Origin of the sequence: Enterococcus moraviensis ATCC BAA-383 (assembly GCF_000407445.1) — a bacterium.
In the GTDB taxonomy this organism is placed as follows: domain Bacteria; phylum Bacillota; class Bacilli; order Lactobacillales; family Enterococcaceae; genus Enterococcus_L; species Enterococcus_L moraviensis.
Window position 1 is genome coordinate 230,685 of the sequence record NZ_ASWB01000001.1, and the last position, 57,671, is coordinate 288,355.

Here is a 57,671-nt window from a genome sequence, read left to right on the forward strand (position 1 = left end):
TCAAATCGTTGCACAAACACCAGGAGCAATCAGCTATTTAGCTTTTTCTTATATGGATGATTCAACATTAGCATTAAGTATTGATGATGTAAAACCAACTGAAGAAAATGTTGCAGATAATTCTTGGAAAATTTGGTCTTATGAGCATATGTATACAAAAGGACAACCAGATGATGATGTAAAAACTTTCTTAGACTATATGTTGACAGATGATGTTCAAAATGGTGTAGTGAAAGAATTAGGTTACTTACCTATGACTACAATGAAAGTCGAAAGAGACGTATCAGGTACCATTACTAAAAAATAATCTCGTCCCCAAAAAGAGTAGAAAAAGGCTAAACATACAAAATGTTTAGCCTTTTTCTATTTATTCATTTTTGGGTAATTTTACTATAAAGGTAGAGCCTAAACCTAAATGACTATCAATTGAAACGGTTCCGCCTAATAGTTCAGTGTAATTGTGTACGATAGACAAACCTAAACCAGTTCCACCGGAATGACGACTTCTAGCCTTATCCACTCGATAGAAGCGCTCAAAGATCCGTTCTTGATCTTTTGGACTGATACCAATACCCAAATCCTTCACGCTAAAGAAGAACATATCAGAATAACCAAAATCAATAGTGATTGTTCCCTCAGTCTGAGAATATTGAATAGCATTTTCAATCAAGTTTTTAACAATTGGATAAAAAACTTCATACTTGGTTATATAACGTATGCTGTCATCACCAAGTATTTCAATCGTTAAACTCTTTTCTGCAATCGTTCTACGATAAGAGCGCAAAATCTCTTGAACAAATGGCAATAAGATGACCTCTTGATCGTCATACGATATATTTTTCCCATCACGAGACAACTGCAAAATCTCTTGAATGAGTTGCTGCAAGCGTAAAGCGTCGTTTTGCATGATTTCTAAAAATTGCGTCAACGTTTCAGGATCATCTTTGGCTCCATCTAATAACGTTTCAGTAAATCCTAATAGAGAAGTAACAGGCGTTTTTAATTCATGTGAAACATTACTAACAAAATCTTTTTGCATTTTTTCCAGCTGTCTGACTCGAGTTAAATCATAAGCGATTCCAAGAACTTGATAATCATTGCCATCTTCTTCTATGAAACGTAAGGACATGTCTAAAATCGTTTCGTTTAATGTATCTGTGAGTTTGATTTCTTGATGAATAGAGCTTTTCTCAGTAATAACTTGATGGATCAAATGAATCAAGGCAGGTTCTTTGATTACTTCAAAATAATCATTTCCAGCATCACGTTCCTTGAGCATTAAAATAGTGGCCATTTTAGGATTGATCAGTTGTAACTTCCCATCAACATCAATAATAAAGACACCAATCATCAATTCATCTAATAATGCGTGAAATTGTTCATCAGTAGAAGTATACGCTAAATAAGTCTGGCTCATTTGTTGACTCAAAAGATTGACCGTTTGGTATAGCTCGTTCCATTCAGGAGAGTCCTGGATAATTGAGCGTGCTTCGTCAGGATACTGCACGATTTTTTTTAGTACGGGCAAGACCGTTACCAAAGGTTCATTTTTCTGATGAAGTAATAAAAATACAAATGCTGTAATAATTAAAAATAAAAGCCCGAACGTAAACAAAATATATCGTCTAAACGATTGAATACTGTTAGAAAATTGTGTTGTTTCTTCTGACATTCGAAGGATTCCAATCAGTTCACCCTCTTTTTCGACAGGTAAGGCCAAATAAAGCAGCTCTTCCTTCAAAGTGGCACTTTTTCTTAAAGCAGAACCAAAGTCTGCCCCAGAAAGAATCGCTTTAATTTCAGGTCGATTACTTCTAGATTCGTGAAGAGTAGAATCAATACTATCGTAAAAAATAGTGCCTTGAGCAGTCATCAACGTTAGACGCTCATTTTTATCAGTTGCATAATGAGCAATGAGTTTTTTTTCTTGATCTGAAAAATGTTCAGTTGTGAATAAGTCATAGGAAAGCTGATCAAGTATCAGATTTCCTTTTTTTTGTAAATATTCTTCTTGTTGTGCTAATAATTCCTTTTTAAAAAAATAATTTGTTAAAAAAATACTCCCCACAAATAAGGCAATCATCATCATTCCGACTAACCAATATTCAATGCGTTGGCGTTTTTTCATTTTTGTGGCTCCTGAAAACGATAACCGAAGCCTCTAACCGTTACCAAATAAGCAGGTCGTTTAGGATCAATTTCGATTTTGTCTCTTAAATGACTAACATGAACATCGACGATGCGGCTTTGACCAGCAAAATCATAGTTCCAAATTCGATCAAGTAATGTATCGCGATCAATGACTCGACCTTTACGTTTAATGAAGTAGACTAACAACTCAAACTCTTTTGGTGTCAGCTCGATTTTCTTGCCACGCACGCGCACTTCATAATTTTGTTCATCTACGATGATTTCTCCCAAGACTAAAGGAGCTTTTGGTGTTTCATTAAATTCTTCTGTTTTGTTTGATGCAGGTTTTAGACGACGAAAGATAGCTTTCATCCTAGCTAAAACTTCTCTAGGACTAAATGGTTTTGTTAAATAATCGTCTGCACCGATTTCTAATCCAATGATTTTGTCAACCTGATCATCTTTAGCAGTCAATATCAAAATAGGGGTATCGATTTTTTCTCTACGTAACGATTTTGTGATTTCTAAGCCATCCATATTTGGCAACATAACATCCAAGATAATAAAATCAAAGTGATTAGACAATGCTAATTCATAGCCAGTTAATCCATCAAAGGCTGTTGTTACGTCATAGCCGTCTTTTTCTAAATTAAATGTCAACAATGTTACGATAGAAGGTTCATCGTCGACAACGAGTACTTTTTTCATTCAGTTGGCTCCCTTTTAATACGAAATAAACACACCATTATTTTATCATAGTTTTACAACGATCAAAAACTTTATGGAATGTTTCTAAAACTACTTTCAAAGCAAAAGAAATGGTATAATAATAAAGATTGAAATGAGGGAAGCAAATGATTGGGATAAGCGCATGTCTTGGCGGTGTTTGTTGTCGATATGACGGCCAAGCAAAAGAAATTACGGCTTTAAAGAAGTTAGTAGAAAATGGCCAAGCAATGCTTGTTTGTCCAGAAGTCATGGGGGGCTTACCAATTCCTCGTGAACCTGCTGAAATTAGTGGGGGAGATGGCTTTGATGTTTGGGAGAATAAAGCGAAGGTTATCACGAATACAGGAGACGATGTGACTAATCTATTCAAACAAGGAGCAATTACGGCCTATCAAAAGCTCATAGAAAATGATATTAAAACCATTATTTTAAAAGAAAAGAGTCCATCTTGTGGAAGTCTTGGGATTTATGATGGCACCTTTTCAGGCAATCATCGCAAAGGACCAGGTGTTGCGACAGCTTACTTTTTATCTAAAGGTCTCAAGGTGATTTCAGAAAATGAATGGAGAACAGTGGTCGAACACGAGGAATAATGCTATCAGAAAATAAAGCATTAAACGTTTTTGATGGGAATAGTCAGCAAGATAGGATCCAATAGTTTTTTTCTAAATATGATTTTTATACAAATGAACAAATATTAAAAAAATCATCGAAAATCAGATAAGAACTATTGACTAATCACTCTGAAATCGGTAACCTAAAAGGGATTGAAGATAGGAGTAACAACTATGGAAATTGAGAAAACCAATCGAATGAATGCGCTGTTTGAATTCTACTCCACTTTATTGACAGAAAAACAAATGAATTACATGGAGATGTATTACGCAGATGATTTTTCATTAGGCGAAATCGCAGAAGAATACGACATTAGCCGCCAAGCGGTTTATGACAATATCAAACGGACAGAAAAAATTTTAGAAGAGTATGAAAAAAAACTTCATCTTTTTTCTGATTATATCGTGCGTGGAGAATTACTAGAATCATTAAAAAAATACGCGAGTGAAACCTATCCAAAAGATACAACAATCATAAAGTATATAGAACAAATACAAGAAGTAGAGGAATGAGATTATGGCTTTTGAAAGTTTAACAGACCGCCTACAACAGGCGATGAGCAAATTACGTCGTAAAGGAAAAGTATCTGAAGCTGACGTAAAAGAAATGATGAGAGAGATCCGTTTGGCTTTATTGGAAGCCGATGTAAATTTACAAGTCGTTAAAGATTTTACAAAACGTGTTCGTGAACGTGCGGTGGGTGTTGAAGTTCTTGAAAGCTTATCACCAGCGCAACAAATCGTTAAAATTGTTGATGAAGAATTAACAGCGACATTAGGAACAGAGACTGTCGGGTTGAACAAATCAGAACGTATTCCAACTGTGATTATGATGGTTGGGTTACAAGGTGCTGGTAAAACAACTTTCGGTGGTAAGTTAGCGAATCACTTGATCAAAACTGAAAATGCTCGTCCATTGATGATTGCAGCCGATGTTTATCGTCCTGCTGCGATCGATCAACTGAAAGTATTAGGACAACAATTAGATGTTCCTGTTTTTGATATGGGAACAGATACTAATCCTGTTGAAATTGTTCGCCAAGGGATGGAATTAGCAAAAGAAAAGAAAAATGATTATGTCTTGATTGATACAGCAGGTCGTCTGCATATTGACGAAACATTGATGGATGAGCTAAAGCAAATCAAAGAAATAGCTCAACCGGATGATATTTTACTTGTAGTTGATGCCATGACAGGGCAAGATGCAGTCAATGTTGCTGATAGTTTTAATCAACAACTAGGAATCACTGGTGTTGTCATCACGAAACTTGATGGGGATACCCGTGGCGGTGCAGCGCTTTCTATCCGTTCTGTCACTGGAGCACCGATCAAATTCATCGGTTCAGGTGAAAAACTGACTGATTTAGAAATTTTCCATCCAGACCGTATGTCCAGCCGTATTTTAGGCATGGGGGATATGCTAACACTGATCGAAAAAGCTCAACAAGATTATGACGAGAAAAAAGCTGAAGAACTTGCTGTAAAAATGAAAGAAAACAGCTTTGATTTCAATGATTTTATTGAACAGTTAGATCAGGTAATGGGTATGGGGCCAATCGAAGATTTACTTAAAATGATTCCTGGAATGAACAATATGCCTGGATTAGAGAATGTTAAAGTCGATCCTAAAGATGTTGCCCGCAAAAAGGCTATGGTTCTTTCAATGACACCAGCAGAAAGAGAAAATCCAGACTTATTGAACCCTAGTCGCCGTCGTCGGATTGCTGCCGGATCAGGAAATAATGTCGTTGAAGTTAACCGAATGATCAAGCAGTTTAAAGAATCTAAAAAAATGATGCAGCAAATGTCTAAAGGAAATATGGACATTCCAGGCATGGATCAAATGCTTGGTGGAGGCATTAAAGGAAAACTTGGAAAAATGGCCATGAACCGTATGGTTAAGAAAAACAAGAAAAAGAAAAAGAAGAAAAAATAAGTCAAAAAAAGTTGAGCAAAGCCATTAGGCTATGCTCAACTTTTTTTGACTAGTAATTTGAAACTATGTTCGAACGTTATTATTTTTTAGTGTCTGTTTTATATGACTGATTGATCCATGAAACTCTTTTCTAAAAATAAGATAAATTCCAATTATAGCAGTGATTATGGCATAAATTAACAAACCTGGAATAGGAGAAGTGCCATCCTCATAGAGGTAATATCCTCGACTAAAAACAAGAACTATGGGTACATATAGTGTCATAGCAATGATCACAGGTAGTTTAAGTCCATCAAACAGCAGGTATTTTCCTTTTTTCTCCAAAGTGAGTGTTTGGAATAGATAGGAACCAAAAATCAATAAAAGGAGCGATAACATTACAGTGAAAACGATAGGAAGAGTAGAAATAGGATCTTTTGTAATTGAATAATTAAAAAATCTATTCGTCACATAGATATCAGTTGACGTTTTCGTAAAATAATACCACGCATTTATGACAGCGGCAATAAAATATTCGAATGATGCACAAAATCCCAAAGCAGTCAGAGGGCCTAAAATAATATTTCCTGTCACTAATCCGATAAATGTTGCAGTAAAGTAATAGATGATGCATGTTGTCCAGCTAGCTAAAACATTCATTGCCAATTGTGCTAAGCTAATATTGACATACTCAGATGGGATGCTCAGTGTAATAATTCCGATAAAAAGAATTTTGGCTAAGAGTACGCTAAGTAAAATGGGGATCGAGATCAATGCAAACTTCGAAAAATAAATCCTACGTTTAGAAACGCCTAATGAAAAAAGAAATTCATTGAATGATGTCTTTAAATCAACAAAAAACATTAAGAACCCAGCCGATACAATAACCACCAACAAAAGAAGTGAATTTTCGTTAAAATACATTGTATAATAAGTGGTATTATGTTTTGAATCAGTCGTTATGTTTCCTTGTTCATCATAAGAATTTGTTTGATTAAATAGACTTAATCCTTCTTTTTTATCTAAATTTTCCCGTTCTTTAAACGATAACCCTTTGAATTTTGGATTCTCTTCTTCTGAAACTTCGCTCAAATCCTTTTGGTATTGCTCAGAATTGTAATAGTTTTGCATGTATTTCCACTGATTGACATCTTGGATTCCTTTATATCCATAAAACAATACAATAGAAAGGCTAGTAATGATCAATACAAGTCCATAACGCTTTTTTAAAATAGTCATTAATTGTTTATTCATAAAGATTCTCCTTGTAAAGAATAGTTCGTTACATCGTGTGCAAGATTCACTTCGAAAAGATCTTCTAACGTTAAAGGCAGCTCTTCAAATAAGATAGGGTACTCATTTTGAATGGCTAGTTCCAATGTTTCTGTATAGTTTTCAAAGATTGCTGTAACAACACGTCCTTGAATATGGAGCAGTCGGCTGTTCTCTTTAATAAATGCTGGAACTTTTTTTGTTTTGAAAACCATTTGGATTTTACGCGCATTTTCTCTTAGTGCTTCTAAATGATAATCAAGTTTGATTTGGTTTCTCTTTAGAATCAATGCTCGATCGATAATACTTTCTAGCTCATTTAAATTGTGCGAAGAGATGGTGATCGAGCGATTATTTTCACTGACATCATCCAAAAGAATGCCTAAGATGTTTTTTTTGACAATCAGATCTAATCCATCTAATGGTTCATCTAGTAAAAGATAATCTGCATTAGAACAAATGGCTAAAATTATTTTATAAAGCCCTTGCATCCCTTTTGACATCGAACCGTATTTGAAGGTAGGCTTCAACTCATTAGCCTTTGTTAAATGTAAATATTTTTCTTTATCAAAGCCTGCATATGCATTTTGATAGAATTCGAGTAATTTATTCAGTGTATATCCAGAAAGAAAATTATATTGCTCATCTATATAAAAAATCTTCTGTTTGAGTAGTTTGTTTGTCTGGATATCCTCGTGATTGATAAAAATCATTCCTTTATCAAATTCATAATGACCTGCAAGTAATCTAAAGAAAGTGGTTTTCCCAGAACCATTTCGACCAATCAAACCAGTGATTTCCCCTTGATTCAGCGTCAAGTTTATATCGTTTAAAATGATCTTATGATCAATTGTTTTTACTAAATTTTCTATTTTCATCATTACTCTCCCTTCAAGTGCTGATAACTTTCATCCAACCATTGGCACATCTCTTCTTTTTGAACATTTAAGTAGTTTGCATCAATTATTAACTCATCAAATTTCTTTTTTATTTTTTGAATTTGATATTCATCTCTTAGAGTGGTATCGATTTTGTTTACATACGTTCCTTTGCCTTTTACTGTCACAATAACTTCTTGTGTTTCTAACAGTTTATAGGCTTTACTAACAGTGTTCGGGTTCATCATGAGTTGACGCGCCATTTCTCTAACAGAAGGAAGGCGATCTCCAGATTGCAATAATCCACTTAAAATGTCTTCTTTTATTCCCAACATTAGTTGTTCATAGTAAGGTTTACTACTTGTTTTATTAATAGAAACCATGATTCTCTCCTTTCTAAACGATGTGCTTGTTGTGTACTAGTATACATAGTACAGTTGGTTGTGTAAACATTTTTTTTGAAATTTGCTAAAATAAGAAGAGTGCTAAAGGAATAAAATATTCGGTAAAGGAGGAGAGCTAGATGAAGTCGCGTTGTACATGGGCGGAAGAAAATGAGAACATGAAACACTATCATGATACAATTTGGGGTGTCCCTGTATATGATGATCAACGCTTGTTTAGAAAATTGATTTTAGATATCAACCAAGCAGGGCTAAGCTGGCAAACGATTTTAAACAAGGCCCACCATTTTGATGAAGCTTTCGATGCGTTTGATATTGAAAAAGTAGCGAATTATGATGAGAAAAAAATTCAGACATTATTAGATAATCCGGGAATTATTCGTAATCGGAGAAAAATCGAGGCCGCAATTCATAATGCAAAAATAGTCATTGAGATCCAAACTCAGTTTGGTTCGTTTTCAAACTATTTATGGTCATTTAATGCAAATAAAGTGCTAAAAAATTCTTATCAAAATCAATCGGAGATTCCAACTACAAATGAGTTGTCGGATCAGATAACAAAAGATTTGAAAAAGCGAGGTTTCAAATTTGTGGGAAGTACTATCGTATATGCTTTTTTAGAAGCTGTTGGATTGATCAATGATCATGTAGTAACTTGTTTTCGCTATGAAGAAGTATAATTAAAAGGTCTAATCAAGACCTACATCGTAGGAATGGATTAGACTTTTTGAGATAAATCAACTATTTTTTTCTAAAAAAGCAATATAAGAATCAATGATTACTTTGAAGAAATTCATTGTGTTTTCTGCAATTGTATCCTCTTCATTGATTAAATTGGCGATATTTCCAATGTAAGCTTCTGGCTGTTGTAAGGTAGGGACATTAAGAAATACAAGTGATTGACGCAAATGATGATTGGCTCCAAATGCACTTAATGCGCCAGGAGAAACACTGACAACTAAGCCGGGTTTGCCATCCCAAACATTTTGACCATAAGGACGAGAACCAACATCTAATGCATTTTTTAAAACTGCAGGAACAGAGCGATTGTATTCTGGTGTGACAAAGACTAAACCTGATAGTACTTTGACATCTTCTCTAAATTTTGTCCAAGCAACAGGTGGTGTTCCTTCATCATCCAAATCTTGGTTATACATAGCTAGGTCATTTAAATCAATAAACACAGGTTCATATTCTTCTGGAAATAAACTAGAAAGAGCCATTGCTACTTTTTTACTATAGGAGCCTTTTCTTAAACTTCCCACAAAAATACCAATTTTCTTTTTCATCAATGATTCCTCCATTCGATAAATAACATTGTTTATTTAATTTTAAGTCCAAAAAGTTATTTTTACAAGAATATTGAGTCGTTACTCACATAAAAAAGGTGTGAGCAAATCAATGTTCAACAAGAAATATCCCATATATAATAAATGCCAACAAAACTTTAAAAAAGTGGAGGTGTCGTTATGTGGAAAAGTAAACGCTTTGGTGAAGTCAGCATAGTCTTATTTCTTTTTATGCTGATGTTTCTGGGTATCTCAATAAAGACGTATGCACAAGAAACAAATTCTAATCCCATTGAATCACAGACGACTTTGACTACAGAAACTAGTGAAAGTCAATCTGTTACTAGTTCAGATGATACTGAGCAATCAGTCGAATCTGTAGAAGAAAGCAGTTCTGAAAAGCAATTAAATCCTCCAAATACTGCAAAAGCAACTGCAGAATACGGGTCTGAATTATTAACGAATGTGAGTATTACAGATAGTGGAAACAATCCAATTCATCGAATAAAAAGTAGTGATAAAGTGAAAGTAAATTATTCTTTTTATTTACCAGATGAAGCACAGGCAGGAGATATGTTGGTGTTTGAGTTACCTCCTATTTTACAAATGGTCAATTACAATGATTTTCCATTATTGAGTCAAAATGGAAGTGAAATTGGCCGTGCGAACATCGATCGTCAAACCAATAAAGTGACTGTGACATTTAATCAATATGTAACAGAGCATAATTCCATTAGTGGTCAATTTTTTTTCTGGGTGAAGCTTGCTAGCGATCAAACGGTAGAGGGCGTAAATCCAATGCCATTACCAGTGAAAGGCACAACGAGTGATCTCAATCTTACTGTGAATAAAATGAACGGTGCAACTACTGGAATTACGAATCCAACTACTATCTTCAAAAGTGGTAAATTTGATTCAATCGATCCAAAGAAAATCAATTGGACGATCACACTTAATAATTCAGGTCAAAACCTATTGACACCGATTATTTACGATCAATTGGGACAGGGGCAAGCGCTACTTCCCGAAACATTCAATGTAAATTATCGTGATGCAGATAAAAAAAATATAAAGAAATATTCACTTCCGAGTCAGATTGAAGGTGATTTAACGAGAGTAGAAGTGACACCAAATGGTTTCGCATTATTCTTAGAGAATTTAGGCAGTTATAGCTTACAGAATGGTTATGTCTCAGTAGTGATTAATTATAGTACTAGAGTGACAGATTCATCCATAAAATATGTTAACAGCGCGAGCACTTTTGATGAAGATGGCGCACTACAATCAAGAAATGCCAGTTTAACAAATTATGAAAATGGAGGGATCGGCAATGGAGATGTAAATCAGGCCATTGATAGTATTACAGATAAAATTGACGAAGTGGAAAGTATCGATTTAAATGAATTAACTGATTTTTCTGCCCAAAATTTAATTGTGGCTAAAGAGAAGGCCCAAACGCTTGTTGATAGTGAAACGGCAACAGCGAGTGATTTAGAAGCAGCAACAGACACGTTGATCAATCAGCTAGTAACAACTGAGGAAATCGTTCAACCAACTGATATACAGGAATTACAAGCCATCATCGATCAAAATGATGAACTGAAAGAAGAGGACTATACACCCGAAACTTGGACCCCTTGGATTAATAAAAAGACAGAGGGAGTCAGCCTTATTCAATTGGCTAAGGAAACACCTAAAGCAGTGAGTCGAAATGAAATTGTAACGCTAACACAAGAATTGAAAACAGCTAGAGCGAATCTACTAGAAGTAACAATGCCTTCTGAAACAAGTGAATCCGCTTCCTCCAGTGAAACAACAAGTACAGAAACTACAAATTCAACACAAAATAGCAGTTCAAGTAGTGAATTCAAAAGTAAAGGTGAGCATAATTCTCAATATCTACTAAAAGCTGGTGAAACACGTTCAACTAGTTTGATTATCTTTGGGGTGCTTTTATTGTCATTTGTATTTTGGTTTGCAGTAAAAAGAAATAAATTGAAAGATGATTAGTAAAAAACCAATTGTCGTTCTATCAACTCTCTTATATAATGGTTAAAAAGAGGAGACCAAATGACACTAAAACAAACGATTAAAGGCAAATTACGCATGAAAGAAATCGAGGCTATTAAAAACCTAAAAGAAAAGAATCAGCTGTTGTATGGTATTGACTACAAATTAGATTTAAGCTTTTTTAAAGATATCACGGGAAAAATAAATCACTTATTGTGCTGGGAGAAAGATGAGTTAGTCGGCTATGTTGCACTGAGCCGTTTTGATCCAAAAGAACTAGAAGTAACAGTTATAACAAATCATGATGACACGATTCTTGATCATATAAGTAGGGCACTTACGGACTTTACCGAACTTAAAAAGTGTCAAACTATTTTATGGATCATTGATCATAAGGACACTTTTTCTCTATCCTATGTTAAAAAAATGACTAAATATGACTATCGTTTTTCAGAATACGCCTTGACGTTGACCATTGATAAATTCGTTCCACACCACTCTATGATTGTGTTACAACCAGCAAAACCAGAAGATGCTAATGCAATAGCTAGTCTGGAAAATGGCGAATTTACAGAAAATCCAGCACTTTTAGATGCGGAAGATTTAAAACAAACAGTTGTTCTAAAAGAAAATGACGATGTAATTGCGAGTATTAGAGTTCAAAGAGAAGGAAATTCTTATGGCATCTATGGTTTTGTGGTAAAATCAGATTTTCGAGGTCAAGGTATAGGGAGAAAAATACTTAGTCAAATTATTCAACAATTATTGGAAAACCAGGCACAAAAAATTTATTTAGAAGTTGAAGCCACAAACGACAATGCACGCCATCTCTATCGATCAATAGGTTTTGATGAGCAAACCTTATTCGACTATTATTCTTGTGAAATGAACAAGTAAAATAAAAATCAGCTGTGAATAATGAATGATTCTTCACTATTCACAGCTGATTTTGTTAAGCAATGATAGATTGCCCCTGCCAAGGTATTTAAATTATAACATATATTTAACGAAAAGTGCTTAGAATCCGTGTTATGAAGCTTTTTTTAAGGTGTCAAGAAAAAACTCTTTACAGCTTAAAGAAAATCTGTTAAACTAACATTTGTGATTAAGTTAATGGAGGTGTAATATATAAAATGTCAGTAAAAATTCGTTTAAAACGCATGGGTTCTAAAAAGAGTCCTTTTTACCGTATTGTAGTCGCAGATTCTCGTTCTCCTCGTGATGGACGTTTCATCGAAACTGTTGGAACATACAATCCTTTAAAAGATCCTGCAGAAGTAGTTTTAAAAGAAGATTTAGTTTTAGACTGGTTGTCTAAAGGTGCTCAACCTTCAGATACTGTTCGTAACATCCTTTCAAAAGAAGGCGTTATGAAAAAACACCACGAAGCTAAACTTGAAAAGAAATAAGGTGACCGATGATGACAGATGTGAAAGAGTTAGTCTTAACTATCGTTCGCCCATTAGTCAGTCAACCTGAGCTAGTTAAATTAGAAATAGAAGAATCTGATGTTTTTCTAGAATATAATTTAACTGTATCACCTGAAGATATTGGTCGTATTATTGGCAAACAAGGACGTGTTGCGAAAGCGATTCGGACAATTGTTTACAGCGTACGTGTGGATGGACCAAAAAAAGTTCGTTTAAATATCGTGGATGGTAAATAGCACAAAGTAAAGCACCCAATATTTTTGGGTGTTTTTTTGTTTTGATTCGTCAAAACAATGAGTAAAATCCTGTAGTGTTTGAAAAGATTAGGAGCAAGGTGGAATTGAGATAGGTGCTATTCGTGCCGTTTATAACAAAAATGAGGAGACCCACTTATGGTTGCCTCCTCCTTTTAGTAAATTTTATCTTTTTCTAAATACTTTAATTTCAAAAATGGGGGCGTCAAAACTAATTTCTGCCTCGTCGATCATCAAGCCAAGGAGATGATAATCTTCTTCTTCATGATGAGTGATACCAAGTAATTCATCATAATAACTTTCAATACTCAGATCTCTAGGTGTATTTAATAGCTCTAATAAATGCAGAACGTTTTCAGGCTCTTCTTCGGTTTTTCCTTGCATGTCGATCGTAAACCCTTCAGAAGTGAAGTCTACGCCGATTCGAATTTCCTTAATATCATTTGAAAAAAAGTAAGTCAATAACTCGTCTACAATTCGTTTAGCTTTGTCTCTTTCTTGCATGTTGTTTCACCTTTCTGATCTGTAAGATATTATCAAGTAATGGTACCATGACAGCCGCCACAAAACCAGTAGAAAATCCATTATTATAAAGATTTAATCCACCATGAAGATAACTTACATTTGTAACCAGTGACATATGTAAGAATCCTGCAACCAAACCAAAGGTAAGACCATAATATCCTGCAATTGGCGCTAAACCAGTACCGAAAATCCCAGCAAGTACCACGGTTGTTTGATTTACTTCAAATACTGAAGACAAATAAGCGGTTAAAAAGACACTAAGCAATAAAGGGAAACTATTAAGAATATGATTACCAAACGCACTAAAACCAACAGCTGATAAAATAGCGCCAACAATCGGTCCATTAAGTGTTGCTTGGCTCACCTGGGTATAGCCAAGAAGTAATAAACCCATTAAAGCCATATTCATTATAGTAGCGCCAACACCTGAGATAGAAATAAAATCTGTGATCAATTTACCAGAAGTTTTGCTGATTTCTTTTAGCCCCTTTATTGAAAAATGATTTACTACAAATCCTACAATAAACATAACGGCAAACAGAAACAATAAGAAAACAAGCAACTTTGAATGATACGCGGTTGAAACGACATTTTTTCCTTCGATTTTCCAACCAAACATTCTTAAAATCCCTGTGAATAGCATAGCAATCAATCCCGAGGTAAAGCCAACATTATACAAGGAAAAGCCTTGATGAAAAGTAAGGACATGAGAAGCCAATGCAGGTAAAATCAAGCCAATAAAAATTCCTACAAAGCAACCTAAAGGGATTGAAAATAATAAAGGCAAAGAAATACCAAACGTAAGATAGCTGATGATCGGAGATAAGGCACTGCCAAACAAACTAACAACAATAAACTGCGAAAAAGGTTTTTTTACAATTCTTGCATAAAGAAGACCACCAATGATGATTGGAATCGAATTATATAGATTTTTTCCAAAAAAAGAACAGCCTGATACAGTGAATAAAGCGGCAATCATTGGTCCATTGATGGGAATCTTTTCTTTTTTAGCAAGCAACACACTAATCAATGTAAGCAAGCCGCTGTTTACAAAAGCACTACCGAACGTTCCTAATTCGATATAGTCAGTTAATAAATTACTAGGTGAGGTCAAAATACGAAACATGCCCGAATATAAAGAGCTCAAAGGTTCACTGAACACCCCGATGATAATCAATAGAAGGCAATAACTAATTAAAAAATAATAGTTTTTGCTTTTATCATTTACTTCGAACTGTTTCTTATTTGTATGTAATAAAAGTTTTTGGCTGTTATTTTTAGCCATGTAAAATACCTCCGTTATTCGTCACTAACTTTACTATATCCTGTAAAACAGCTATCGGTCAATAACATTTCAATAATATCGAGTAAATTATCACATTTTTCAGATATAAGCATAATTATTGAGAAAATGAATCGAAAAAAGAGTGTAAAATGAAAGAATAAATAATAAAAAAATAAATATTGATAATTTGAAAAATTATTATCTAGCTTTACGAGTTTTTTCATAAGGAATAATAGACGTTTAGAGCAGTTATTGCATTTATTTTTAAGAAATAATAAGATAAAGCTCGTTTGGTTTCTAAATAAAGAGGAGGGGTTAACTTTGGTTAGAAAAAAAGTATATAAAAAACAACATATTTTAACGGCAGCACAAGATTTACTAACAGAAAAAGGATTCTCATTTATAACAGCACGAAATGTAGCAGAGCATATGGGGATTTCAACACAGCCTATTTATCTTGAATTTAAGAATATGGAAGAATTGAAATTGACTTTGTTGAAAACGACACATGAATTTTTAAATACTGAATTTTTTTCTAAAAAACAAAATTCGAATATTCTCGCAAATTTTGGTTTAAATTATATTGATTTCGCGCAGTCAAATAGCAAACTGTATCTATCGTTATATATCGACCAGCATTCTTATGGAAAAGAACTGCAGCAGCTCTCATTTGAGTCATTTCAAAAGACCGCGCAAGAGAATGATGTGTATGCTGAGGTTTCAAAAGAAGAACTGGAGAAACTTCATATGAATGTCTGGGTTATTGCTACTGGGATGGCTTCTCTAAGCCTTTCAGGAATATTAAATCTTTCGAAAGAGCAGATTATTTCAGCTTTTAAAACAATCAAATAAAATTTCAGTATTTTTTCTTGAAGTAGTTACAGCGAAAAAGTTGTAAAGACTAAATTCTATTTACTGCGACCGATAAAATCCTATGTCAAAAGGACTACACCAATTTCGTATATTTGACTGATTTTATTTTAGCTGTGTTGTTGCTAAAATAAAGCTATCAAATGAAATTTGGAGGAATAAACTTGAAAATTATTAAAACAATTATTGTCTTATCTTTACTTGGAGGAGCTGCCCTTTTTGGTGCTAAAGTATATACTCAAAATAAATCAGATGAGCTTTCAGGTACGATCGATCAATTAAATCCCTTAGTTACGAAAGGTGAAGTCTATGTTAAAACAAAAAAAGCAGACAGCATCAATGGTTATGGTATTGCATCTTATACACAGCCAGCAATCGACAAAGAGGGAAACACAAGAGAAATGACTTATACAGCAGATCATGAATTAATAACGGGTCGATATTTAAAACTCTACAATAAAGGTGCACATGTGGAGACATATGAGGAAGTAACGGCAGAGATGATTCCAGAAAAAGCACTACAACAATTAAATAGATAAAGAACAAGACTGCCATAGCAAGAAAAGCTGGCAGTCTTGTTTGATCAATTCATTCAAATAGCCTGAGGTATAAAGTCGATTGTACATAAATTATTATGATGAAAATGGATCGTCGCTTGAATTTTACCGTCATCAATTAATTGTTGTGCAGTGTCTTTTACGTCATCTTGGTTAAATTGCTGAAAATTGATTACATTCGCTACAAAATGAGGGGACTTTCGATGTGAAGCCTCAATTATGAGCGTTTCGATTTTTGGATTAAACGTCACGTGTTTTCACCTCTTATTGCAACAGTAACACTTTATCTTTAAAAAGGATAGTAATTCATTGATACATGAGGATATGAAAAGGAAAATTCTCACAATTCCTTTTTTTCGATTTCCTTTAAACAATGAATAGGCTTGCGTTTTTTTAATAAGATTATCCTGTTCTTAGAGGAGTCGATCAACGCTTGAAGTTCAAAAATATTCTTTTTTTCATAATGATGATTCCAAATAAACATCATTTTTAGTAAATGAATTGTAGGTTTATAATGTGCAACTTCTTGATTAGTGATTTGTTTGAAAAAACGAGTTAAAATACGGTAGACTCGAATAGGGTAGGGAGGTAATAGTAAAAAAATAGTATCTGCTGAGTCTAAGGCAGGTTTAATCCAGTCTCTTGTTGTTGTTCCTTCGATGATCCAACTTTTATTTGTCAAAATCGTTTGTAATTGTTTGACGGATTCTTCTTCGGAATAGGGTTTGTCGCCAGTTGGATGACGTTCCCAAATGAGGTTATCTAATTCATAATAAGGAATACCAGTGTGAGCGGCTAGTTGTTTAGCACATGTTGTTTTTCCACTACCGACAGGACCCGCGATCACTATTTTTTTCATAATTATCCTCCAATCCCTAAGAAAAAAGAATGGTAATGAATCACCATTCTTTTAATTCTTTATTTCTTTGCTTCTTGTAAGATGTTTATTTTTTCGATTCTGATATCTTTTTTAGGTTTATCTTGCTCAGCTGTTTCTGCTGCAGCAATTTTATCTACGACATCCATCCCTTTAGTAACTTGACCAAAAACGGTGTGTTTACCATCTAAATGAGGAGTTCCGCCATTTTTATACATGTCAATGATTTTTTCAGGATAATCGTCTTTTAAAAGTCCGTCAGACATATCGTCACTGTTTTGAACAATAAAGAATTGACTACCATTAGTGCCATTTCCTTTTTCATCTTTACCGGCATTAGCCATTGATAAGGCGCCTCGGATATTATATAACTGATTAGAAATCTCATCGTCAAATGAGCCATTCCAAATGCTCTCTCCGCCAGAGCCATCCCCTTTAGGGTCTCCACCTTGGATCATGAAATTATCAATGACACGATGGAAAGTAACATTGTCATAATAACCATTTTTTGCATGTGTCATAAAGTTTTCAACTGTTTTTGGTGCTTGCTTAGGAAACAATTTGATTTCAATCGTGCCTTCAGTAGTGACCATCTCAACTAAATCTTCATCTTCGCTGACTTTGTCTGATAGTTGTGGTAATTCTAATGCGTTCAAGTCAACTGAATCAGATGTTTTTGTCTCTGTTTTAGAAGAATCTGCTGTATTTTTCTCATTTTTAGTTCCACATGCTGCAAATAGTACGAGTGTTGTTAAAAGAGCTGTAGCAGCAATGAATTTTTTTGTTTTCATAAAGTTAGGTCTTCCTTTCAAAAATCGTTATATCTCATAATAACAAATCCGTTGTATTACTGCTAGTCAAAATAGAAGTTTTTTAAGATTTATAAAAGGTGTAGACCACTTTTTCTTATTCTGCTATAATGAAAATGGATACATTATAATCAATACAAATCTTAGGAGGCAGTAATAATGGGAAAATTAGGTATTTCTATTTATCCAGAACGATCAACTTTTGAAAAGGACAAAGCATATCTAGACCTAGCACATAAATACGGATTCAAACGTGTTTTCACGAGCTTACTTCAAATTACAGAAGATAAGGAAAAGGTATTAGCTGAATTTAAAAAAGTTGTTGATTATGCAAATAGTCTTAACATGGAAGTTATGGTTGACATTAATCCTGCCTTATTCGAACAATTAGAAATTTCATATGATGACTTATCATTCTTCGATGAAATGGGCGCTTATGGTGTGCGTTTAGATGTTGGGTTTACAGGTGCTGAAGAAGCAAGAATGACAAGAAACCCATATGGTATCAAAATCGAAATCAATATGAGTTCAGGAACAAATTACGTAGATAATATCATGAGCTATTCACCAAATACAGACAATTTACTAGGATCTCACAATTTCTATCCTCATCGTTATTCTGGTTTAGGCTATGATCATTTTGTTTTTTGTTCAGAAAAATTTAGAAAATATAATTTAAATACAATGGCCTTTGTAAATTCACATGATGCGACGTTTGGTCCTTGGCCTACTCAAGATGGTCTATGTTCATTAGAAGACCATCGTGACCTAGAAATTGCTACTCAAGTGAAACATCTTGTATTGACAGGGTTGATCGATGATATCTTAGTAGGAAATGCATATGCTTCAGAGGCAGAACTAAAAGCTATGGCAGATGCGTTTAACGCAGAATATCCTTCTATTAAAGTCGATGTAACAAAAGATATTACAGAAGATGAAAGAGAAGTTCTCTTCACAAGTCTTCACAGTTATCGCGGTGATCGTTCTGAATATATCTTACGTTCAACAATGACACGTATTCACTTTAAAGATCGCGCGTTCCCTGTGCATAACACAAAAGATATGACCAAAGGTGATGTTTTGATCGATAATGTTGATTACGGTCAATATAAAGGTGAGACACAGATTGCATTAAAAGAAATGAAAAATGATGGACGAGTAAATGTAGTTGGTCGTATTTCAGAAGATGAATTATTCTTATTAGACTTTTTGAAACCTTGGTCTAGTTTTAAATTGATCGAAAATAATTAATAAAGAAAAGATCAACCCAAAGTCACATTGCTTTGGGTTGATTTTTTCTTTATTAAGATTCACTATAAACAATGTAATAAAGATGTTTTTTTCTTTAAAATAGAGATAAATGAGGTGGAAATATGGAAAAAGAATTGAGTCTTCTATTAGCAAAGCTTCAAGGTATCGCACAAACGGGAAAAAAATATGGAAAAGATGTTTTTGATTTAGAACGATACGAAGAGCTTCAACAAGTAACAAAACAATTGATGAGTCTATTGTATCCGAAATTATCAGAACAACAATTGAATGTTCTTGTTGAGAAAGACGAAGGATATGCAACGCCTAAAGTTGACGTTCGAGCCGTTGTCTTTAACCAAGAAGGGAAATTATTGCTGGTAAAGGAAAAAAGCGATAATTGTTGGGCATTACCAGGCGGATGGGCAGATATCGGGTATTCTCCAAAAGAAATTGCGGAAAAAGAAACAATGGAAGAAGCTGGGATTCCAGTAAAAGCAACACGCTTGATTGCAGTATTAGATAAAGCAAAACATGATTTCCCCCCTGCACTGACCTATGTGTACAAATTTTTTATTAGATGTGACGCTCAAAGTGAAGAATTGACAGTAGGACTTGAGACAAATGACGCTGACTATTTTTCTCTCCAAGAAATCTATTTACTCTCGTTATCGAAAGAACGTACTATCATTGATAACATTGACATGATTTTTGCTGACTATCATAATGAAAAATCAATCATAATCTGTGATTAATATTGCGAAAATTCGGATAAGACTTTATACTATTTAAGGATTTAAAAAAAGTAGTATAAAATAGGGAGTACACAAATGAATCGTATCGTAAAAATTTTGATAGCTATAGTTGTTTTAGTGGTGGTTGTATTAACAGGGGCAGGTATGTATTTTTATAACTATGCAGTTGTACCTACAGAAAAAGATTTCTTAGCAGGTGACACACCAGGAACGAATGTTGAGAAAACCCCACAAGAAAAATGGTTCAAGGATGAAAAGAATCGTTCTTATTGGAATTTAACATCTAAGGATGATTTAAAATTAAAAGCAATTTACTTACCAGCAACAGAAAAAACAGATAAAAATGTGATCATGGCACATGGATACATGGGCAATGCCGAAACCATGGCAAGTTTTGCTAAAATGTATCACGATTGGGGATATAATGTTTTAGTACCAGATGCTCGTGGACACGGAGAAAGTGAAGGAGATTATATTGGTTTTGGCTGGCCAGAGCGCAAAGATTATCTTCAATGGATCGAAAAAATGATAGCTGAAAATGGCCAAGATGCCCAAATCACTTTATACGGGATTAGTATGGGTGGAGCGACAGTCATGATGACTAGTGGTGAAAAGTTGCCTAAAAATGTCAAAGCGATTGTTGAAGACTGCGGTTATTCTACTGTAAATGAAGAGTTAAGCTATCAATTGAAAGATATGTTTAATTTACCCTCATTTCCACTCGTTCCAGTTACAAGTTTGATTACTAAGGTTCGGGCTGGTTACTTCTTCGGTGAGGCAAGTTCAATTGCACAATTGAAGAAAAATAAAGTTCCAATGTTATTCATACATGGCGATGCTGATAAATTTGTCCCATTTGAAATGTTAGATGAAGTGTATAATGCAACGAATGCACCAAAAGAAAAGTTTGTTGTAAAAGGTGCTGCACATGCCAAATCCTACTCTATTGATCCAAAAGCATATAAAGCAAAAGTTGAAAGCTTTTTAACAAAATATGTTGAGTAAAAATGATCGTCACCAAGTCTAATCTGCTGGTGACGATTTTTTAAAGCAATGATTTCTTATTTCAATCTAAAAAAAGGACAATCAAAATGTATTTGTACTAATTTTACTATACATCCGCTAGAATTTTTTGATATGATATTAAAAAGAAATGAGGTAAAATAGATGGAAGAACAATTGACTGACTATCTGCATTACTTACAAATAGAGCGAGGGCTTTCTCATAATACGAGAAAAAGTTATGAGCGGGATTTACATAAATATTTAGCTTTTTTAAAAGAACAAAAAATAGACACATGGCAATTGGTCGACCGTTATCTTGTTATGGAGTATTTACAAACATTGTATAACGACAACAATTCCTCTGCTACTATCATTAGAATGATTTCAAGTTTAAGAGGATTTCATCAATTTTTAAGGCAAGAGCGTTTTACAGATCACGATCCGATGCAACATATTGACTCACCGAAAAAAGCCCAAAAACTTCCTAATACATTGTCCATTGAGGAAGTCACGGCGCTCATTGAAACCCCCGATACTACGAAGCCTTTAGGTATAAGAAATCGAACGATTTTAGAAGTGATGTATGCAACAGGATTACGAGTAAGTGAGCTAGTTGATTTGAAAATAGGCGATTTACATTTATCAATCGGACTATTGCAAACAATCGGTAAAGGTGACAAGGAACGAATCATTCCACTAGGTGATTACGCTATCCAATGGATTGAAAAATACTTAGAGGAAGCCCGTCCAGCCTTGATTAAGAAAAACCAAAACGAAACACATTTATTTGTAAATCATCATGGAAAACCATTGTCTCGTCAAGGTGTATGGAAAAACTTAAAACAAATTGTTCAAGAAGCAGGGATTAACAAAACGATCACTCCCCATACTTTGCGCCATAGTTTTGCAACACATTTATTAGAAAATGGAGCAGATTTAAGAATTGTCCAGGAACTTTTGGGTCATGCCGATATTTCGACAACTCAAATCTATACCCATATTACTAAGCAAAGAATGGCAGATGTGTACAAGCAACATTTTCCAAGAGCGTAATCAACAACAAAGAAGGAAAGAAGGTGAGATCATGTTAACGTATTATCGAAAAGAACAACGGAAAATTGCAATGGGTCTATTAAGTTTCCATCAGAAATTGGCCGAAAACCATTCGCTCTTAAAAGAAATAGATGCTTATGAAACAGATCCCAATTTGCATTTACTTTTTTGGACACCCGCAGGAGAACAAAATATTCAAGGAATCGTTGGCATTGAAGTGGAAACAAACGACGCGATGATTTTACATGATATATCGATCAATCCTTCTTTTAGAGGTGAAAAGCTAGGGTTTGACTTACTAAATGAAGTCGTACAATTATATCCACAGACAAAGATTTATGGCACCTTAGCGACTTCTTCTTATTTATCTAAATGGAAAGAACACAGCGACTGATTTTTATGGTAAACTAAAGAGTTGAAAAAGAAAGTTGGATGATCGTGCAGGAAATTAATGTGAAGCTAGATGTATTTGAAGGACCGTTGGATCTTTTGTTACATTTAATTCAAAAATTGGAAATCGATATTTATGATATTCCTATCTCTGCCGTAACGGAACAGTATATGAATTATATCCATACAATGAAAACGTTGGAACTAGAAATTGCTGGAGAATATTTAGTGATGGCAGCAACTTTGATGGCAATCAAAAGTAAGATGCTTTTGCCAAAACAAGAGTTGGAAATGACAGAGGATGATGAGATTCTTGATGGTGAAGATCCACGAGATGCTTTGGTTGCTCAATTATTGGAGTATCGTAAATTTAAATATGCAGCAGGTCTTTTGCATGAAAAGGAATCAGAAAGAAGCCTTTATTATACGAAAGAACCGATGGATATTGATGAATATAAAGAAGACAATCCTTTATTAGAGCCCAATCAACTCAACACGATTGATCTATTCTTGGCGTTTCATGCAATGCTAGAAAAGAAAAAAAGTCGACAACCTGTTGAAACAACCGTAACTGGAGACGACGTTTCGATCGAAGAAAAAATCACAACAATTTCAAGTAAGATGTGTCAACTAGATCGAAATACACCAGTGAATTTTGAATCCTTTTTCACTTCATACTCTAAACAAGAAGTTGTTACGACATTTATGGCATTGTTAGAGTTGATGAAAAAAGGCGTTATACATGTAGAACAAGAGGATAATTATAGCACGATTTTGTTATATAATATTTCTGAAGAGATTGAATCAAGTACGGAGGAAACAGTGTGACCACAGTTAGTCAAATCGAAGCGATTTTATTTGTTGTTGGCGAAGAAGGAATAGGACTGGAAGAACTATCATATTTACTAGGATTATCCACAGCCAAAACATATGAATCTCTGATTGCTTTAAAAGAACGGTATGAATCAGATAAACAAACAGCCTTAAATATTTTAGAAGTTGGGAACCACTTTATTTTATCTACTAAAAAAACGTTTGCGCCACTGTTAAAGAAGTATGCACAATCGCCTATTTCAAATGCGCTATCACAAGCAGCATTGGAAACATTGTCGATCGTTGCATATAAACAACCAATTTCAAGAGTAGAGGTTGATGAGATTAGAGGCGTACAATCAGCCGGTTCCATGCAAAAACTGGTTGCTCGTCAATTGATTGAAGAAAAAGGTCGCGTAGATGGACCGGGGCGTGCCATTTTATATGGAACAACAGCTTATTTTATGGATTATTTTGGCCTAAAATCTTTAGAAGAATTGCCAGATATTCATCAAATGGAAGAAGAAATCGCTGAAGAGTTACCTTTAGACCTCTTTTTCGATCGTTACAAAGAATTAAATGAAGAGGAAACAACTATAGACAGCAACGAATCGGAGGAAGAAAACTAAATGGAAAGACTTCAAAAAGTAATTGCGCATGCAGGAATTGCATCACGCAGAAAAGCAGAAGAATATATTGTTAATGGACGCGTTAAAGTAAATGGAAAAATTATTCGAGAATTAGGGACACAAGTTGGAAAAAACGATAAAGTTGAAGTAGATGATGTGCCAATTTATAAAGAAGAATATGGCTATTATCTTTTTTATAAACCTAAAGGTGTAATTTCCGCTGTTTCTGATGATAAAGGCAGAAAAGTAGTGACTGACTTTTTTTCTCATATTAAAGAAAGAATTTACCCTGTCGGTAGACTGGATTATGATACATCAGGGTTATTACTTTTGACTAATGATGGCGAATTTTCTCAGAAATTGACCCATCCGAGTCATGAAATTGATAAAGTCTATGTAGCAAAAGTTAAAGGGTTGGCCAAAAAACATGATCTACTTCCATTAACAAAAGGGATGAGAATCGAAGGATATAAAACGGCGCCAGCTGCTTTTGAAATTATTTCAGTTGACCTTAAAACCAATACAAGTATTGTAGAATTAACAATTCATGAAGGACGCAATCACCAAGTGAAAAAGATGCTTCAAGCAGTCGGTTATCCAGTCCAAAAATTAAAAAGAGAAAAATATGGAGATTTAACGCTAAAAGGCTTGCGCCCAGGTGAGTACCGTAATTTAAATAAAAAAGAAATTAGTGTTTTAATGAATCAATCAAAATAAGGGAAGGGTTTAGATCCTAGATCCCTTGAGGTTGAGATATGACGTGTATAGTCGTGTCTCAGCCTTTTTATAATATGAAACGATTGCTTTTTTTTAATTACGTTGTATAATAAGGGTGTACAAAAATTTAATAAAGGTTCGTCTTCAGGGGCAGGGTGAAATTCCCGACCGGTGGTTATAGTCCACGACCTACTTCATTTGAAGTGGCTGAATTGGTGAAATTCCAATACCGACAGTAAAGTCTGGATAAAGAAGATAGGGCTTATTTGAATTGGCATTTTTCAGATAAGATAACTCTACTCTATTTTCCCTGCTGGAAAATAGAGTTTTTTGCTGTAAAACACTGCGATTGGCTTTTCCAAAGCAGATGTTGAACACTACTTGTCGAGCAATGCGAGAGAGGTTATCTTTCAGCTATAACACCATACTTAATCAAAAACTAAATATGAGTGAATCTCTTTCACGTCAAAATACGGTCACATACTCTATAGCTGCCAAGTAATGAACACTAACCCTTAGTAACGCTAGCAGTATTGAGTCATTGTATTTTGATTATTGTTCGAACAGTCAATAACTCACAGTAAGGTCAAGAGTAGTCACTGAAAGAGTCAATTTAAAAAAGTTCGTTTGAAGATGGGTCCTTAAACAGGAGGATTTCATATGCGAAACAACAAGGTACAAAAAATGGTAAGTGTAGCAATGTTAGCGGCAATCGGTGTGGTTTTACAATTTGTGGCGTTTCCAATCATACCATCATTAAGTTTTTTGAAAATCGATTTTAGTGACATACCCGTTATGATCAGCATGTTTTTATTCGGTCCATTAGCCGGAATAAGTACTGCTTTTATCAGATCGGTGTTACATCTGTTTACGACAGGTGCGTCACCACAAAATTTAGTGGGAGATGCGGCTAGTTTCTTTGCCACAACAGTCTTCACTTTACCGATGTATTACTTTTTTAAACGAGGAAGCGACAAGCTTTCAAATAAAGTGCTAGGTATTTTTGCCGGAATAATTGCTTTGACCGTTTTCATGGGTGTAGCTAATTACTTTGTGATCACGCCCATTTACTTAAAACTATTCGGTGTATCAGCAGGAGAATTCTTAGGAATGTCACTAGCAAAATATGTTACGATTGGAATAGTTCCATTTAATTTGATCAAAGGTGCAATTGTAAGTGTGGTTTTCTTGATTCTTCATGCAAAACTATTGCCATGGCTTTCCAGAAAACAATATCAATTGGGCAATAAAAAAACAATAACGAAATAAACCATTCATATAAAGTAAAAATAGAGAGGTTGCGTGTAACTTACAAAGTTATGTTCAACCTCTTTTTTTATGGCGAGGACAAAATAGTCTGGTTACAACCAATTTTCTGATAAAATAGAACAGATAAGAATGAGAGGAGAAACAAAGATGAAAAAATGGCAAAAACGACTACTTTGGGTTATTGGAGTAGTTACAGCTTTGATTTTAGTTGGTTTGTTTTATTTGAAAACGATCACCTATACACCTACAACAACCGCTATAGAAGCAGCGGAAAAAGCGACAAATGAGGATGGTGTACTGTTTTTCAAAGGCGAAGAAAAGAAACCTGCTTTAATTTTTTATCAAGGAGCCTTAGTTGAAAATACTAGTTATAGTCTTTGGGCGGAAAAAGTGGCAGAAGCTGGATATTCGGTATATCTGGTAAAAGAACCATTAAATTTAGCCGTTTTAGGACAAAACAAAGCGGAATCTGTCATCAGCGCAAATCATTTAACGAGCTATGTGATTGGAGGTCATTCTCTAGGTGGTGTCATGGCTAGCCGTTTTGCTGCTGAGCAAAAGGATTCGCATGCGCCAAAAGGTGTCTTCTTCTTAGCAAGCTATCCAGATGAAAAAGGAAGTCTTTCTAATTTTACAGGACAAGTGTTGTCATTGACAGGCTCTGTTGATGGTGTGCTGAATTGGGAGGCGTACAACGAAGCGAAGCAATTTTTACCAAAGCAAACAGTATTCCAAGAAATAGAAGGTGGAAATCATGCTGGATTTGGTAGCTACGGTGAGCAAAAAGGGGATAAACCAGCACAAATAAATAATGAAGAACAGCAAGAAGCAGTTGCTCAACATTTAATTGAGTGGTTAAATACAATTAAATAAAACAGAAAAGGAGAAAATTAAGGCATTCGACCACAATTTTCTCCTTTTCTGATAGCGTGAAAGATTTCTTTATTTCTCTATAATCTCTATTGCACGAACCGGGCATTTGCGGTACGCTATTAACGCATTGTTCCGTTCGTTTTCAGGAACAAATTCTTGAGAGGCGTCATTATCATGTTTTAATATGACGATACCATCATCATTATAATCAAAAATTTCCGGTGCATATACTTGGCATAAACCGCAAGCAATACATTTTTCTGGAATTATTTTACAAAGCATATGTGCACATCCTATTCTATCATTCAAAGAGGTGAAACTATGGAACCTTCATTCATTTTAGCTTTATTTCGTCATGGATACAAGGTTCGAACATCAACTTTGTATCATCTTTTAAAAGGGAAGCGAACAAGTTCTGTTTTACTGTATGGTTTTTTGTATGAAAGTTTACAGTTTTTCCAGCTATTTCCAGCTTTATCTGAAAAACAATTCACCACGATAATAGATGACTTGATCTATGACCATTTATTGCAAAGAACCGCAGATGGAGAAGTTCAAATAACAGACAAAGGATTGTACTATACTGTCCATAAAACAACGTCCTATAAATGGATCGACAACTATCGATTCGGAAAAACCGATGAGACGATTTGGCATCTATTGCAATTTACGGTACAAATAGTCTCTAATCTGTCTTATAGTAATAAAAACTATATTCCTCTTGAACAATCACCATTTTATCAAAATCAAGTAAAAAAATATATAAAATCGATGCCCAAAGCGTACTTAGTTGAACAAGTCAAAAAAGAATGGATGATGATTTTTTCCAATCTATCCAACGCTGATGCGAATTTTTTTGTTCAACAATTCTCAGGGTACAACCAAATTGGGAAAGCTGCATTTCAATTAATGGAAGAGCAAACAACGACATTTGAACGATTTTTACTGCAAAAAGACAAACTTCATCATTTGCTAGATTTCATTGATCAAATGCCTGGAAATAGTTTTTTAAAAGGATTTATCTCCCCATTTCTAATACAAAATGCCAATAAAAGTATGCAAGAAACAAGTGCCTATTTGAGAACGCCACTTTCAGTTGAAGAAATTGCCCTGCAAAGAGGCGTTCAAATAAGTACGATCAAAGATCACCTTATGGAATTGTCCTTAACAAACGATTTTCCTTTTGAACGTTTTATAACAGTAGAAACCTATCAGTATTTACGAAATTACATATCTCCTTATCAAAATTGGGTATACCGAGCAATGAAACAAACTCTCCCAGAACTTGATTATTTTGAGTTTCGTTTATATCAAATTCAAAAACTTAAAGAAGAAAGAGAATCAACCACATGACAATCAACTTGGAGCAAATATTACAAGAGAAATTTGGGTTTACTTCATTTAAACCTGGCCAAAAAGAAGTGATCGAACAATTATTAAATAATCAAGATACATTAGCTGTTTTACCTACTGGAACAGGAAAGTCTCTATGTTATCAATTTGTTGGACAATTGATTGAAGGAACCGTAATCATCGTCTCACCCTTATTATCATTAATGGAAGATCAAGTGATCCAACTCCAAAAAAAAGGGGTGACTGGAGTGATCGCTTTGAATAGCAGTTTAAATTTTTTCGAAAAACACTATGTTCTCAATCATTTTGAAAAGTATAACTATATATTGATTAGTCCTGAAACATTGATGCAAAAGGAAGTCCGAACAAAAATTGCTAAGTTAAAAATAGCGTTATTTGTTGTAGATGAAGCACACTGTGTCTCTCAATGGGGTGTAGATTTTAGACCAGAGTATTCCAAGTTAGCACAGATTCAAGCTGAATGTGGCTACCCCTTAACACTGGCTTTGACAGCAACGGCAACGCCGACTGTAAAAAAAGAAATTGTTAAGCAAGTATTTTCCCATCAAAAAAAGATTTCCGAGGTAATATATTCAGTAAACAGGCCAAATATAGGGATGATCGTAGACCAGACTACAGAAAAAGAAACGTCATTGATTGCTTATCTTACACAATTGAAAAGCAAAGGCATCATCTATTGTGCAACTAGGAAAACAGCTGAAAGAGTCAATCGGATCATTAAAGAAGAGACCGATTTACAAACGGCCTTTTATCACGGTGGATTGAGTGCAAGCGAGCGCAGTTTATTACAACAGCAATTTGTAGCCAACGAGTTGGACATTTTATGTGCAACAAATGCATTTGGTATGGGTATTGATAAGCCAGATGTTCGTTTTGTTATCCATTATGATTGCCCAGATAGTTTAGAAAACTATGTTCAAGAGATCGGCAGAGCAGGGCGTGATGGATTACCAAGTGTGGCAATTTTACTCTATCGAAACGGGGATGAATCGATTCATTATTATTTTCAAACAGAAAGTCGTTTAGATCGAGTGCTTCTAAATGAGTTGGCAAACCTTCCACCGAAAAAACAAGAGAGTATCTTTCCCTCATTAAATGAACTTCAACAAAAGTGGGTACAAGGTTATTGGGCGAAAGAATACACGATTGAAGAACTTGAAGAGACTTTATTAAGAAAAGAGAAAGAACGTCAACAACAACTAAATGTTATGTTAAGCTATATCAAAGAAGCAAACTGCCGTCGCACGTTCATTCAACAGTATTTTTCAGAAAAAAATGTTGAAAAAAATCAAGAAAACTGTTGCGACAAGTGTGGCTTATCCTTTGACAATTACAAAGCCCAAATAGTACAATCACCAAAAGAAATCGAAATCTCAGAACAGTGGGAGGACATTTTAATAAGATTATTTAAAGAATGAAAATAATCTTTTTTTAGACTGCAGTTGAGTAAAAGCTGTGGTATAATAGCAAACGAGAGAATTTTAGGAGGAACGATACGTGAGTAAAAAAGATAAGAAGAAACCATCAGGTGCACGTGAACCTTGGGAGCAGTCAATTTATGAAACAGACAAGAATGCTGGGGGCTCTCGCTCAGAGAAACGTCAACAAAAAAAGGGGAATACAGTCTTTCTAACAATTTTAGTTATTCTTTTATTATTGATCATTACTTTACCTGTAGGAACATACCTATACGTGATGAGAGATAAACCAAATGATAACAAGCAGGCGAGCCAACCTTCGTCCTCAGTAGTTGTACAATCATCAACAAAAAATAGTTCGACAAAACCAGCAGCTTCAAGCGAAAATGCGTCACAAGAACAACCAACATCATCTTCAGAAGCCGTGAGCAGTACACCACAAGAAACAACACCAACTAGTTCAGCCGAAGAAGAGGGTGTTTATACAGAAGTTCTTGCTGGAGAAGGGCCAAATCAAGTTGCAACGAGAAATGGTATAAGCACGGACGAGTTGTTACAATTGAATGGGTTAAGTTTAGATTCTGTTTTACAAATCGGAGACAGATTAAGAGTTAAATAATAAAAATGAGTAAACAAAAGCATTTTTAAGGCTTGTACTGTTTACTTTTGAGGGTCTGAAACAAAACAGTATATGTTTTGTACCAGACTCTTTTACTATGTGATAAACGAAGGAGTTCATTATGAAAAAGATAAGTATTGCGATCGATGGACCAGCATCTTCTGGAAAAAGTACAGTTGCTAAAATTTTAGCCAAAAAATTGAAGTACGTCTATTGTGATACGGGTGCAATGTATCGTGCTCTAACATATTTGGCACTTGAAAAGAACATTGATTTCGAAAACGAAAAAGCGTTAGTAGAACTATGTTTAGCACATACAATCTCATTCGAGCAGACAGAAAAAGAACAATTAGTTTTTGTTGATGGTGTTGAAGTGACAGAAGCGATTAGACAACCTAATGTGACCAACGCTGTTTCGATTGTCGCAAAACATGCTGCCGTTCGAGAAAAAATGGTAGAAATGCAACAAGAGATTGGTCAAGCAGGCGGAGTAGTTATGGATGGACGAGATATCGGAACTGCTGTTTTGCCAGATGCAGAAGTGAAAATATTCTTAGTAGCCAGTGTCAAAGAACGGGCCGAAAGACGTTATAAAGAAAATCAGGAAAAAGGAATCGCAACTGATTTTGAAACATTGAAAAAAGAAATCGAACATCGGGATTATTTAGACTCAACGAGAGAAGTCTCTCCTTTAAAACAAGCTGTAGATGCGGTGAAAATCGATACAACAGGTATGAGTATAGACGAAGTTGTTAGAGCAATTGAAGAAATTATTGCAACAAACAAATAAAGTCTGAACATTGGTTTCTAAAATAGTAAAATGGAAAGTGTAACTTTTAAAAAAGTTACACTTTCTTTGTCTTAAAGAAAGAAAATTGCTTCTTAACTGAAAGAAAAAAAAGAAAATGAGAGAAATCGCTTTATTTTTTCAGTAAAATCCCGTACTATTAAAAGAGTAGGTCAGTTTTTACGAATTTTTTGGTGGCATAGGAGGATAAGTATTCATGACAGAAGACAAAAAAGTGGAAAACAGCAATGAAACAATGGAAGATGCAATGAACAGTTTCCAAGAAGTAAACGTTGGAGATATCGTTAAAGGGGAAGTTCTTGCAGTCGAAGACAAACAAGTAATTGTTGGCATCGAAGGTGCTGGTGTTGAAGGTGTCGTTCCAGCTAAAGAATTATCTACAACGCAAGTAGAAGATATCAACGAATTAGTAAAAGTTGGTGACATTTTAGATTTAGTTGTCATCACAACAATTGGCAAAGATAAAGAAAATGGCAGCTATTTGCTTTCTAAGCGTCGTTTAGATGCTAAAAAAGTCTGGGAAGAGATCGAACAAGATTTCCAAGCAGGTAAAATCATCGAAGCACCCGTTACAAACGTTGTAAAAGGCGGTTTAGTGGTTGATGTAGGTGTTCGTGGATTTGTACCAGCCTCAATGGTAGAAGACCATTTTGTTGCTGACTTTTCAGAATACAAAGGCCAAACATTGACTTTCAAAATCATTGAAATCGAACCTTCAGAAAATCGTTTGATTTTATCTCACAAAGCAGTAGTTGCTGCTGAGAAAAATTCTAAGAAAAAAGATATTCTTGCAACGCTTCATGATGGAGACATCGTTGAAGGGAAAGTTGCTCGTTTAACTGATTTTGGTGCGTTTATTGACTTAGGCGGTATCGATGGATTAGTTCACGTTTCTGAAATTGCTCATCAACATGTTGGCAAACCAAGTGATGTTTTGACAGTAGGAGATGATGTAAAAGTTAAGATCCTTTCTATCAATCCTGATGAAGAACGTGTTTCTCTTTCAATAAAAGAAACATTAGCTGGACCGTGGGAAGATATCGAAAACAAAGCCGCTGTTGGATTTGTTTTGGATGGAACAGTTAAACGCTTAACAAGCTTTGGAGCTTTTGTTGAAGTGTTCCCAGGCGTTGAAGGCTTGGTTCATATTTCTCAAATCTCGCATAAACATATTGCAACGCCTCACGAAGTATTACAAGAAGGCGATACAGTACAAGTAAAAGTGTTAGAAGTTAATCCAGATGAACATCGGATTGCGTTAAGCGTCAAAGCATTAGAAGCAAAACCTGAATCTCAAGAAGAACCAAAAGATGTGCAAGAATATGAATTGCCAGAAGAAAATACTGGTTTTACAATGGGTGATATATTAGGTGATGCTTTAAAAGCACAAGATACTGATTCAGAATAATTGTACTACTAAGCGAAGGTTGCCCTTCGCTTTTTTGTTAAAAAAGAACACTGGCCACCTAATATAAGGTAGCTAGTGTTCTTTTTAATGGGCGTATTAATTATAAATTATTCGTAAATCTGCTGGTATAAATTCACCACGATATTGTTTTCTAAATTGATGTGGGGATTGCCCAACTTTCTTCTTAAATAACTTACTAAAATATGTAGAATCAATATACCCCACAGTTCCAGAAATCTCAGTAATAGATTCTTCTGTCTTCATGAGTAATTGTTTTGCTTTTTCGATGCGGTAAGTCGTCAGGTAATCAATAAAGTTCATTCCAACAGCGTCTTTAAAGAAACGACTGACATAATGTCGATTCAAATGCATAATCTCAGCTAAAGTAGTTAAATTGATTTCTTCATTATAATGCTCATGGATATAATCTAAAATTGTGTTGATTTGTTCTTTTGCTAAAGCACTGGGCTTTTTATTTAAAATATCCATGAGTGAGACTTGGTTTAGCGACTTAACACAACGATCAATTGCAAATTTGACTTCATCTAAATCAATCGGCATAAGAATGTAATCGATTACACCACATCGTAAAGCTTGATGAATACTCTGAAAGTTATCACGCTCAGTCAAAATAATGACTTTAATATTGGGTAGTTGTTGGACTATTTTGCGTTTGACAATAAAGCCATCGACGTCTAAGTGGTCAATTGCTATCAAAAGAATTTCCGGAAGTAGGGTTTCCGCAATTGTTAAAGCTTCCAATTCCGTTTTAGCAGGAGGTAAGACTTTTATATTCAGAAATGAATCATTGATAGATTGTTGCAGTAATAAATGTTCTTTGGTATCGTTGCTGACAATCAATAATCGGCACATAGTAATCCCTCTTTTCTTTGATACGATAATAGTCAATCAGTTTGTGAAATTTTCTTTACTACTCTATAATACCTTGAATATATTTAGCTTTCAAGTGTGATTCTTTGTGAAATAAATACACAAAAAGGTAAATTTTCTCCATAATATCCTTAAAATATTCCCTAACAAATTGATTCAAATAGTTTAAACTCAATATGTAAACGTTTTTAATTCTATCGACTAAGGTGATTCAGCAATTTAAAAGACCATGGTGGAAGAATCATAAAATAAGGGAGTGTTAGAATATGACAAAAGAAATTGAACTATTGGTTGAAACAGCCAAAAAAGCACAAGCTACGTACGAAAACTATACACAAGAGCAAGTAGATGACATCGTAAGAAATATTTATCAAAAAACGTTAGATAATGCAGAAAAGTTAGCAATTTCAGCGAATGAGGAGACAGGCTTTGGAAAAGTTTCAGATAAAATCATCAAGAATACATTCGCTAGTGAGCAAGTTTATGAAAGCATCAAAGATTTAGCGACTGTAGGTGTGATCAATCGTTGTAAAGAAGATAAAATCATTGAAATCGGTATTCCTTTAGGTGTAGTGGCCGGCTTGATCCCATCAACAAATCCGACAGCCACAGTTATTTTTAAAGCATTGATTGCCTTGAAAACTAGAAATGCAATTGTTTTTTCACCACATCCGAAAGCGTTAAACTCAATTTTGATGGCAGCAGCTATTATTGAGAAAGCGGCTGTTGAAGCTGGAGCGCCAGCAGGGTTAGTTCAAGTGATCCAAGAACCTACATTGGAAGCAACAAGTGCTTTGATGAAACACGAAGATATTTCGTTGATTCTTGCCACAGGTGGTAAAGCAATGGTGCAGGCAGCTTATAGTTCAGGAAATCCAGCAATTGGAGTAGGTCCTGGAAATGTTCCAGTCTTGATTGATGCAACAGCGGATATTAAACATGCGATAGAGTGTGTTGTTAGTAGTAAAACATTTGATAATGGAATCATTTGTGCCTCAGAGCAAGCGCTTGTAGTAGATAAATCTGTAAAAGCAGCCGTGATTGAAGAATTAAAGGCAAAGAAAGCTTATTTTATGAATGAAGAAGAGTCAGCAAAAGTCAGCCGATTTATTTTAAGAGAAACAGGTACATTAAATCCAGATATTGTTGGAAAAAGTGCTTCAGACGTTGCAAAACTAGTTGGAATTTCGGTGCCAGAAGAAACCTCTATTTTAATTTCAGAACAGACAGAGATTGGGCACCATAATCCATATTCAAGAGAAAAATTAACCCCTATTTTAGGACTGTTCACAGTGGACTCGTTTGAAGCCGGGGTAGAAACATGCAAAGCATTACTTGCGAATGAAGGAACTGGACACACTGCAGTGATTCATACAACAACGGATGCTCATGCTGAAACATTTGGATTAGAAATGCGTGCTTCTCGTATTTTAGTAAATACCTTAGGAGCTTTAGGTGCAATTGGAGCTACGACAAAATTGGCACCATCGATGACCTTAGGTTGTGGTGCAATGGGAGGCAGCAGTACGACAGATAACGTGACAGCTCATCATTTGATGAACGTAAAACGTATCGCATACGGTATCGAATAACATATAAATGAATCATTTAGAATAAAGTATCCTGAAATTGTCGCAGTTCTTATGTGCCAATTTCAGGATTTATTTTTATTCAACGCTTTAATTGACTTATTTCACTAGTTTTTCTTGCATCTTAGACAAGCTTTAGGTAAACTAGTAAAGATTGAAAACTTGTCAAGGAGGTAATTTGAATGGCAAATCCAACAATTGCAATTGTCGGGCGCCCAAATGTTGGGAAATCGACGATTTTTAACCGTATAGCTGGTGAGCGAATTTCTATAGTAGAAGATACACCAGGTGTCACCAGAGACCGTATTTACGCCACAGGAGAGTGGTTAGGACGAGAATTTAGTATTATTGATACAGGTGGTATCGATCTAAGTGACGAGCCGTTTATGGACCAAATCAAGCACCAAGCAGAAATCGCGATTGAAGAAGCGGACGTCATCATCTTTGTTGCAAGCGGCAGAGAAGGTGTTACAGATGCAGATGAATTAGTCGCAAGAATTTTATATCGTAGTAACAAACCCGTGATTTTAGCGGTTAATAAAGTTGATAATCCTGAAATGAGAAATGACATTTACGAATTTTATTCTTTAGGTCTAGGCGATCCTTTTCCAATTTCTGGAAGCCACGGTTTAGGTATTGGGGATGTTTTAGATGAAGCAGTCAAACATTTTTCTACTGAGATCGAAGAGGAAGACGAAGATACGATCAAATTTAGTTTGATTGGACGCCCAAATGTTGGTAAATCTTCATTGATCAACGCTATTCTTGGTGAAGAACGTGTAATTGTGTCTGAAATCGAAGGAACGACTCGTGATGCAATCGATACTCGATTTGAATCTGAAAATGGTCAAAAATTCTTGATGATCGATACAGCTGGGATGCGAAAACGCGGAAAAGTATATGAGTCAACAGAAAAATATAGCGTGATGCGTGCGATGCGTGCGATTGAGCGTTCTGATATTGTTTTAATGGTTTTAAATGCTGAAGAAGGTATTCGCGAACAAGATAAGAAAGTCGCTGGATACGCTCATGAAGCAGGTCGTGGTATTATCATTGTAGTAAACAAATGGGATACTGTCGAAAAAGAAACAAATACGATGCGTGACTTTGAAGAAGAGATCCGTGAAGAATTTAGATATCTTGATTATGCACCGATCATCTTTGTTTCTGCGTTGACGAAACAACGGTTAAATAAATTACCAGAATTGATTGAACTTGTCAGCATGAATCAGAATCTACGAATTCCATCTGCCTTGTTGAATGATGTGGTAATGGATGCTATCGCTATCAACCCAACACCAACAGATAAAGGGAAACGATTAAAGGTATTTTATGGCACACAAGTGGCGATAAAACCACCTACATTTGTAATTTTTGTGAATGAAGAAGAGTTAATGCATTTCTCATATGCTCGTTTCTTGGAAAACCAAATTCGCAAAGCGTTCACTTTTGAGGGAACACCTATAAAAATCATCCCAAGAAGACGGAAATAGCGCATTTTACCACACTTTTTTCAAATGCACAAATAAATTCATTGAGTTATAAAAAAAAATGATATTTTTAGAAAAAACTGGTTAAAACGCATCAAAAACCTTGCTATTACAAGCTTCCTATGATATCGTGATAACAGAATATTGATCCATTTCAATATTTGTACGTCATTTTTGGACCACTCAAAAATAAACGTAAATTAGATATCTATTAGATATCCTATCCCTTGTGGAGGAGGTGAAATAATCCATGGCAAATAAAGCAGAATTAATCGAAAACGTTGCATCTTCAACTGGTTTAACTAAAAAAGACGCAACTGCAGCAGTGGATGCTGTATTTTCAACAATCCAAGAATCTCTTGCTAAAGGTGAAAAAGTTCAATTAATCGGTTTTGGTAACTTTGAAGTACGCGAACGTGCGGCTCGTAAAGGACGTAACCCACAAACTGGTAAAGAAATTCAAATCGCTGCAAGTAAAGTACCTGCGTTCAAACCAGGTAAAGCGTTGAAAGATGCTGTTAAATAAGACAGTTCTTAGAACCCTTGATTAATCAAGGGTTCTTTCTTTGTCTATGTATACAAAATAGTTCAGGGATATCCAATACCGTTAATTCTCAGTCAAACCAAGATGATCCAGATAGCGAAAAATACATAACTTATTTTAAATAGCTAAACAGGTTAGTGGACATAGAAATTATTTCGTGTATGATAAAGTTATGGAAACTCATATAGGTCTATTAACCCACATCAAGGTGTTCAAAGAAAAGCCTTATGCTATAACAGGTATGTTAATTTGGGAAAACGATATTTGTATTAATTGTGTCATCAGAAACAGACCGTTTGCCAAATATGTACTATCGCTACCGATGCACCAATATGAAATTGAGGTAAAAGGAAACTATAATAGTAGAGGACAATTTGATGTAAAACATATGCGCATCGTTAACATAGATAGCTATATCGCTTTGATAGGAACACCAGAATAAAAGAATCCTTGAATCGTCAAGGGTTCTTTTATTTTAATCTGTAAAAAAATAAGAGCCAATCTGATGGATTGGCTCAAGGATAAAAATAATTAGCTATGTCAAAATACAAATCATAAACCTATGAACAGTGTAACGTGCTAATTATTCAAATCAGACTAAATCACTTTGTTTCTTTAAAAAAGCAACTTGGAAGAAGTGCGCTATTTTTCTCAAAAGTTACTTTTTTGAAACAAGTTAAGTATAATGAATAACTAAGAATTTTATACCGACCAAAATTAGAATTAATCTATATAATTTGTGAATCAATCATGCTCGTTATTTAAGAAAATTAAAAGAAAGACTGTGTTTGAATGTTCTTCATTGCGTTTTGGGAAATAAAAATCATCCCTCTTTCTGTTTTATGACAACTAATGGTAAAATGTAGAAGAGGAGTGTTATCGATGAAAGTCGTTTATAAAAAAAATCAATTGCAAACGACCATTTTTTATGGCGAAACGTTTGGATCACAGATTAAATCAGCTTCATTTGAATCGAAACATCTGTTCTTGATCACTAATCAGCGCTATTACGATTTGTTTTCAGAAAAACTCATTCAGCTTTTTGATGACAAACAAGAATTAGATTGGTATATTTGTAAGAATGACTCACATTGTAACAATATGCAAGAGTTAGAAAGTCTACTGGCATTTTTGACGGATTTTAATCAACAACAAGAGTTTCTTTTGTTAGGCGTTGGAAATGAGGGCGTGATGCAATTAACTAGCTTTTTGCATAAAACATCTGTATTAACCTCGGACTGTTGGCTTTTGCCACTATCCATCCAATCGCTCAGCAAAAGCTTGATTGCTAAAGCTCAAATACAACTAAAGAATCATCCTGTTTTGCATAGTTTAGTACTAGCAGATAAAATAGTTTATGATCATACCTTAACAACAGATCATGGGGATGGGAAATTAGTTGATTTTCTTGTTTTCATTCGTTGTGGTTTAGTATGTAGTCACGATTTTTTACGAATGCTTTTTAAAAATTATAGTGATGCAACGCGATTGAATCAGCAGTCATTTAATGGTATGTTGGATGAGATGATACGTTATTACGAAAAAGATGCACAAGCGATTGACCAATTTGGACAACTGTTTGAACAGGGGTTTTTAGAAACAGCGAATGGGCATTTATTATCCAGTCATATGAAACGCTTTTTAGGATGTTTACTGCAGCTGTTCTGGTCTCAAGAAGTCAATAAGTTTTCGTTTCATTACAAGAATTTTTTGATTTGGTTGATTCGCTTAGGATTTCCAGTTGATTTTCCGGAACAAATTTTAGTCAGTGATTACGTGGAAGGCATTTTAAAATGCGTGGAGCGCGGTCAAACAGCAGCGCTTTTAAAAGAAGTAGGCCAACTTGATACCATGCAACGGCCAAAAACGGAAGACTTATTAGCAACAGTAGAAAAATACAAAACTATTTTAAAAGAAATTAGAGGATAGAATATGACAACATATAGTGAAAAAATGCTACAAGCACTACACGAAGAAGATTTAGCACAAGCACAATTAATGCTAGCAGAAGCAATCAGAAAAGATGATGCTGACACACTTGCTGATTTAGGAGAAGAATTATTATCACTTGGCTTTTTAGAAGAGGCTAAAGTCATTTTTGACCATTTATTTACGGTCTTTCCTGATGCTGATGGGTTGAATATTCCATTAGCAGAGATTGCGATTGAAAATAATTTGATTGATGATGCCTTTGTTTATTTAGAAAAGGTTGGCAAAGATAGCGATAGTTATGTCCAGAGCTTACTTGTAACTGCAGACTTATATCAAGTAATCGGAATCCCCGAAGTCAGTGAAGCAAAATTAAAAGAAGCACAACAACTGATGCCAGATGAACCATTGATATTATTTGCCTTAGGTGAATTGTACTTTTCAAACGGCCAGTTTCATGAGGCCTCAACAGCATACCTAAAATTGCTTGAAGACCAAGTGACAGAAATCTCTGGTGTTTCTATCAATGAACGTTTAGGAAGTAGTCACAGCATGTCGGGTGAGTTCGAGGATGCTATCCCGTTTTTAGAAAATGCTTTAGAAGAAGGTCAGACAGATGATCGTCTATTCCAATTGGCGTTTACTTATTTACAGCTACATGAAAACCAAAAAGCAATTGCTCTATTGCAGCAACTAAGAGCTTTGAATCCCCATTATCAATCGTTGTATTTGTCTTTAGGTGAAGCATTACAAGAAGAAGAACAACTTGAAGAAGCACGTATCGTTTTAGCCGAAGGGATCAAAGAAAATCCATTCCAAGTTGATTTATATCAATTAGCATCCGAAAATGCTTACAGATTACATGATACAGAAAAAGCAGAGTCACTGTTGAAGCAGGCGTTAGAACTTGGTGAAAAAACAGATGAAACAAGACTGACATTGAGCAATTTATATTTAAATGAACATCGCTTTGATGAAGTGATTGACGTTGTACAAAAAATGGAAGAACAAGGTCACCCTTATGGTGAATGGAATTTGGCGCATGCATACAATGAATTAGAAGAGTTTGATTTAGCTAAAGTCCATTATGAGCAAGCGTACCAAGAGCTCTCTCATGAACCAGAATTTTTAAAGGAATATGCCGTCTTTTTACGCGAAGAAGGGCAATTAGAGAAAGCAAAAGAATTATTGCAACACTATCTACATCACGAACCTGGAGACAATGAAGCACAGTCTTTATTAGAGGATATTGAAGAAAGATAGGTGATCATATGTTTGTCAATGTTGCAGAAAAAAAAGAGTTTTTACTTTGGCTAGTCAATAATATTTCATTCAGCCAGCGAGAAGTTTTGTGGATTTTAAACTATTTGATTAATCATGAAGCAATCTTAAATAACGTACATTTCATTGAACAGGCGGATAAAGCAGTTCGTGGACTTAAAGTTACCTCAAAAGAAATTGAGGATGAGCCTATTCGCTTATTTTTATCAGGGAAAGAATTTACAGATACCGATCAAATTTTTCATGAGATACGTATGAATTGGAAAGAGGCGCTTTATGTAGAATGTGTCTTCGATGGGTCATGGCAAAATGGGCAATACCTATCAATTTTAGAGGATAATCCCTATGCACGCTGGAATGAACAAGTAAGTGAAGAAGTTGTTGAAACTATTAACGCATTCTTTGCACATGAGGAAAAACAAGCCAAGCTAAATCTGTTGTATGATCAAATTGATTTAGCTTTAGAAGATAATAATTATGACGCTTTTTTAGAATTAACTGATGAATTGAATCGTTTAAAAAACTAGAAAAAAGGAAAGATAGAATGAGCATTTTCTATCTTTCCTTTTTTATGTTATTAATTTAGTTGTTTTTTTCTTTTGAAGAGCATTTTTGAAGGTCTGGCATAGGTAAATCCTTCACCGATTGCTTCGTGGACGTTGAGTACTGAGATGAACGCTTTTGCATCTAACTCATGGACGATTCGCTTGATTTCAATGATTTCACTAGGGCTGACCACCACATAAAGGACTTTTTTATCCACTTGGGAATAGCCCCCTTGACCATCGAGATAGGTAACACCACGCTCTAATAATGCCATGATTACTTCACCAATATCTTCTGAATGATCGGAAATCACTAAAATCCCTTTCGCTGCATAGGCGCCATCTAAGACAGAATCAACAACTTTACTGAAAACAAATGAAACGATCAAAGTATACATCATCCGTTTAACATCAATATAAGTAAGAGATAAAAGCAGTACCAATATATCAAAAATAAGTAATGATCGTCCCATGCTGATGCCATAATTTTTTTCCAAGATTCGGGCAATTACATCTGTTCCACCAGTTGTTCCACCTACGCGATAAACTAGCCCACTGCCAATACCAGCAGCAAGTCCAGCTAATAAAGAGGCGATCAATAAATCGTGATCTAAGTTAATGTCAATTGGGAATCGCTGCCATAACCATAAAAAGACGGATAAAGAGACCGTTCCTAAAATTGTATAATAAAATGAGTGCTTCCCTAAAACTTTTCCGCCAATCAAAATCAACGGGATATTGATAACCAATGTTGAATAGGCCGGATCTATGTAATAAAGTGCTCGTAAAATCAATGTAATCCCAGTTACGCCACCTTCAGCTAGATCATTTGCAATATTAAAGGTTACTAAACCAAACCCATAAAGGCATGTCCCAACTAGTATCAGCAAAACATCTTTAACATAAAATTTTTTTTCTTCAATCATCTTTTTCACTCCTAAACCAAATTGGGTCGATATCACATACCTTCATATCCAAGAACCCCTGTCCAGTACTCACTTTATCATTCTCAATATAAAACAACAAGTAGAAGCTTTTCAGATGGCGTAGTTTTTGATAAGATGTGTAGTAGAGAGGTTGGGGTAAAATGACAGACACGAATCAATCGTTACAGTCTATGCAAAAAGAAGTAGACATGTATATTCAACAATTTAAAGCGGGTTATTTTTCTCCATTAAGCCAAATGGCACGATTAACAGAAGAAGTTGGAGAGTTAGCAAGGGAAATCAATCATTATTATGGTGAGAAACCCAAGAAGATGGATGAAAAGCCAAAAACAGTTTCGGAAGAATTAGGTGATGTATTGTTTGTGACAATGATCATGGCAAATTCATTAGATATAGACTTAACAGAAGCATTTCAAAAAAATATGGAAAAATTCAATCAACGGGATAAATATCGTTTTGAACGAAAGGATGGACGAACAAATGATTAAAATTTTAGTCGCAGGTTTCAAAGGAAAGATGGGTGCTACAGCAACTAAAATGGTTTTGGATCACAAAGGATTTGAATTGGTTGGTGTATTAGATCCTTTTGAAGACAAAAAGAATCTCAACGAATTAACGGAGTATCCAACAATAGATGTACCAATATTTAAAACGAAAGAAGACGTTCTTTCTGTTCAGCCAGATGTTTGGATCGACTTTACCATTCCAAAAGTAGCTTACGAAAATACACGTTTTGCAATAGAACACAAAATCGCGCCAGTTGTTGGAACAACTGGTTTAACAGAAGAACAATTAGGTGAACTGATCGAGCGTTCAGAAACGTTGAAAGTTGGTGGATTGATTGCGCCAAACTTTGCTGTTGGCGCAGTATTGATGATGCAGTTTGCACAAAAAGCAGCTGAATACTTTCCAGACGTTGAAATAATTGAGTTGCATCATGATAATAAATTGGATGCTCCAAGCGGCACGGCTATCAAAACAGCTGAAATGATGAGTGCAGTGCGTGCGAAAAAAAATCAAGGTCATCCAGAAGAAAAAGAATTGATTCAAGGTGCACGTGGTGCGGATTTTGATGGGATGAAAATCCACAGTGTACGTTTACCAGGCATGATAGCACATCAGCAAGTTCAATTTGGCGGTGTTGGAGAAGGGTTGACGATCAGGCATGATTCCTATGACCGCAGTTCATTTATGACTGGTGTGGCATTAGGGTGTGAAAAAGTAGTTCACTTAGACAAATTAGTGTATGGTTTGGAAAATCTATTATGAAACTAGAAATAGTACCAGATGAATTTACTCAAGCGGCTAGTGTGCTAAAAGAGATTCAAGCACATGGATTTGAAGCTTATTTTGTCGGCGGAAGTGTTCGTGACGCTTTATTAAATCAGCCGATTCATGATGTGGATATTGCAACGAGTGCTTATCCAGAAGAAATCAAACAAATTTTCCATCGAACGATCGATGTTGGTATCGATCATGGAACTGTGCTCGTTTTGATTGGTGATGAACAATATGAGATCACGACCTTTAGAACAGAATCAACATACCAAGATTTTAGAAGACCTGACACCGTAACGTTTGTGCGATCATTGAAAGAAGATTTAAAACGTCGAGATTTTACCATCAATGCCTTGGCGATGGACGTGACTGGTGAAATCATTGATTTATTTGATGGAATGAATGATTTGAACCAACAAATCATTCGTGCTGTCGGAAATCCTAAAGAACGGTTTCACGAAGACGCATTACGAATGATGCGCGGCTTGCGGTTTGCTAGTCAGCTTGATTTTACGATTGAACCCAAAACGCTAACGGCTATTCAGGAATTTCATCCATTGTTAGGAAAAATTTCAGTAGAAAGAATCGCTGTTGAGTTCATTAAACTTTTATTAGGAAAAAATCGACGAGCAGCTTTAATACCATTTATAGAAACAGAGTGCTATCAATACTGTCCTGGTTTACGTAATTTTGGTGAGGCATTGTTGAATTTTTCGGATTTACCTAATAAACAGATTGAAACGGAAAACCAGGCTTGGGCTTTATTCATGCATACAATGGGACTGAAAGAAAATGAAGTTCGAAGTTTTTTAAAGGTTTGGAAGCAGTCTAACCAGACGATTCATCATGTACAATTACTGATTTATGGGTTAAATAAACGACTTCAAGCCGACTGGGAAGTGATGGATTTATTCAATTTAGGGTTGGATGCTGTACTATCAGTAGAAAATCTATTGTATTATTACGGGCAAAAGAGTAAACTTGAAGAAGCAAAAGAACGCTATTTAAATTTGCAGATCCATGATAGAAAGCAACTTGCAATTACGGGGAATGATTTACTAGCTTATTTTGCTAAAAGTCCAGGAAAATGGTTAGGGGATATGATCGTAACGCTTGAAACGGCTGTTGTAAATGGTCAAATCGCAAATGACAAATCACTGTTGATTGCTTACGCACAAGATATAATCGATAAGGAGTGAAAGCCGTGGAAGAATTTTTGAAAGAGTTTGTTGTTGGTTCAAAAGATACTGCTGAAGAAATTGGTTCTGGCGACTTGGCTGTATTAGCTACACCTGTGATGATTGCTATGGTAGAGAATACAGCAAAAGAGTATCTACATAAGGAATTAGCACTAGAGGAAACAAGTGTAGGGACTATTATCAATGCGAAACATTTACGTCCGTCTAAAGTTGGGGCAAAGATCATTGTGAAAGTAAAAGTGGATTCTCAAGAAAAAACAAAAATCAATTTTTCTTTTGAAGCATTTGATGATGAACAACTCGTAGCTACTGGAACCCATCAGAGAGCTGTTATCTTAACAGACGTTTTTTTAGATAAATTAGCTAATCCTAAGTAATGAAGCTAATGGTGTGACCTGAGATGAAAGTTATGCTAAACTTAAATTTGTAGTAATTATTTTAGATAAGGAGACTTATATTATGAGTAGAGAAATGACAGGATTGAAATTTTATTTTAGAAATGGTGAAACTTGGACAATCGGACGCCGTTTTATCGGAGACCTATGGATCAAACAAATCACAACAAGCTTCGGTCGTATTCACGGAAGCGAATTTATGGAAATCCATCCATGTGAAGGATTCAAAATCGAAATCTTCCAAGAAGGCGACCACGTTCAAACACACGATATCAACCTTGGTGGTCTTGAATTAGGAATGTTTGCCCGTGCTTTAAAATATGAAGACATCGAACGTATGGAAATTTTATACAAAACTGGTACACCAGATCTTGTTTACTTCCCATACAAAGACAAAACTGACGAAGGTTTAGATAATGTATACCAATCTACTAAAGTCAGTGAAAAAACAAAAAGCTTATATATCGTAATCGATCCAAAACAAACGGTTGACGATGTATATGGTGAAGAGCTTTAATAGAACTGATTTAACCGTAGAACTCTTACTAAAAGATTCTACGGTTTTTTATTCATATTAGGAGGGATAATAAGTGAAAGCCGTTGAATTGTCTTTTAAAGAGAAACAAGCAACATTGAAAGTAAACGAGAAGATGGCAATGCCTGTACGAGAAAAGGATCAGTTACGAATCAAAGTCGCAGCGGCTGCAGTGAATCGTACTGATTTAGTCGCAAAACAAACAGGAAATTTGCCAAAGGGAAATACTATTTTAGGTGTTGAAGTTTCAGGAACAGTAGTAGAAAGTGATTCAGAACAGTTTCCTTGCGGTTCCCGTGTAATGGGATTGGTAAATGGCGGTGGCTATGCAGAGTATGCGGTGATGAATGTTGGAAATGCAATGCCTTTATCAGACCAGTTAACATTTGAAGAAGGCGCTGCAATTCCAGAAGTGTTTCTAACTGCCTATCAAACGCTCTTTTGGTTAGGAGAATTGATGCCTACACAATCAGTATTGATTCATGCAGGTGCTAGTGGTGTCGGCACAGCTGCAATCCAGTTGGCTAGAAAATTAACAAACGCCAAAATATTCGTCACAGCAAGCTCCGCGAATAAACTACAATTGTGTGAATCTTTAGGAGCAGATACGCTGATTAACTATAAAGAAGAAGACTTTAGTCACAGAATCATGAAAGAAACCGCTGGACAAGGGGTTGATTTGATTTTAGATTTCATTGGAGCCGATTATTGGGCACGCAACCTGGACAGTATCGCGGATGACGGTCGTTTGATTCTGATTGGAATTTTAGGTGGATCTATTGTTGAAAATGTAAATTTGATGACAGTGATGCAAAAAAGAATTACAATCAAAGGAACGTTGCTCACACCTCGGAGTGATGCTTACAAAGCAAAATTAACTAAAGAGTTTATTGAAAAAACAAGTGCGTTATTTGCATCCGGTGAATTAAAACCGATCATTGATTCCGTCTTTACTCTAAATGAGGTTGAAAAGGCTCATAAGTATATGGCGGACAATAAAAATAAAGGAAAAATCATTTTAAAAACAACAGAATCATAAGGCTTTTAAAACAAAAATCAATTGAATTTTGAAATTAACAAGAAAAAAATGTTGACACTTGGTTTTTGTAGGTATATACTGAGGACAATTCTTAAATAAATCAGTTACGGAGTGATTCATATGACAACCATGAAGCATAACCAATCACAACTGAATAATTATTACTTTAGCTATTTTAGATGAGTTTGTATTCATAACATTATGGATGCAGACTAGCAAGTTTGTATCTATGATGGCTAGGGGATTTTGAGATGACTTTCAGCCGCGTAGATGAGAAAATCTATAGTGGCTTTTATATTACCTGTTTTTTGTGAGGTGTTCACTGTAGATTTTTTCTGAAAATTTACGTGAACACCTTTTTTGTTTGAAGAAAATCACTTTTTTGGAGGAAATAAGATGGAGAATAAGATCACAGGCCACACTAGATTGGCTGCATTATTTGCTACACCGATTCGTCACAGTGTTTCACCAATGATCCATAATACAGCGTTTCAAGCACTAGGAATTGATGCCGTATATCTTGCTTTTGAAGTGGGGACAGAGGGATTAAAACAAGCAATTGATTCAATCAAAAATTTGGATATGATGGGGGCTAACCTATCGATGCCAAACAAAATTTTAGCAGTGGAGTATATGGACGAGCTAAGTGAAGCAGCTCGCTTGATTGGCGCTGTCAACACGATTACGAATGATCAAGGCAAACTGACAGGTCATAATACAGACGGCACTGGTTTCATGAGAAGTTTGCAAGATATTCAAGTTGAAATTATTGGTAAAAAAATGACCGTTATCGGTGCAGGTGGCGCAGCTACAGCAATCATTGTTCAAGCAGCCTTAGATGGTGTCAAAGAAATCACTGTTTATAATCGTAAAGACGATTTCTATGACAAAATCAAAGAAAAGTTAGCTTATATTTCAGAGAATACTACTTGTACGATTACCTTAAATGATTTGTCAGATGAAACGAGCTTAGCAAAAGATGTAGCAGAAAGTGCCTTATTACTAAATGCAACTGGTGTTGGCATGAAACCATTACAAGACCAAACACCGATTCAAGATTTTTCCATCATTCGTCCAGACTTAGCAGTTTGCGATGTCATCTATACACCAAGAGAAACTGAGTTTCTTAAACAAGCTCGTCTACGTGGCGCAAAAACAAAGAACGGCTTAGGCATGCTGCTTTATCAAGGAGCTGCAGCTTTTGAAAAATGGACAGGACAAGAAATGCCAATAGAAATCGTAAAACCAATTATCGAAAACAACTAAAATAGAATTGACTGAAGGAGAGAACAACAATGATCGTAATCATGAAATCAGAAGCAACGAAAGCACAAATTAAATCGGTGATCGAACGTGTCAAAAAAGAAGGATTAGAAGTGCATCTAAGTGAAGGGAAAGAACAAACAATCATTGGATTGGTTGGTGACACAAGAAAAATGCAAGATGTAGCATTTACGAGTTACGACGGTGTTGAAAATGCCGTTAGAATATCTTTAACATACAAATTAACAAGTCGAGAATTTCACCCTGAAAATACGGTAGTTGATGTTGATGGTGTCAAAATTGGTGATGGTAGCATGACCATGATGGCAGGTCCTTGTTCAATCGAAAGTTTAGATCAAATTCGTGAATGTGCAAGAATTGCCAAAGCTGGAGGTGCAACAATCCTACGTGGTGGCGCGTTTAAGCCAAGAACATCACCATACGCTTTCCAAGGCTTGGAAGAAGAAGGTTTAAAATACATCCGTCAAGCAGCCGATGAATTTGATATGAAAGTAATCACTGAGGTTATGGATGAAGCACATATTGATATGATTGCAGAATACAGCGATATACTACAAATCGGTGCACGAAATATGCAAAACTTCAAATTATTACAAGCAGTTGGGAAAACTGGGAAACCAATTGGCTTAAAACGAGGTATTTCTGGTACAATTGATGAGTGGTTAAATGCGGCAGAATACATTGCCGCACAAGGAAACTTCAATGTGTTGTTTATCGAGCGTGGTATTCGTACTTACGAAACAGCTACTCGTAATACACTTGATTTAAGTGCTGTCCCATTGATTAAAAAATTAAGTCATTTTCCAATCATTGTTGATCCTAGCCATGGTGTAGGTATTTGGGATCTTGTTCCTCCAATGGCTCGTGCAGGTGTTGCAGCAGGTGCTGACGGATTAATCGTCGAAATCCACCCAGATCCAGTTAACGCATGGTCTGATGGACCTCAATCATTAAACGAAAAAACCTACATGAGAATGATGGAAGAAGTTCATATCATGGAAAAGGCAATGAAAGAAATCAATGCTTTAGGAGAATCGAACAGCTAAGATAAGAGCTACTAAATCGAATGTTTAATTAATAAAAAAAGGAGTTGAAATAAATGAAACTCACGGTAAATTTACCAAACCATTCATATGATTTGAGCATTGAAAACGGGTTGTTAAAAAAGATAGGTTCGTGGGCTAAAGAACTTTGGTCATCACAAAAAATTGTCATCATAACAGACACAAACGTTCAACCATTGTATGGAGATCTGGTTTATAACAGCTTAAAAGAAGCAGGTTTTGACCCTTCTACTTTTGTAATTGAAGCAGGTGAGCAAAGTAAACGGTTGAATGTTGCTGCTGAAATTTATGATTTCTTAGCAGAAGAAGGTATGACGAGAAGTGACGGTATCATTGCGTTAGGCGGTGGCGTTGTTGGTGATTTAGCAGGTTTTGTTGCATCGACTTATATGCGAGGACTTCATTTCTTACAGGTACCAACAACATTATTAGCCCAAGTAGATAGTAGTATTGGCGGCAAAACAGCAGTCAATACTACCAAAGCTAAGAATTTAGTCGGTACATTTGCTCAACCTGATGGTGTTTTAATTGATCCAGACACATTAAACACATTAGAAGTACGTCGAATTAGAGAAGGAATCGCTGAAATAATCAAATCAGCAGCGATAGCGGATGAAAAATTATGGCAAAAACTAGATGAATTGACGGATGAACATGATTTGATTGCACATGCAACCGAAATAATCGCTGCTTGTTGTAAAATAAAACGAAACGTTGTTGAGAAAGATGAATTGGACAATGGTATTCGTTTACTGCTCAATTTTGGTCATACGATTGGCCATGCTTTGGAGAATACAGCAGGTTATGGGAATTTAACTCATGGTGAAGGTGTAGCGATTGGGATGAGCCAAATCACAAGGGTTGCTGAAAGCAACGGTTTGACACCAGTTGGTACAACAGATCAATTAAATAAGATGATCCAAAAATTTCATTTACCAATCACTTCAAAATACTGGGACCAAGAGCAATTATACACTGCATTAACACATGATAAAAAAGCACGTGGCGGGAAAATCAATATTATTTTATTAGCGTCAATAGGCGAAGCAAAAATTGTTCGTATTCCAATCGAAGAAATGAAGAGTTATTTAAACTAGCTAGCTTCAAGAGCTAGCCTTTCGGTAAAAAGACAAAATCTGATTGTGGCAAAAAACGCCACCCTCTGATTTTCCTATTTTCTGTCAAGGCTTACCAAGCTCTTTCAGCTTTTAAAATTAGGAGGAATTTAGATGCGGTTTATTACAGCGGGAGAATCACATGGACCAGAATTAACAGCAATTATTGAGGGGTTACCAGCAGGCATGCCTCTATCACCAGAAGACATTAATCATGAGTTAGCAAGAAGACAAGGCGGCTATGGACGTGGTGGGAGAATGTTGATTGAAAAAGATCAAGTAAGAATCACATCAGGTATTCGTCATGGCAAGACCTTAGGTTCACCTGTTACCCTTGTCGTTGAAAATAAAGACTGGAAAAACTGGACTTCTGTTATGTCCATTGAAGAAGTTACGGAGAAAGAGAAAAAAATTCGCCGGGTCAACAAACCTCGTCCAGGACATGCAGATTTGGTTGGTGGGATCAAGTATCAACACGAAGATCTTAGAAATGTATTGGAACGCTCTTCTGCAAGAGAAACGACGATGCGCGTAGCAATCGGAGCAGTAGCCAAAAAGTTATTGAAAGAATTAGATATAGAAGTAGCTGGGCACGTTGCAATTTTAGGTGGGATAAAAGCAGAAATCCCTAATAATCTAACTGTAAAAGAAATACAAGAACGATCAGAAAATTCTGATGTTCGTGTGCTAGATCCCTCAGTTGAACAAGATATACGTGATTTAATTGATACAACCAAAAAAAATGGCGATACAATCGGCGGTGTCGTGGAGGTTGTTGTTGGTGGAGTACCAATTGGATTGGGAAGTTATGTGCAATGGGACCGTAAACTTGATGCTAAAATCGCCCAAGCAGTTACGAGTATCAATGCGTTCAAAGGTGTTGAGTTTGGAATTGGTTTTGAAATGGGCTTTAAGCCTGGTAGTCAAGTCATGGATGAAATCGTCTGGGATGAAGCAACTGGTTATACAAGAACGTCCAACAATTTAGGTGGTTTTGAAGGTGGTATGACAAACGGAATGCCAATTATTGTGCGAGGTGTTATGAAACCTATTCCGACGTTATATAAACCTTTGCAAAGCGTAAATATCGATACCAAAGAACCATACAAAGCAAGTGTAGAACGTTCGGATAGCACAGCTGTACCTGCAGCAAGCGTTGTATGCGAAGCAGTTGTAGCTACCGAAATAGCTCAAGCAATGCTGGAGAAGTTTGGTAGTGATGCTTTTGATCAGATGAAAGAAGAAGTCATCTCTTATCGCCGTTACACTCAAACGTTTTAACAAAAAAACATATGGAGAGTGAAGCGGAATGGAAAAAAAAGTATTGATTATCGGACTAGGCTTGATAGGTAGCTCATTAGCATTATGCATAAAAAAAGAACATCCTTTGATCACGGTTATTGGAATAGATAGCAATGAAAAATCGGAAGAATTTGCGTTAAAACGAAACATTATCGATCAAAAAGGAACTTCGATTGAAGAAGCGGCCATACAATCAGATGTTATTTTTCTTTGTACACCTGTTAAAAGTATGCTTCATCAGTTAAAACTACTAGGTAGATTACCTTTAAAGTCAGATGTAATTATAACTGATGTGGGGAGTACAAAATTAGAAATCATCGAATCTGCAAAAACAGCGGGACTAAAAACATTTATCGGTGGACATCCAATGGCTGGTTCACATAAATCTGGTGTCACTGCAGCAGATGAGAATCTTTTTGAAAATGCCTATTATATTTTAACATCATCTGAAACTGAAAATGAAAAACAAGTGAACCAATTGCAAGAATTGTTAAAAGGAACACGGGCAAAATTTGTGGTTCTGACAGCTGAAGAACATGATCAAATTACAGGAATGCTTAGTCACCTTCCACATATTATTGCAGCGGGTTTGGTCAATCAAAGTAAAGTTTTCAATGAAGACCATCCGCGATCACGTCAGTTAGCTGCTGGCGGCTTTCGTGACATTACTCGAATCGCTTCATCCGATCCACAAATGTGGACTGATATTTTATTGAGTAATAAACAAGCTTTGCTAGAATTGATGCACTTATGGCAAAATGAGATGGATCAAGTTTCCAATTGGATCAAAACTGAAAATAAAGAAGCCATTTATCAATTTTTTTATGAAGCTAAAGAAACAAGAAACCAAATGCCTGTGCACAAAGAGGGCGCTATTCCGGCATTTCACGATTTATTTGTTGATGTACCAGATGTTCCAGGCGTTATCGCTGAAATTACTGGTTTGCTTGGTAAAGCAAAATTATCATTGATTAATTTGAAAATTCTGGAAACAAGAGAAGATATCTATGGTATTCTACAATTGAGCTTTAAGCGACACGAAGATTTAGCAAAAGCGCAAGAAACGATTGAAAAAGGTACAGACTATTTGTGTTACGAAAAATAAATGATTGGTTCACTTATAGGACAGAATAAATCATAAGGAAACAACTTTACCTAAAACATGATTGAATTCATACGAAGAGAAAATGTCTACAGTATGTTTATTATTAGGAGGGATATTTTGGAGTTAGTAATCAATAAAACGAATTTAAACGGAATGATTGATATTCCCAGTGATAAGTCGATTTCTCATAGAAGTATTATGTTTGGTGCAATTGCACAAGGAAAGACCACCATCAAAAACTTTCTAAGAGGAGATGACTGTTTAAGTACCTTAAAAGCTTTCAAAGATCTTGGTGTTAAAATCGAAGATGATGGGGAAACAATTACTGTTCACGGAACAGGCTTTTCTGGTCTAAAAAAAGCAAAAGAAGCAATTGATGTTGGAAATTCTGGCACTACGATTCGTTTGATCATGGGTATTTTAGCTGGAACAGATTTTTCAACGGAATTGTTTGGAGACCACTCGATTGCTAAACGTCCAATGAATCGAGTTATGCTGCCTATAAACCAAATGGGGGCAGAGTGTAGCGGACACGATGGAACAGAATTTCCCCCACTAAAAGTGACAGGAACAACTACCTTAAACCCTATACAATACGACATGCCTGTGGCTAGCGCTCAAGTGAAGTCAGCTATTTTATTTGCCGCTTTACAAGCTCATGGTGAATCAGTTATCGTAGAAAAAGAGAGAACACGTGACCATACAGAAGACATGATCCGACAATTCGGCGGTGAGATTACAGTTTCTGGAAAAGAAATCAGGATCGCGGGACCACAAATTTTAACAGGACAAGAAGTTATTGTACCAGGTGATATCTCATCAGCAGCCTTTTTTCTTACAGCAGGATTAATTATTCCAAATAGTCAAATTACGTTAAACAACGTTGGCTTAAACCCAACCCGTACAGGTATTATTGATGTTATTGTGCAAATGGGTGGGAACTTGGCGATTCAAGAAACAGGCAGTGCGTCAAATAAGGCGGGAACATTGACTGTTGAAAAAAGTCACTTGAAAGGCATTGAAATCAGCGGAGAAATCATCCCAAGATTGATCGATGAACTTCCAATAATCGCATTACTAGCTACACAAGCTGAAGGAACAACGATTATTCGAGATGCTGAAGAGTTAAAAGTAAAAGAAACGAATCGAATCGATGCAGTTGCTACAGAGTTGAATAAGATGGGTGCCAATATTGAACCAACGGATGACGGCTTGATTATTCATGGTAAAACACCTCTACATGGAGCAAACGTTACCAGCTACGGAGATCATCGTATCGGTATGATGTTACAAATTGCCGCGCTTTTAGTAAAAGAGGGAACGGTAGAACTAGAAAAAGCTGAAGCAATTTCCGTTTCTTACCCACGATTTTTTGATGATTTAAATAAATTATACCGATAAATGGAGGAATGAAGATGAAAGGGATTATTTTAATTGGTTTTATGGGAGCTGGCAAAACGACTGTCGGCAGATTACTTTCAACGAAAACAGGTATGGAACACATCGATTTTGATGATAAAATTGTGGAAGAAATCGGTATGACGATTCAAGAATACTTTGATTTACACGGTGAAGAAGCATTCAGAGAAAAAGAAACGAACGTATTGAAACGATATCTTGATCACAATCAAGTGGTATCAACAGGTGGAGGAATCGTTATGCGTCCTGAGAATCGGGAACTTTTAAAGCAAATGGCGCCTGTCGTTTATTTAGAAACGAAGCCAGAAGTATTTATTCCTCGACTAAAACATGATCATACAACTGTTCGACCATTAGTTGTTTCCAAATCTCCAGAAGAAATCAAACAGGTTTTTGAACCTCGTATTCCGTTTTATGAAGAAAGTGCTAGCTTAGTTGTTCGAACGGATGATCGAACGCCAGAAGAAATTGTCAAAGAAATTTTAGAGAATATATAAGTAGGTGAGCCAATGAAAGTCGGGTTTTTAGGTCCAGAAGCATCTTTTACGCATACGGCAACAAAAACAGCTTTTCCAAATGAAGAACTGATTTCCTATCATTCAATTCCCGCATGCATCAAAGGTGTTGAATTTGGTGAAGTTGATTTAGGGGTCGTCCCTATTGAAAATACGATTGAAGGATCCGTCAATACAACGGTTGACTATCTTTTTCACCAAACAACGATTCCAGTAGGCGCTGAAATTGTTTTACCGATTTATCAGCAATTAATGGTAGCAAAAGAAAACAAAAAAACATGGCAAACGATTGAAAAAATTTTATCTCACCCCCAAGCATTGGCGCAATCGCAAGAATTCATTCGAACCCATTTTCCGATGGCTCAACTTGAGGCTACACCTTCTACTGCTTATGCAGCCAATTTTGTTGCTAGCCATCCAGAACAAAAGATAGCGGCAATTGCACCTAAGCTTTCAGCAGAAAAGTATACTCTTGAAATTGTAGGCAAAGACATTCAAGATGTTGCAATCAACCAGACAAGATTTTGGGTGATAGGCGCTGAGAAAGTAGATTTACCTATCCAATCAACGGATAAAAAATCGACGATTGCGTTGACTATGCCCAATAATATGCCTGGAGCATTGCATAAAGCGCTATCTGTATTTAGTTGGCGTGAAATTGATTTAAGTAAAATTGAATCACGCCCTTTAAAAACAACATTAGGTGAATATTTCTTTTTAATCGATATTAATGTACAAAAACCGCAAAAACTTTTAGATAACGCTATAGAAGAGATACGTTTGATGGGCGGTTCAGTAAAAATATTCGGAAATTATAAAATTCACCCAATCAATGGAGTATAAAGATCTGAAAAGGTCTTTTTATTTTTTGTTAAATTTCAACTATCTAATAGGAATTTTAGGAGAAATAAGGTATGCTTAAAACTGTTGATAATTTAAGTGAGGTGTAAATGATGAGCCGTGTAGACCGCTACAAACACATACATGATAAATCAAAACCATTAGAAGATAATAAAGGATTTAGTCCTAGAAAAGAAAAAGAGTCTAAAGACGCTACAGATGAACCTAGAAAAAGCTATTATAAAGAACCCGTTTCAGAACAAGAGCCTGAGAAAGACCCGATTTCAGAACCTTTAGAGGCTGCTGGCGACCAACAAAACCCTAAAAAATCAAAAAAAGAAAAAAAACCAAAAAAACAAAGGGGAAAAAGACGTTTTAGCTGGCCTAAAAGAATCGCCTTATTTTTTGTATTGCTCATCGTTCTTGCGGTAGGTTTCTTTTTCAAAGGAAAATCCTATGCTGAAAACGATAAATCATTACCTAAGGAAACAATCGAAACGTTCAATGGTGTGAAAAGCAGTAATGGTGCCAATAATATTTTGATTTTGGGTAGTGATACTCGTGGAGAAGATGCTGGTCGAGCAGATACAATTATGGTTTTGCAACTGGATGGACCGTCAAAAAAACCTAAATTGATTTCATTTATGCGCGATACCTTTGTCGATATTCCCGGATACGATGCTAATAAGATCAACTCAGCATATGCTTTAGGCGGGGCTGACTTAGTTCGTCAAACATTAGCTGAAAATTTTAATATCCAATGCAGATATTACGCAAAAGTTGATTTCCAATCCTTTGAGAAAATCGTAGATTCAATGTTTCCAAGTGGTGTGAAAATAGATGCTGAAAAAGATTTAAATTTAGATGGTGTTGACATAGCAAAAGGAATGCAAAAAATGGATGGCCATACGCTATTACAATATTCTCGTTTCAGAATGGATGAACAGGGGGATTTTGGTCGCGTGCGTAGACAACAACAAGTGATGTCTGCTGTAATGAGTCAACTAAAAAATCCGTTAGCCTTAATCCGAACACCTGAATCTTTAGGTCGTTTAGTGGGCTATATGTCAACAGATATTCCCACAACTTTCATGTTAAAAAATGGACCGTCTCTACTATTGAAAGGCAGTGGTGGAATCGAACGCTTGACTGTGCCAGTAGATGATTCATGGAGTTATGGAGATTCAGCTTATGCCGGAAGTATTCTACAAATAGATGATATGTCGATGAATCAGTCGGCTATTCAAAATTTCTTAGGTCAATAAGTATTTTATTTAAATATAGAATGATTTATGCTATATTTATAGTATCGTGTAAAATTACTGAAACGAGGTTACAAAATGAAAATTGCTGTTGTGACAGATAGTACAGCTTATTTACCTGAGCGAATCAAGAATGCTCCTAATTTATTTGTTATTCCTATCCCTGTTATTTTAGATGGTAAGATATATAATGAAGGAATCGATATTGAAGCTGATGAGTATTATAGCTTGTTAAATAATAGTTCTGAATTTCCAACAACCTCTCAACCTGCATTAGGTGAAGTTATTGAACTATACAAAGAGATTGCTGCAAAAGGATTCGATACAATAATCAGCATCCACCTTTCTTCAGGCATCTCTGGGTTTGTTAATACATTATTCTCATTAACAGACTCAATCGAGGGAATCACACTTTATCCTTATGATTCTAAGATTACCAGTGTTCCAATGGGGCATATGGTAGAAGCTGCTTTAGATTTGGTGAAGGAACAAGCTAGTTTAGAAGAGATCTTTGCTAAATTAGATATTATCAGAGATAATACTTTTGCTTATCTGATCGTAGATGATTTAAATAATTTGGTTCGCGGTGGTCGCTTGACAAATGGAGCTGCCTTAATTGCTGGACTATTGAAAATCAAACCGATCTTAACCTTTGAAGATGGTAAAATCGTCTTGTTTGAAAAAATTCGTTCAACAAAAAAAGCCTTTGCACGCGCGGAAGATATCATCGGCAAACGAGACAAAGAAATCGACAGACCTGTTAAACTATATGTGATCCATGCAAATAACTTAGCTGTTGCTGAAGAAGAGAAGGCGAAACTTCAAAAACAATATCCAAATGCAATTATTGAAATTGGTCATTTTGGTCCTGTTATCGGGACGCATTTAGGTGAAAAAGCGATTGGGCTTTGTATTTCAGCTCAATAATTCAAAAGATGAAATGAGGCTACTAATTGGCTTTGTTTCATCTTTTATTTTACCTATAAAAAAACTGATTTTGAAAATACTCGCCAAATGATAGTGGTGTATATGAAAGCTATAATCTATAGTAATTTGACGTAATCCTATCGTTCAAAGCGTTCAACTAAAAGAAATAGTATGGTACAATAAAAATAACGATTCAATAGTCATTTTTCTTTAAAAGTAAGGTATACTTAAAGAAAAGGAGGGCGAGTAGATGAGCCTAGCTGAAGAACGATTACAAAAAGAAAAAATGAAACAAGTTCAACTGCTCGCGGCATATTACCAAGTCGTCAATCGGTTACCACTTGGCGATAAGAGAGATCAGATGATTCGCGATATATTAGCATGTAAAGATAAAATAAAGAAAATAAATCAGCAATTAACAGAATTAAACAAACCTGAGGAACATTGATCGAAGAGATAACAGAAAATTTTATTTTTACAGAAGGAGCGTATTTTGGTTATAGATTTTTTTACACTACTACTCGCAGCTTTTGTTATCATCATGTATATTTACTTGATTTTGGTAAGAAAAAGCATTTTAATCAAAAGTTTCAAAAAGAAATTCACCTATGGTATCGTGATTGGGTGTAGCCTGTTTGTCCTCGCGATGACTGTTCTTGCTGATCAAACAGTGGATCAAAGGATTAGAGGATTTCTTTCAGTATTACTTATCTTGAGCTTTCTTTTAGACGCTAAAGGACTTTCAGAGGATCGAATAATTTTAGGTCCTTTCGATAAGAACGGTATTCTATATCAAGATATAGAAAAAATGGCATTATTACTGAAAAAAAACGAAATCCGTCTAAACTATTTTAAGAATGGCCGTCGTGGCCCGATGATGAAATTTTCTATACCTTTGGAGGAATTATTAGCATTTCTTTCTAAACGAGTGAACGAAGAAACGGAAATC

Annotated in this window: 64 protein-coding genes and 1 riboswitch (2 of these 65 cut by a window edge); of the genes, 50 read left to right on the forward strand and 14 right to left on the reverse strand. The window is 35.5% G+C overall.

Annotated elements, in window-relative coordinates; translation table 11 throughout:
* Positions 1-307, forward strand: the 3' end of a protein-coding gene (locus tag I586_RS01110) for a phosphate ABC transporter substrate-binding protein PstS family protein (RefSeq protein WP_010765022.1). It extends 602 nt beyond the left edge of the window; 307 of the gene's 909 nt are visible here — the last part of the coding sequence; the start codon falls outside the window, past its left edge; the stop codon is at positions 305-307.
* A gap of 60 nt (positions 308-367) precedes the next feature.
* Here the strand turns inward: I586_RS01110 and I586_RS01115 are convergent, their stop codons facing one another.
* Positions 368-2,128 carry a sensor histidine kinase gene (locus I586_RS01115; RefSeq protein WP_010765021.1) on the reverse strand — a complete coding sequence of 587 codons (1,761 nt, stop codon included), beginning with the start codon at positions 2,126-2,128 and terminating at the stop codon, positions 368-370.
* Complete coding sequence (locus tag I586_RS01120) at positions 2,125-2,838, reverse strand: response regulator transcription factor (protein WP_010765020.1); 714 nt, start codon at positions 2,836-2,838, stop codon at positions 2,125-2,127. The genes I586_RS01115 and I586_RS01120 overlap by 4 nt, the downstream gene beginning before the upstream one ends.
* A gap of 146 nt (positions 2,839-2,984) precedes the next feature.
* Between I586_RS01120 and I586_RS01125 the strand changes: the two genes are divergently transcribed.
* The 3 genes from I586_RS01125 to ffh all read left to right on the forward strand — a co-directional run bounded on the left by I586_RS01125 (position 2,985) and on the right by ffh (position 5,409).
* Entirely contained in the window at positions 2,985-3,452 is a 468-nt protein-coding gene (locus I586_RS01125; protein WP_010765019.1) for a 2-thiouracil desulfurase family protein, read from the forward strand.
* A 195-nt stretch (positions 3,453-3,647) separates the two neighbouring features.
* Entirely contained in the window at positions 3,648-3,986 is a 339-nt protein-coding gene (locus I586_RS01130; protein WP_010765018.1) for a putative DNA-binding protein, read from the forward strand.
* A 4-nt stretch (positions 3,987-3,990) separates the two neighbouring features.
* Positions 3,991-5,409, forward strand: coding sequence for a signal recognition particle protein (ffh, locus tag I586_RS01135; RefSeq protein ID WP_010765017.1), 1,419 nt, complete (start codon positions 3,991-3,993; stop codon positions 5,407-5,409).
* 63 nt (positions 5,410-5,472) lie between these two features.
* Here ffh and I586_RS01140 read toward each other — a convergent pair whose 3' ends face one another.
* From I586_RS01140 to I586_RS01150, 3 genes are read right to left on the reverse strand one after another with little or no spacing between them, the layout of a single operon-like run.
* Positions 5,473-6,642: an ABC-2 transporter permease gene (locus tag I586_RS01140; RefSeq protein WP_010765016.1), complete on the reverse strand. Its 1,170-nt coding sequence runs from the start codon at positions 6,640-6,642 to the stop codon at positions 5,473-5,475.
* Positions 6,639-7,538 carry an ATP-binding cassette domain-containing protein gene (locus tag I586_RS01145; protein WP_010765015.1) on the reverse strand — a complete coding sequence of 300 codons (900 nt, stop codon included), beginning with the start codon at positions 7,536-7,538 and terminating at the stop codon, positions 6,639-6,641. The genes I586_RS01140 and I586_RS01145 overlap by 4 nt, the downstream gene beginning before the upstream one ends.
* A 2-nt stretch (positions 7,539-7,540) precedes the next feature.
* On the reverse strand, positions 7,541-7,921 hold the full coding sequence (locus tag I586_RS01150; protein ID WP_010765014.1) for a GntR family transcriptional regulator: 381 nt from the start codon (positions 7,919-7,921) through the stop codon (positions 7,541-7,543).
* Positions 7,922-8,061: 140 nt separating this feature from the next.
* Here I586_RS01150 and I586_RS01155 point away from each other — a divergent pair, with 140 nt between their 5' ends.
* The gene (locus I586_RS01155) at positions 8,062-8,622 is read left to right on the forward strand and encodes a DNA-3-methyladenine glycosylase I (protein WP_010765013.1); all 561 of its coding nucleotides are present in this window, start codon (positions 8,062-8,064) and stop codon (positions 8,620-8,622) included.
* A 57-nt stretch (positions 8,623-8,679) separates the two neighbouring features.
* Here the strand turns inward: I586_RS01155 and I586_RS01160 are convergent, their stop codons facing one another.
* A complete protein-coding gene (locus I586_RS01160) occupies positions 8,680-9,231 on the reverse strand; it encodes an NADPH-dependent FMN reductase (protein ID WP_010765012.1) in 552 nt (183 codons plus the stop codon).
* Between the two features lie 180 nt (positions 9,232-9,411).
* Between I586_RS01160 and I586_RS01165 the strand changes: the two genes are divergently transcribed.
* The 4 genes from I586_RS01165 to I586_RS01180 all read left to right on the forward strand — a co-directional run bounded on the left by I586_RS01165 (position 9,412) and on the right by I586_RS01180 (position 12,907).
* Positions 9,412-11,241 carry an LPXTG cell wall anchor domain-containing protein gene (locus I586_RS01165; protein ID WP_010765011.1) on the forward strand — a complete coding sequence of 610 codons (1,830 nt, stop codon included), beginning with the start codon at positions 9,412-9,414 and terminating at the stop codon, positions 11,239-11,241.
* A 60-nt stretch (positions 11,242-11,301) separates the two neighbouring features.
* Positions 11,302-12,138, forward strand: coding sequence for a GNAT family N-acetyltransferase (locus tag I586_RS01170; protein ID WP_010765010.1), 837 nt, complete (start codon positions 11,302-11,304; stop codon positions 12,136-12,138).
* Positions 12,139-12,374: 236 nt separating this feature from the next.
* Positions 12,375-12,650, forward strand: coding sequence for a 30S ribosomal protein S16 (gene rpsP / locus I586_RS01175; RefSeq protein ID WP_010761445.1), 276 nt, complete (start codon positions 12,375-12,377; stop codon positions 12,648-12,650).
* 11 nt (positions 12,651-12,661) lie between these two features.
* Positions 12,662-12,907 carry a KH domain-containing protein gene (locus I586_RS01180; RefSeq protein WP_010761444.1) on the forward strand — a complete coding sequence of 82 codons (246 nt, stop codon included), beginning with the start codon at positions 12,662-12,664 and terminating at the stop codon, positions 12,905-12,907.
* A gap of 183 nt (positions 12,908-13,090) precedes the next feature.
* Here I586_RS01180 and I586_RS01185 read toward each other — a convergent pair whose 3' ends face one another.
* Positions 13,091-13,429 carry a hypothetical protein gene (locus I586_RS01185; RefSeq protein WP_010765008.1) on the reverse strand — a complete coding sequence of 113 codons (339 nt, stop codon included), beginning with the start codon at positions 13,427-13,429 and terminating at the stop codon, positions 13,091-13,093.
* Positions 13,407-14,735, reverse strand: coding sequence for a DUF1576 domain-containing protein (locus I586_RS01190; RefSeq protein ID WP_010765007.1), 1,329 nt, complete (start codon positions 14,733-14,735; stop codon positions 13,407-13,409). The genes I586_RS01185 and I586_RS01190 overlap by 23 nt, the downstream gene beginning before the upstream one ends.
* Positions 14,736-15,056: 321 nt before the next feature.
* Here I586_RS01190 and I586_RS01195 point away from each other — a divergent pair, with 321 nt between their 5' ends.
* Together I586_RS01195 and I586_RS01200 are read left to right on the forward strand one after the other, a co-directional pair.
* On the forward strand, positions 15,057-15,587 hold the full coding sequence (locus I586_RS01195) for a TetR/AcrR family transcriptional regulator (protein ID WP_010765006.1): 531 nt from the start codon (positions 15,057-15,059) through the stop codon (positions 15,585-15,587).
* Positions 15,588-15,769: 182 nt separating this feature from the next.
* Positions 15,770-16,144, forward strand: coding sequence for a YxeA family protein (locus tag I586_RS01200; protein ID WP_010765005.1), 375 nt, complete (start codon positions 15,770-15,772; stop codon positions 16,142-16,144).
* Positions 16,145-16,197: 53 nt separating this feature from the next.
* Here I586_RS01200 and I586_RS01205 read toward each other — a convergent pair whose 3' ends face one another.
* The 3 genes from I586_RS01205 to I586_RS01215 all read right to left on the reverse strand — a co-directional run bounded on the left by I586_RS01205 (position 16,198) and on the right by I586_RS01215 (position 17,830).
* Positions 16,198-16,413 carry a hypothetical protein gene (locus tag I586_RS01205; protein WP_010765004.1) on the reverse strand — a complete coding sequence of 72 codons (216 nt, stop codon included), beginning with the start codon at positions 16,411-16,413 and terminating at the stop codon, positions 16,198-16,200.
* Positions 16,414-16,502: 89 nt separating this feature from the next.
* A complete protein-coding gene (locus I586_RS01210; RefSeq protein ID WP_010765003.1) occupies positions 16,503-17,021 on the reverse strand; it encodes an AAA family ATPase in 519 nt (172 codons plus the stop codon).
* Positions 17,022-17,080: 59 nt separating this feature from the next.
* Positions 17,081-17,830, reverse strand: a complete 750-nt coding sequence (locus I586_RS01215; protein ID WP_010765002.1) for a peptidylprolyl isomerase — start codon at positions 17,828-17,830, stop codon at positions 17,081-17,083.
* Between the two features lie 177 nt (positions 17,831-18,007).
* On the opposite strand from I586_RS01215, the gene I586_RS01220 reads away from it, so the two are divergent.
* The 10 genes from I586_RS01220 (at position 18,008) to I586_RS01265 (ending at position 26,600) form a co-directional block, all read left to right on the forward strand.
* Complete coding sequence (locus I586_RS01220; protein ID WP_010765001.1) at positions 18,008-19,099, forward strand: DUF871 domain-containing protein; 1,092 nt, start codon at positions 18,008-18,010, stop codon at positions 19,097-19,099.
* Positions 19,100-19,221: 122 nt separating this feature from the next.
* Complete coding sequence (locus tag I586_RS01225) at positions 19,222-19,851, forward strand: NUDIX hydrolase N-terminal domain-containing protein (RefSeq protein WP_010765000.1); 630 nt, start codon at positions 19,222-19,224, stop codon at positions 19,849-19,851.
* Between the two features lie 75 nt (positions 19,852-19,926).
* Positions 19,927-20,856, forward strand: a complete 930-nt coding sequence (locus tag I586_RS01230; RefSeq protein ID WP_010764999.1) for an alpha/beta hydrolase — start codon at positions 19,927-19,929, stop codon at positions 20,854-20,856.
* A gap of 162 nt (positions 20,857-21,018) precedes the next feature.
* Positions 21,019-21,909: a site-specific tyrosine recombinase XerD gene (xerD, locus tag I586_RS01235; RefSeq protein ID WP_010764998.1), complete on the forward strand. Its 891-nt coding sequence runs from the start codon at positions 21,019-21,021 to the stop codon at positions 21,907-21,909.
* A 31-nt stretch (positions 21,910-21,940) separates the two neighbouring features.
* Positions 21,941-22,303, forward strand: a complete 363-nt coding sequence (locus I586_RS01240) for a GNAT family N-acetyltransferase (protein ID WP_010764997.1) — start codon at positions 21,941-21,943, stop codon at positions 22,301-22,303.
* A 44-nt stretch (positions 22,304-22,347) separates the two neighbouring features.
* On the forward strand, positions 22,348-23,127 hold the full coding sequence (locus I586_RS01245) for a segregation/condensation protein A (protein WP_034701658.1): 780 nt from the start codon (positions 22,348-22,350) through the stop codon (positions 23,125-23,127).
* Positions 23,124-23,741, forward strand: a complete 618-nt coding sequence (gene scpB / locus I586_RS01250) for an SMC-Scp complex subunit ScpB (RefSeq protein WP_010764995.1) — start codon at positions 23,124-23,126, stop codon at positions 23,739-23,741. The genes I586_RS01245 and scpB overlap by 4 nt, the downstream gene beginning before the upstream one ends.
* The gene (locus I586_RS01255; protein ID WP_010764994.1) at positions 23,742-24,458 is read left to right on the forward strand and encodes a pseudouridine synthase; all 717 of its coding nucleotides are present in this window, start codon (positions 23,742-23,744) and stop codon (positions 24,456-24,458) included.
* Between the two features lie 136 nt (positions 24,459-24,594).
* A riboswitch (FMN riboswitch) is annotated at positions 24,595-24,719 on the forward strand.
* A gap of 399 nt (positions 24,720-25,118) precedes the next feature.
* Positions 25,119-25,727 carry an ECF transporter S component gene (locus I586_RS01260; protein ID WP_010764993.1) on the forward strand — a complete coding sequence of 203 codons (609 nt, stop codon included), beginning with the start codon at positions 25,119-25,121 and terminating at the stop codon, positions 25,725-25,727.
* Positions 25,728-25,874: 147 nt separating this feature from the next.
* Positions 25,875-26,600: an alpha/beta hydrolase gene (locus I586_RS01265; RefSeq protein WP_010764992.1), complete on the forward strand. Its 726-nt coding sequence runs from the start codon at positions 25,875-25,877 to the stop codon at positions 26,598-26,600.
* Between the two features lie 69 nt (positions 26,601-26,669).
* On the opposite strand, the gene I586_RS01270 is transcribed toward I586_RS01265, so the two are convergent.
* Positions 26,670-26,882 carry a ferredoxin gene (locus tag I586_RS01270; protein ID WP_010764991.1) on the reverse strand — a complete coding sequence of 71 codons (213 nt, stop codon included), beginning with the start codon at positions 26,880-26,882 and terminating at the stop codon, positions 26,670-26,672.
* Positions 26,883-26,921: 39 nt separating this feature from the next.
* Between I586_RS01270 and I586_RS01275 the strand changes: the two genes are divergently transcribed.
* The 5 genes from I586_RS01275 to rpsA all read left to right on the forward strand — a co-directional run bounded on the left by I586_RS01275 (position 26,922) and on the right by rpsA (position 32,227).
* Positions 26,922-27,953, forward strand: a complete 1,032-nt coding sequence (locus tag I586_RS01275) for a YpbB family protein (protein WP_010764990.1) — start codon at positions 26,922-26,924, stop codon at positions 27,951-27,953.
* Positions 27,950-29,392, forward strand: a complete 1,443-nt coding sequence (locus I586_RS01280) for a RecQ family ATP-dependent DNA helicase (protein WP_010764989.1) — start codon at positions 27,950-27,952, stop codon at positions 29,390-29,392. Before I586_RS01275 ends, I586_RS01280 begins: the two co-directional genes overlap by 4 nt.
* A 79-nt stretch (positions 29,393-29,471) precedes the next feature.
* Positions 29,472-30,011 (forward strand): SAG1386/EF1546 family surface-associated protein, encoded by a 540-nt coding sequence (locus tag I586_RS01285; RefSeq protein ID WP_010764988.1) that lies wholly within the window; start codon positions 29,472-29,474, stop codon positions 30,009-30,011.
* A 121-nt stretch (positions 30,012-30,132) separates the two neighbouring features.
* Complete coding sequence (gene cmk, locus I586_RS01290; protein ID WP_010764987.1) at positions 30,133-30,801, forward strand: (d)CMP kinase; 669 nt, start codon at positions 30,133-30,135, stop codon at positions 30,799-30,801.
* 214 nt (positions 30,802-31,015) lie between these two features.
* Positions 31,016-32,227, forward strand: a complete 1,212-nt coding sequence (gene rpsA, locus I586_RS01295) for a 30S ribosomal protein S1 (RefSeq protein WP_010764986.1) — start codon at positions 31,016-31,018, stop codon at positions 32,225-32,227.
* Positions 32,228-32,323: 96 nt separating this feature from the next.
* Here the strand turns inward: rpsA and I586_RS01300 are convergent, their stop codons facing one another.
* A complete protein-coding gene (locus I586_RS01300; RefSeq protein ID WP_010764985.1) occupies positions 32,324-33,100 on the reverse strand; it encodes a helix-turn-helix domain-containing protein in 777 nt (258 codons plus the stop codon).
* A 284-nt stretch (positions 33,101-33,384) separates the two neighbouring features.
* Here I586_RS01300 and I586_RS01305 point away from each other — a divergent pair, with 284 nt between their 5' ends.
* From I586_RS01305 to I586_RS01335, 6 genes are all read left to right on the forward strand, one after another.
* Complete coding sequence (locus tag I586_RS01305) at positions 33,385-34,710, forward strand: acetaldehyde dehydrogenase (acetylating) (RefSeq protein ID WP_010764984.1); 1,326 nt, start codon at positions 33,385-33,387, stop codon at positions 34,708-34,710.
* A 179-nt stretch (positions 34,711-34,889) separates the two neighbouring features.
* Positions 34,890-36,200, forward strand: a complete 1,311-nt coding sequence (gene der, locus I586_RS01310) for a ribosome biogenesis GTPase Der (protein WP_010764983.1) — start codon at positions 34,890-34,892, stop codon at positions 36,198-36,200.
* 247 nt (positions 36,201-36,447) lie between these two features.
* Positions 36,448-36,723: an HU family DNA-binding protein gene (locus tag I586_RS01315; protein ID WP_010761417.1), complete on the forward strand. Its 276-nt coding sequence runs from the start codon at positions 36,448-36,450 to the stop codon at positions 36,721-36,723.
* A gap of 900 nt (positions 36,724-37,623) precedes the next feature.
* A complete protein-coding gene (locus I586_RS01325) occupies positions 37,624-38,670 on the forward strand; it encodes a hypothetical protein (RefSeq protein WP_010764981.1) in 1,047 nt (348 codons plus the stop codon).
* 3 nt (positions 38,671-38,673) lie between these two features.
* Positions 38,674-39,933 (forward strand): tetratricopeptide repeat protein, encoded by a 1,260-nt coding sequence (locus I586_RS01330; RefSeq protein ID WP_010764980.1) that lies wholly within the window; start codon positions 38,674-38,676, stop codon positions 39,931-39,933.
* An 8-nt stretch (positions 39,934-39,941) separates the two neighbouring features.
* Positions 39,942-40,478, forward strand: coding sequence for a ReoY family proteolytic degradation factor (locus I586_RS01335; RefSeq protein WP_010764979.1), 537 nt, complete (start codon positions 39,942-39,944; stop codon positions 40,476-40,478).
* Positions 40,479-40,528: 50 nt separating this feature from the next.
* Here the strand turns inward: I586_RS01335 and I586_RS01340 are convergent, their stop codons facing one another.
* Complete coding sequence (locus I586_RS01340) at positions 40,529-41,422, reverse strand: YitT family protein (protein WP_010764978.1); 894 nt, start codon at positions 41,420-41,422, stop codon at positions 40,529-40,531.
* A 161-nt stretch (positions 41,423-41,583) separates the two neighbouring features.
* Between I586_RS01340 and I586_RS01345 the strand changes: the two genes are divergently transcribed.
* From I586_RS01345 to I586_RS01430, 18 genes are all read left to right on the forward strand, one after another.
* A complete protein-coding gene (locus I586_RS01345) occupies positions 41,584-41,931 on the forward strand; it encodes a nucleotide pyrophosphohydrolase (RefSeq protein WP_010764977.1) in 348 nt (115 codons plus the stop codon).
* Entirely contained in the window at positions 41,924-42,712 is a 789-nt protein-coding gene (dapB, locus tag I586_RS01350) for a 4-hydroxy-tetrahydrodipicolinate reductase (protein WP_010764976.1), read from the forward strand. Before I586_RS01345 ends, dapB begins: the two co-directional genes overlap by 8 nt.
* Entirely contained in the window at positions 42,709-43,920 is a 1,212-nt protein-coding gene (locus I586_RS01355) for a CCA tRNA nucleotidyltransferase (protein ID WP_010764975.1), read from the forward strand. Before dapB ends, I586_RS01355 begins: the two co-directional genes overlap by 4 nt.
* 5 nt (positions 43,921-43,925) lie before the next feature.
* On the forward strand, positions 43,926-44,297 hold the full coding sequence (locus I586_RS01360) for a thioesterase family protein (protein WP_010764974.1): 372 nt from the start codon (positions 43,926-43,928) through the stop codon (positions 44,295-44,297).
* Positions 44,298-44,379: 82 nt separating this feature from the next.
* Entirely contained in the window at positions 44,380-44,832 is a 453-nt protein-coding gene (locus tag I586_RS01365) for a hypothetical protein (protein WP_010764973.1), read from the forward strand.
* A 73-nt stretch (positions 44,833-44,905) separates the two neighbouring features.
* A complete protein-coding gene (locus tag I586_RS01370) occupies positions 44,906-45,889 on the forward strand; it encodes an NAD(P)H-quinone oxidoreductase (protein WP_010764972.1) in 984 nt (327 codons plus the stop codon).
* Between the two features lie 396 nt (positions 45,890-46,285).
* Complete coding sequence (gene aroE / locus I586_RS01375) at positions 46,286-47,155, forward strand: shikimate dehydrogenase (protein WP_010764971.1); 870 nt, start codon at positions 46,286-46,288, stop codon at positions 47,153-47,155.
* A gap of 29 nt (positions 47,156-47,184) precedes the next feature.
* The gene (aroF, locus tag I586_RS01380) at positions 47,185-48,219 is read left to right on the forward strand and encodes a 3-deoxy-7-phosphoheptulonate synthase (RefSeq protein WP_010764970.1); all 1,035 of its coding nucleotides are present in this window, start codon (positions 47,185-47,187) and stop codon (positions 48,217-48,219) included.
* A 53-nt stretch (positions 48,220-48,272) separates the two neighbouring features.
* Complete coding sequence (gene aroB / locus I586_RS01385) at positions 48,273-49,334, forward strand: 3-dehydroquinate synthase (RefSeq protein WP_010764969.1); 1,062 nt, start codon at positions 48,273-48,275, stop codon at positions 49,332-49,334.
* A 132-nt stretch (positions 49,335-49,466) separates the two neighbouring features.
* Positions 49,467-50,633: a chorismate synthase gene (gene aroC / locus I586_RS01390; RefSeq protein WP_010764968.1), complete on the forward strand. Its 1,167-nt coding sequence runs from the start codon at positions 49,467-49,469 to the stop codon at positions 50,631-50,633.
* 28 nt (positions 50,634-50,661) lie between these two features.
* On the forward strand, positions 50,662-51,759 hold the full coding sequence (locus I586_RS01395) for a prephenate dehydrogenase (RefSeq protein ID WP_010764967.1): 1,098 nt from the start codon (positions 50,662-50,664) through the stop codon (positions 51,757-51,759).
* Positions 51,760-51,852: 93 nt separating this feature from the next.
* Positions 51,853-53,160: a 3-phosphoshikimate 1-carboxyvinyltransferase gene (gene aroA / locus I586_RS01400; RefSeq protein ID WP_208597453.1), complete on the forward strand. Its 1,308-nt coding sequence runs from the start codon at positions 51,853-51,855 to the stop codon at positions 53,158-53,160.
* A 14-nt stretch (positions 53,161-53,174) separates the two neighbouring features.
* Positions 53,175-53,675 carry a shikimate kinase gene (locus I586_RS01405; protein ID WP_010764965.1) on the forward strand — a complete coding sequence of 167 codons (501 nt, stop codon included), beginning with the start codon at positions 53,175-53,177 and terminating at the stop codon, positions 53,673-53,675.
* A gap of 12 nt (positions 53,676-53,687) precedes the next feature.
* Positions 53,688-54,536, forward strand: coding sequence for a prephenate dehydratase (gene pheA, locus I586_RS01410; RefSeq protein WP_010764964.1), 849 nt, complete (start codon positions 53,688-53,690; stop codon positions 54,534-54,536).
* A gap of 110 nt (positions 54,537-54,646) precedes the next feature.
* Positions 54,647-55,798, forward strand: coding sequence for an LCP family protein (locus tag I586_RS01415; protein ID WP_034701353.1), 1,152 nt, complete (start codon positions 54,647-54,649; stop codon positions 55,796-55,798).
* Between the two features lie 75 nt (positions 55,799-55,873).
* Positions 55,874-56,722 (forward strand): DegV family protein, encoded by an 849-nt coding sequence (locus tag I586_RS01420; RefSeq protein WP_010764962.1) that lies wholly within the window; start codon positions 55,874-55,876, stop codon positions 56,720-56,722.
* 250 nt (positions 56,723-56,972) lie between these two features.
* A complete protein-coding gene (locus tag I586_RS01425) occupies positions 56,973-57,170 on the forward strand; it encodes a hypothetical protein (RefSeq protein WP_010764961.1) in 198 nt (65 codons plus the stop codon).
* 45 nt (positions 57,171-57,215) lie between these two features.
* Positions 57,216-57,671, forward strand: partial view of a hypothetical protein gene (locus I586_RS01430; protein WP_010764960.1) — the 5' portion only. It continues 27 nt past the right edge of the window; the window shows 456 of its 483 coding nt (coding positions 1-456); it begins with the start codon at positions 57,216-57,218; the stop codon falls past the right edge of the window.

What these genes read in the sequence shown, in the direction of transcription:
- rpsA (WP_010764986.1), top strand. Translation starts at nt 31,016, where the DNA reads ATGACAGAAGACAAAAAAGTGGAAAACAGCAATGAAACAATGGAAGAT.
- I586_RS01180 (WP_010761444.1), top strand. Translation starts at nt 12,662, where the DNA reads ATGACAGATGTGAAAGAGTTAGTCTTAACTATCGTTCGCCCATTAGTC.
- xerD (WP_010764998.1), top strand. Translation starts at nt 21,019, where the DNA reads ATGGAAGAACAATTGACTGACTATCTGCATTACTTACAAATAGAGCGA.
- ffh (WP_010765017.1), top strand. Translation starts at nt 3,991, where the DNA reads ATGGCTTTTGAAAGTTTAACAGACCGCCTACAACAGGCGATGAGCAAA.
- dapB (WP_010764976.1), top strand. Translation starts at nt 41,924, where the DNA reads ATGATTAAAATTTTAGTCGCAGGTTTCAAAGGAAAGATGGGTGCTACA.
- aroC (WP_010764968.1), top strand. Translation starts at nt 49,467, where the DNA reads ATGCGGTTTATTACAGCGGGAGAATCACATGGACCAGAATTAACAGCA.
- aroB (WP_010764969.1), top strand. Translation starts at nt 48,273, where the DNA reads ATGAAACTCACGGTAAATTTACCAAACCATTCATATGATTTGAGCATT.
- I586_RS01130 (WP_010765018.1), top strand. Translation starts at nt 3,648, where the DNA reads ATGGAAATTGAGAAAACCAATCGAATGAATGCGCTGTTTGAATTCTAC.
- I586_RS01425 (WP_010764961.1), top strand. Translation starts at nt 56,973, where the DNA reads ATGAGCCTAGCTGAAGAACGATTACAAAAAGAAAAAATGAAACAAGTT.
- pheA (WP_010764964.1), top strand. Translation starts at nt 53,688, where the DNA reads ATGAAAGTCGGGTTTTTAGGTCCAGAAGCATCTTTTACGCATACGGCA.
- I586_RS01345 (WP_010764977.1), top strand. Translation starts at nt 41,584, where the DNA reads ATGACAGACACGAATCAATCGTTACAGTCTATGCAAAAAGAAGTAGAC.
- I586_RS01165 (WP_010765011.1), top strand. Translation starts at nt 9,412, where the DNA reads ATGTGGAAAAGTAAACGCTTTGGTGAAGTCAGCATAGTCTTATTTCTT.
- I586_RS01145 (WP_010765015.1), bottom strand. Translation starts at nt 7,538, where the DNA reads ATGAAAATAGAAAATTTAGTAAAAACAATTGATCATAAGATCATTTTA.
- I586_RS01240 (WP_010764997.1), top strand. Translation starts at nt 21,941, where the DNA reads ATGTTAACGTATTATCGAAAAGAACAACGGAAAATTGCAATGGGTCTA.
- I586_RS01170 (WP_010765010.1), top strand. Translation starts at nt 11,302, where the DNA reads ATGACACTAAAACAAACGATTAAAGGCAAATTACGCATGAAAGAAATC.
- cmk (WP_010764987.1), top strand. Translation starts at nt 30,133, where the DNA reads ATGAAAAAGATAAGTATTGCGATCGATGGACCAGCATCTTCTGGAAAA.
- I586_RS01270 (WP_010764991.1), bottom strand. Translation starts at nt 26,882, where the DNA reads ATGCTTTGTAAAATAATTCCAGAAAAATGTATTGCTTGCGGTTTATGC.
- I586_RS01315 (WP_010761417.1), top strand. Translation starts at nt 36,448, where the DNA reads ATGGCAAATAAAGCAGAATTAATCGAAAACGTTGCATCTTCAACTGGT.
- I586_RS01230 (WP_010764999.1), top strand. Translation starts at nt 19,927, where the DNA reads ATGAATCGTATCGTAAAAATTTTGATAGCTATAGTTGTTTTAGTGGTG.
- I586_RS01255 (WP_010764994.1), top strand. Translation starts at nt 23,742, where the DNA reads ATGGAAAGACTTCAAAAAGTAATTGCGCATGCAGGAATTGCATCACGC.
- I586_RS01150 (WP_010765014.1), bottom strand. Translation starts at nt 7,921, where the DNA reads ATGGTTTCTATTAATAAAACAAGTAGTAAACCTTACTATGAACAACTA.
- I586_RS01260 (WP_010764993.1), top strand. Translation starts at nt 25,119, where the DNA reads ATGCGAAACAACAAGGTACAAAAAATGGTAAGTGTAGCAATGTTAGCG.
- I586_RS01190 (WP_010765007.1), bottom strand. Translation starts at nt 14,735, where the DNA reads ATGGCTAAAAATAACAGCCAAAAACTTTTATTACATACAAATAAGAAA.
- I586_RS01330 (WP_010764980.1), top strand. Translation starts at nt 38,674, where the DNA reads ATGACAACATATAGTGAAAAAATGCTACAAGCACTACACGAAGAAGAT.
- I586_RS01265 (WP_010764992.1), top strand. Translation starts at nt 25,875, where the DNA reads ATGAAAAAATGGCAAAAACGACTACTTTGGGTTATTGGAGTAGTTACA.
- I586_RS01395 (WP_010764967.1), top strand. Translation starts at nt 50,662, where the DNA reads ATGGAAAAAAAAGTATTGATTATCGGACTAGGCTTGATAGGTAGCTCA.
- I586_RS01155 (WP_010765013.1), top strand. Translation starts at nt 8,062, where the DNA reads ATGAAGTCGCGTTGTACATGGGCGGAAGAAAATGAGAACATGAAACAC.
- aroE (WP_010764971.1), top strand. Translation starts at nt 46,286, where the DNA reads ATGGAGAATAAGATCACAGGCCACACTAGATTGGCTGCATTATTTGCT.
- aroA (WP_208597453.1), top strand. Translation starts at nt 51,853, where the DNA reads ATGTTTATTATTAGGAGGGATATTTTGGAGTTAGTAATCAATAAAACG.
- I586_RS01115 (WP_010765021.1), bottom strand. Translation starts at nt 2,128, where the DNA reads ATGAAAAAACGCCAACGCATTGAATATTGGTTAGTCGGAATGATGATG.
- I586_RS01415 (WP_034701353.1), top strand. Translation starts at nt 54,647, where the DNA reads ATGAGCCGTGTAGACCGCTACAAACACATACATGATAAATCAAAACCA.
- I586_RS01160 (WP_010765012.1), bottom strand. Translation starts at nt 9,231, where the DNA reads ATGAAAAAGAAAATTGGTATTTTTGTGGGAAGTTTAAGAAAAGGCTCC.
- I586_RS01325 (WP_010764981.1), top strand. Translation starts at nt 37,624, where the DNA reads ATGAAAGTCGTTTATAAAAAAAATCAATTGCAAACGACCATTTTTTAT.
- rpsP (WP_010761445.1), top strand. Translation starts at nt 12,375, where the DNA reads ATGTCAGTAAAAATTCGTTTAAAACGCATGGGTTCTAAAAAGAGTCCT.
- I586_RS01340 (WP_010764978.1), bottom strand. Translation starts at nt 41,422, where the DNA reads ATGATTGAAGAAAAAAAATTTTATGTTAAAGATGTTTTGCTGATACTA.
- I586_RS01300 (WP_010764985.1), bottom strand. Translation starts at nt 33,100, where the DNA reads ATGTGCCGATTATTGATTGTCAGCAACGATACCAAAGAACATTTATTA.
- I586_RS01275 (WP_010764990.1), top strand. Translation starts at nt 26,922, where the DNA reads ATGGAACCTTCATTCATTTTAGCTTTATTTCGTCATGGATACAAGGTT.
- I586_RS01215 (WP_010765002.1), bottom strand. Translation starts at nt 17,830, where the DNA reads ATGAAAACAAAAAAATTCATTGCTGCTACAGCTCTTTTAACAACACTC.
- I586_RS01125 (WP_010765019.1), top strand. Translation starts at nt 2,985, where the DNA reads ATGATTGGGATAAGCGCATGTCTTGGCGGTGTTTGTTGTCGATATGAC.
- I586_RS01225 (WP_010765000.1), top strand. Translation starts at nt 19,222, where the DNA reads ATGGAAAAAGAATTGAGTCTTCTATTAGCAAAGCTTCAAGGTATCGCA.
- I586_RS01140 (WP_010765016.1), bottom strand. Translation starts at nt 6,642, where the DNA reads ATGAATAAACAATTAATGACTATTTTAAAAAAGCGTTATGGACTTGTA.
- I586_RS01355 (WP_010764975.1), top strand. Translation starts at nt 42,709, where the DNA reads ATGAAACTAGAAATAGTACCAGATGAATTTACTCAAGCGGCTAGTGTG.
- I586_RS01120 (WP_010765020.1), bottom strand. Translation starts at nt 2,838, where the DNA reads ATGAAAAAAGTACTCGTTGTCGACGATGAACCTTCTATCGTAACATTG.
- der (WP_010764983.1), top strand. Translation starts at nt 34,890, where the DNA reads ATGGCAAATCCAACAATTGCAATTGTCGGGCGCCCAAATGTTGGGAAA.
- I586_RS01335 (WP_010764979.1), top strand. Translation starts at nt 39,942, where the DNA reads ATGTTTGTCAATGTTGCAGAAAAAAAAGAGTTTTTACTTTGGCTAGTC.
- I586_RS01365 (WP_010764973.1), top strand. Translation starts at nt 44,380, where the DNA reads ATGAGTAGAGAAATGACAGGATTGAAATTTTATTTTAGAAATGGTGAA.
- I586_RS01220 (WP_010765001.1), top strand. Translation starts at nt 18,008, where the DNA reads ATGGGAAAATTAGGTATTTCTATTTATCCAGAACGATCAACTTTTGAA.
- I586_RS01210 (WP_010765003.1), bottom strand. Translation starts at nt 17,021, where the DNA reads ATGAAAAAAATAGTGATCGCGGGTCCTGTCGGTAGTGGAAAAACAACA.
- I586_RS01405 (WP_010764965.1), top strand. Translation starts at nt 53,175, where the DNA reads ATGAAAGGGATTATTTTAATTGGTTTTATGGGAGCTGGCAAAACGACT.
- I586_RS01420 (WP_010764962.1), top strand. Translation starts at nt 55,874, where the DNA reads ATGAAAATTGCTGTTGTGACAGATAGTACAGCTTATTTACCTGAGCGA.
- aroF (WP_010764970.1), top strand. Translation starts at nt 47,185, where the DNA reads ATGATCGTAATCATGAAATCAGAAGCAACGAAAGCACAAATTAAATCG.
- I586_RS01280 (WP_010764989.1), top strand. Translation starts at nt 27,950, where the DNA reads ATGACAATCAACTTGGAGCAAATATTACAAGAGAAATTTGGGTTTACT.
- I586_RS01305 (WP_010764984.1), top strand. Translation starts at nt 33,385, where the DNA reads ATGACAAAAGAAATTGAACTATTGGTTGAAACAGCCAAAAAAGCACAA.
- I586_RS01185 (WP_010765008.1), bottom strand. Translation starts at nt 13,429, where the DNA reads ATGCAAGAAAGAGACAAAGCTAAACGAATTGTAGACGAGTTATTGACT.